Source organism: Thioalkalivibrio sp. ALJ16 (assembly GCF_000377345.1).
Classification (GTDB): Bacteria; Pseudomonadota; Gammaproteobacteria; order Ectothiorhodospirales; family Ectothiorhodospiraceae; genus Thioalkalivibrio.
In genome coordinates this window covers 168,777-225,925 of sequence record NZ_KB898039.1, presented here as the reverse complement: position 1 = coordinate 225,925, position 57,149 = coordinate 168,777, and the positions used below count along the sequence as shown (strand labels likewise).

The following is a 57,149-nucleotide window of genomic DNA, read 5'->3' as shown; positions in this document are numbered from 1 at the left end:
CGCCTGGGCCAGATCCGCCACGGTGACCGTCTCCGGCACCTCGACATCACGCACCACCGGCGCCGTCGGCTTGGCAAAGCCGTGCTTGCTGGTGACCGCCTGCGCCGCGGCGGACTGCGCCCTGCGGCCCTCGCCCTTCTTGCGGCGGCCGCGACGATCGCCCGCAACGTGCAGTTCCTTGCGGTCATCCTTGCGGCCGCCCTTGCGCGCGCCCTTGCCGGCCTTCGCATCGCCTTCCGGTGCCGCGGGCGCGGCCGCTCTGGCCGCGGCCTCGCGTTCCAGGCGCGCCTGTTCTTCCTTCTCGCGCTTTGCCTCCTGAGCCTCCAGCTCTTTCTGGCGACGCTTCTGGCGTTCCTCGCGCTCAGCGACCTCCTGCTTGCGGGCCTCGGCGGCCTTGCGCTGGGCATCGCGCTCGGCCTCGACCTGCAGCGCCAGCTGCTCGGTACGGCTGAGCGGGCGCTTCGGCTTGGCCGGCGCGGGTTCGGGCTCGGGTTCGGCGGCAGCCGGTTCGGCCGCGGCCTCCTCGACGGCCGGCTCCGGCTCGCTGGGGGCTTCCGGCTCGGCGGCCTCGGGCTCGGCCGGGGCCTCGGCTTCGGCCTCAGCGCGGGTCTCGACCTCTTCGGCCGGGGCCTCGCTCACCGGCACTTCCGGCTCCACCGCACGCGGCTCTTCCACCGGCTCCGGTGCCGGCTCTTCGGCCACCGGGGTCGCCTCCACTGGCGGCTCGGGCGCGGCCTCGGCCGGCTTGCGCTTGATGGTGCGCTTCTTGCGGACCTCGACATTGACCGTCTTGGAACGGCCCTGGCCGGAGCTCACCTTAAGGGTCTGCGCCTGGGTGCGGCGCTTCAGGGTCACGCGCCCGGACTCTCCGCCTTCGCCATGAGCCTGACGGAGGTGATCGAGCAGCTTGCGCTTTTCGGCATCGGTAATCGCCCCATCGGGGCCATCCACCTCGACGCCCGCCTCCTTGAGCTGGACCATGAGGCGGTCAACCGGCGTTCCCACCGATTCCGCGAATTGCTGCACTGTCATTTGCGCCATGGCGCCTACCTCCATTCCAGATTCTTTTCAGGCCAGCCGACAGGCCTGTGACACGGATTCCCGATTCGGTCCCCGGGGAAATCAGTCCCCGGTTTCGAACCACGGGGCGCGCGCGGTCATAATCAGCGCCGACGCCTCTTCCGCATCCAGTCCGGTCATCTCGACCACGTCGTCGGATGCCTGCTCCGCCAGATCCTCCATCGTGCACACCCCGTGTGACGCCAGCTTGTTCGCCAGCGCCTCGGTCATGCCATCCATGGTCAGCAGATCCTCTGCGGGCTGATAGCCCTCGCGACCTTCCTCGGCCGCGATGGCCTTGGTCAGGAGCGCGTCGCTCGCGCGACTGCGCAGTTCCTGAACCATGTCTTCGTCGAATTCCTCAATCGCCAGCAGCTCGGCCTCATCCACATAGGCCACCTCGTCGAGGCTGGTGAAGCCTTCCTGTACCAGGATGCCCGCGACCTCTTCGTCAACGTCCAGGGCCTCCATGAAGAAGTTCACCAGCTGCTGGGCCTCGGCCTCGCTCTTCTCGGCCGCCTGCTCCTCGGTCATCACGTTCAGTTCCCAGCCGGTCAGCTGGGAGGCCAGACGGATGTTCTGCCCGCCGCGACCGATGGCCAGCGACAGCTTGTCTTCCTCGACCGCGATATCCATGGACTGACGATCCTCGTCGACCACGATCGACTGGACCTCGGCCGGCGACATCGCGTTGATCACGAACTGGGCCGGATTCTCGTCCCAGACGATGATGTCGATGCGCTCGCCCGCCAGTTCGTTGGATACCGACTGCACACGCGAACCGCGCATGCCGACACAGGCGCCCACCGGGTCCAGACGCGGATCGTTGGAGCGCACCGCGATCTTCGCACGCATGCCGGCATCACGGGCCGCGCCCATGATGTCGATGATGTTCTGCCCGACTTCCGGCACCTCGAGCTTGAACAGCTCGATCAGGAATTCCGGCGCGGTGCGGCTGAGGATCAGCTGCGGGCCGCGGGCCTCCGGACGAATCTCCTTCAGGTAGCCACGCAGGCGGTCATTGGTGCGCACGGTCTCGCGCGGGATCATGTGTTCGCGCGGGATCAGGGCCTCGGCATTGTTGCCCAGGTCCACGTAGGTCCCGTTGCGGTCGGTCCGCTTCACGATCCCCATGACCAGGGTCCCAACACGATCCTGGTATTCCTCCACCACCTTGGCACGTTCGGCCTCGCGCACCTTCTGCACGATGACCTGCTTGGCGGTTTGGGCGGCGATACGACCGAAGTCGACCGCCTCCACCGGTTCCTCGATCACGTCGCCGACCTGCGCATCGGGGTTCTTCTGCTGGGCGTAGGACAGCAGGATCTGGTACTCCGGGGACTCGAACTCCGGGTCCTCGTCGTCCACCACGGTCCAGCGGCGGAAGGCCTCGTAATCGCCCTCCTCGCGGTCGATGTTCACGCGCACGTCCATCTTGCCACCGTGGTACTTGCGGGTCGCCATCGCCAGGGCCGATTCCAGGGCGTCGAAGATGATGTCCTTCTCGACTCCTTTCTCGTTCGCCACGGCATCGGCGACCAGCAGGATCTCCTTGTTCATGTCTTGCCTCTCCGCACTCGGCAGTCGCCTGCCGATTCAACAAAAGCGTAGCAGCGTCCTGCTCCGCAGCCGTGTCTTACAGCTGGTCCAGGACCCGCGCGTTGTGGATCGCGGCCAGCGGCAGCTCGTAAGCCATGCCGTCCACTTCCACCTCGATCATCGGTTCTTCAACCGACAGCAGCACGCCACGGAAATTGCGGCGATCGTGCTCCGGCCAGGCCAGACGCACCTTCACCGGGTGCCCGATGTAGAGCCGGAACTGCTCGGGGGTAAACAGGGGGCGTTCGATCCCCGGGCTGGAAACTTCCAGGGTGTAGTTGCCCTTGAGAATCTGCTCGACGTCCAGGACCGCGCCCACCTGGTCGCTGACCCGGGCGCAGTCGTCCACGGTAACGCCGTTTTCGCCATCGATAAAGATACGCACGACGGGCGGCTTGGAGCCGGCGTGATACTCCAGCCCCCAGAGCTGCATGCCCTCCCCCTCGACCACCGGGGTTAACAGCGTTTTCAGTTGTTCAGCCTTCTGCGACAAGGGCGTCTCGATCGACTCCGTCCCGTAGCCGGGACCCAGAAACAAAAAAAGGGCGCCAAACGCCCCTCGTACACCGCAACGATGACTGCGGCCCGATCACTGCCGCAAGGCGCGCGGGAGCGCGGCCTCAAGAACCGGTACCCGGCGGCGAGCAGTTGCCGCCGGGTTCGTATCCTTAACAAAAAGGCCCCGTACGGGGCCTCTCTGAAAATTGGTAGCGGGGGCAGGATTTGAACCTGCGACCTTCGGGTTATGAGCCCGACGAGCTGCCAGACTGCTCCACCCCGCATCCGAGACGCAAAACTATAGCAAAGGTGCCACCCCCGCCGCAAGGGGGTGGCGCAAATATTTACCGGGTGCGGCGGGCGCCGCTGCGCAGATGCGGGCGCAGGTCATAGCGCCAGATATAGCCTGGCAGCGCGAACATGGCAAACAGAGACAGGGTGATCACGTAGAACTCCCAGCCCTGCGAATGGATGCCACCTGTGGCCTGAAACTCCAGCCCCTTGCCAATCAGGCCGGCAAGGATATAGAGCCCGAACCACTCGAAGATCCGGGTCCAGGGACCCTTCTCGCCGCTGGCCGGCTGCACCACGAGGCCGATGCGATCGGTCAGCCACGGCAGGTTCGCGCTGATGAAGGCGACGACGACAAATCCCCAGACGAGGACCTCAAACGGAATCCACTGTGTCACGACTTACCCGATGATTGCATAGTGGGTGATAGACAGCAGCAGGCCCGGGAAAATTCCCAGCGCCAGCACTGCCAGCCCGTTGATGCTGAGCGCGGTGGCGAGCGCGCCGGACGGCTGCACCGGTTCGGCGTTCTCATCCTTCGGCGCGTCGAAGAACATCATCTTGACCACGCGCAGGTAGTAGAACGCACCGATGACCGAGAAGATCACGGCGACCACCCCCAGCCAGACCAGGTCCGCACCCACCGCAGCCTGGATCACCGCCAGCTTGGCGTAGAAGCCGACCGTCGGCGGCACCCCGGCCATCGAGAACAGAAGCAGCAGCATGATGAACGCAAACCACGGGTTGCGCTGGGCCAGACCCTTGAAGTCGTCGATCTGGTCGGCCTCATAGCCCTTGCGTGACAGGAACACGATCATGCCGAAGCCACCGGCCGCGGTAATCGCGTAGACGATCACATAGAACATCGCCGAGGCGTAGCCGCTGTCGGTCCCGGCCAGGATGCCCATGAACACGAAGCCGACATGGGCGATGGTCGAGTAGGCCAGCATGCGTTTGATGCTGGTCTGCGCGATCGCGATCACGTTGCCCACCGCCAGCGACAGCACGGCCAGGATGATCAGCATGCCCTGCCAGTCGGCATGCATCGGGCCCATGCCTTCCACCAGCAGGCGCATCAGGAAGGCGAAAGCGGCGATCTTCGGCGCGGTGGCGATGAACAGCGTGACCGCCGTCGGGGCGCCGTCATAGACGTCCGGCACCCACATGTGGAACGGCACCGCCCCCAGCTTGAACGCAATCGCCACCACCAGGAACACCAGACCGAAGACCAGCGGGATGTTCAGGCTCTCGTCCGCGGCCGTCAGCTCGGCGGCAATGACCGCGATGTCCAGCGAGCCGGTCATCCCGTAGATCATCGACATGCCGTAAAGCAACAGACCGGAGGCCAGCGCGCCCAGCACGAAATACTTCATCGCCGCCTCGGTCGCCCGGGTGCTGTCGCGCCAGAAGGCGACCAGCGCATAGGACGACAGCGACAGCAGCTCCAGCCCCAGGTACAGCGTCAGCAGGTTGTGCCCGGAGATCATGATCATCATCCCGAGCACCGCGAACAGGCCCAGGATGTAGAACTCGCCCTTGTGAATCCCGCGCTCCATCAGATAGGGACGCGCATACAGGAACACCAGGAAGCTGGTCACATAGACCGCGACCTTCAGGATGTCCGCCATCGGGTCCTTCACGAAGGTATCCGAGAAGGTCAGCACCGTCTCCGGACCCATCATCCACAGGGTCAGGCCGGCGGCCGCGACCAGGGTCGCCTGCACCAGGCCGTAGGTGATGTCGCGCCGCGAATCCGGCAGGAACGCGTCGATCACCAGGATCAGGCACGCCATCCCGAGCACGAACATCTCGGGCACGGCGGGGAGGAAGTTGGGGATCTCGAAATTCATGTCAGGCGTCCCTTCAGAGCTTCGACTGCGCGATATGCGCCACGAGGTGGTCGATGGTCGCGTTCATCACATCCAGCAGCGGCGCCGGCCACACACCCAGCAGCAGGGTGAAGAAGGCCAGCACGCCCATCAGGAAGAACTCGCGGCGGTTCATGTCGGACAGGCCGGCCACGTTCTCGTTGGCCACCGCGCCGAAGATCACGCGCTTGACCAGCCACAGGGTGTAGCCGGCCGCCAGGATCAGCGTGGTCGCGGCCAGGAACGCAATCCAGAAGTCCGCCTTGAACGCGGCCAGGATGACCATGAACTCGCCGACAAAGCCGGAGGTACCCGGCAGGCCGGTATTGGCCATCGCGAACAGCACGAAGAACGCAGCGAACCAGGGCATGGTGTTCACCACACCGCCGTAGTCCGCGATCTGCCGGCTGTGCAGACGGTCGTACAGCACGCCCACCGCGAGGAACATCGCCGCCGAGATGAAGCCGTGCGAGATCATCTGCACCATGCCGCCGGCGATACCCAACGAGGCGCCTTCCCAGTCACCGGTATTGCGGTAGATGTAGAAGGCGAGGAAGAAGCCCAGGGTCACAAAGCCCATGTGCGCGATCGACGAATAGGCGATCAGCTTCTTCATGTCGCTCTGGATCAGCGCGACCACGCCGATGTAGACGATCGCGATCAGCGACAGCACGATCATCAGCGTATCCAGCACCGCCGAGGCATCCGGCGTGATCGGCAGCGAGAAGCGCAGGAAGCCGTAGCCACCGATCTTCAGCATGATCGCGGCCAGGATCACCGAGCCGCCGGTAGGCGCCTCCACGTGCGCATCCGGCAGCCAGGTATGCACCGGGAACATCGGGATCTTCACGGCGAACGCCATGAAGAACGCGAGGAAGATCAGGATCTGCGCGGTCAGCCCGATCTGCAGGGCATGGAAGTCCTGGATCAGGAAGCTGCCGGACTGGATGTACATCCAGATCAGCGCGACCAGCATGAACACCGAGCCGAGGAAGGTATAAAGGAAGAACTTCAGCGTCGCGTAGACGCGTCGCGGCCCGCCCCAGATCCCGATCACCAGGAACATCGGGATCAGCATCGCCTCGAAGAACACGTAGAACAGCACCGCGTCCATCGCCGCGAACATGCCGATCATCAGGCCTTCCATCACCAGCATCGCGGCCATGTAGTAAGCGATGCGGTCCTTTACCGATTCCCAGGCCGCGACCACGACCACCACGGTGATCAGGGTGGTCAGCAGGATCAGCGGCATGGAGATCCCGTCCACACCCAGGTGGTAGTTCACGTTAAACGCGGGGATCCACGAGGCCAGCTCCTGGAACTGCATCTCGGCGGTGCCTCGCTCGAACGCGAACCACAGCGGCAGACTGGCCACAAAGGTCGCCACGGCCACCGCGAGCCCGAGCCGCCGCGCCACATGGGGCGCGTCGCGCCCGGCGGCAAGCACCAGGAAGCCGCCGAGAATCGGCAGCCAGATCAACAGACTCAAGATAGGCCAGTCAGCAAACATGGTCGTTCCTTGAAACAGCGATGGGCTTCGAGCGCATGGGTGTCGAAGCCGCTCAGATCACGTAGGCGAACATCAGGACCAGCAGGCCGATGATCATCACGAACGCGTAGTGGTAGAGGAAACCGGACTGCATGTGGCGGATGCGTGCCGAGATCCAGCCGATCGAGCGCGCGGTGCCATTGACCAGCAGGCCGTCGATGATCAGCGCATCACCATAGCGCCACAGCGCGCGGCCCAGGCGGACGGTCCCGCCGGCGAAGAACCAGTCGTTGAAGCGGTCGAAGCCGTACTTGTCTTCGAGGATGCGCACGCCCAGCTTCAGCCGCTCTGCGATCACGCCCGGCAGCTCGGGCCGCTTCATGTACAGGTACCAGGCTGTGCCCAGACCGGCCATGGCCAGCCAGAACGCGGGCAGCATCAGGCCATGCAGGACGAAGGCGATCACCCCGGTGTAGGTCTCGCCCTTGGTCGCCAGCACATCCTGCTCGGGCAGCACGAACAGGGCTTCGGCGAAGAAGTCGCCGAACAGCATCGGGCCGATGAAGTAACCCGCCACCACCGACGGGATCGCCAGCAGAACCAGCGGGACGGTCACCACCCACGGCGACTCCTTCGGCTGCAGCGGCCCATGGTCGTGGTGATGGTCGTCGTCATCGTCACCATGATCCGGCATGTACTTGTGCGCCTGGTCATAGCGCTCCTCGCCATGGAACACCATGAAGAACATGCGGAAGGTGTACAGCGCGGTCACGAACACCCCTGCCAGCACCAGCCAGTAGGCAAAGGTCGCCCCCGGGATCTGCGAGTACCCGACCGCCTCGATGATCGCGTCCTTGGAGAAGAACCCGGAGAAGAACGGGAACCCGATCAGCGCCAGCGACCCGATCAGCGCGGTCACGTAGGTGACCGGCATGTGCCGGCGCAGCCCGCCCATCGCCCGCATGTCCTGCAGGTGGTGCATCGCGATGATCACCGAGCCTGCGGCCAGGAACAGCAGCGCCTTGAAGAAGGCGTGCGTCATCAGGTGGAACAGGCCGGCGGCGTAGGCCGAGGCCCCCAGCGCGACGGTCATGTAGCCGAGCTGCGACAGCGTGGAGTACGCGACCACCCGCTTGATGTCGTTCTGGACGAGCCCGATCAGGCCCATGAAGAACGCGGTGATCGCCCCGATGATCAGGATGAACGACAGCGCCGCCACGGAGAACTCGTACAGCGGCGACATGCGCGCCACCATGAAGATGCCCGCGGTCACCATGGTCGCCGCGTGGATCAGCGCGGAGATCGGGGTCGGGCCCTCCATGGAGTCCGGCAGCCAGACGTGCAGCGGCACCTGCGCGGACTTGCCCATCGCACCGATGAACAGGAAGATCAGCGCCAGATCCAGCAGACCGAAGGTCCAGCCCGGCCAGATGGTGATGGTCGCATCCCGCATCGACTCGGCTTCGGCGAACACCTCGGTGTAGTTCAGGCTGCCGGCATAGAACACCAGCGCGGCAATCCCGATCAGGAAACCGAAGTCCCCCACGCGGTTCACGATGAACGCCTTCATGTTGGCGTAGGTCGCAGTCGGGCGCTTGTACCAGAAGCCGATCAGCAGGTAGGAAACCAGCCCCACGGCCTCCCAGCCGAAGAACAACTGCATGAAGTTGTTCGCCATCACCAGCATCAGCATCGAGAAGGTGAACAGCGAGATGTAGGCGAAGAAGCGCTGGTAGCCCGGATCGTCCTTCATGTAGCCGATGGTGTAGATGTGCACCATCAGCGAGACGAAGGTGACCACCAGCATCATCATCGCGGTCAGGTTGTCGACCAGGAACCCGACTTCGAAATGGATGCCGTCGGAGACCATCCAGGTGTAGACGGTCTCGTTATAAATCCCGGCATCACCGAACACGTGGGCCCAGAACACCACCACGGACAGGATGAACGAGATCGCCACCCCCAGGATGGTGACCGTATGCGCCCCGGTGCGGCCGATCTGGCGGCCGAACAGGCCGGCGGCGATGGCGCCGAACAGTGGCGCCAGAACGATGAGTAGATAAATCGTATCCATGGCCCGTTATCCCTTCATTGCGTCCAGATCCTGGACGTTGATGGTTCCGCGGTTACGGAACAGCAACACCAGGATGGCGAGGCCGATGGCCGCCTCGGCCGCGGCGACGGTCAGGATGAAGAACACGAACACCTGGCCCGCGAGGTCCTGCAGGAAGAACGAAAAGGCAATGAAGTTGATGTTCACCGCGAGCAGCATCAGCTCGATGCACATCAACAGCACGATCACGTTTTTCCGGTTCAGGAAGATCCCGGCCACGCTGATGGAAAACAGCAGCGCGGCCAGCACCAGGTAGTGCTCTAGCGTAATCATGTTCTAGCCCTGAGTTCTTTCGGGGGCGGCCTGCCACCCCCGGTGTCCGGGTCCCGGCCCGTAGCCGGGATGTCCATTACTGGGATTTCACTCGGTTGCTACTTGGAGGCGTCGTCATCCGACGCGCCACTGCCGGAGCCCTGCGCACTCCGGCGCGGCGCCCTCTTCTTCTCGGACGGCATGGAGACCATGCGCACGCGGCCCTCGCGCGACACCGCCATCTGCTGGCCCGGGTCGATCGACTTGTTGTCCGGGCGCTTGCGCATGGTCAGCGAGATCGCCGCGATGATCGCCACCAGCAGGATCACCGCCGCGATCTCGAACGGATACACGTATTCGGTGTAGAGGATCGCGCCCAGGGCCTCGGTGTTGGCGTACTCCGGACCGGCGCGCTCCGGAACCTCCATGGTGATGTAGCGCGTAATCACCAGCACCAGGACCGTGGCCATGGCCGCCGCCACCACGACGCCCACCGGCAGGTACTCGGTGAAGCCCTCGCGCAGCTTGGCGAGGTTGATGTCGAGCATCATCACTACGAACAGGAACAGCACCATCACCGCGCCGACGTAGACCAGCACCAGCACGATGCCGAGGAACTCCGCCTCCGCCAGCAGCCAGATCGCCGCGGCCGCGACAAAGCAGACGACCAGGAATAGCGCGGCGTGCACCGGGTTGCGCACGCTGATCATGGCCAGCGCGGCCCCGAGCAGGATCGCGCCGAACGCGTAGAAGAGAATCAGTTCGAAGGTCATGATGCGGTCCCTGCGTTACCGGTACGGGGCGTCAATCGCCCGCGCCTTGGCGATCTCGTTCTCGAAGCGGTCACCAATGGCCAGGAGCTTGTCCTTGGTCATGATCTGCTCGCCCCGGTTCTCGAAGTGGTATTCGAAGATGTGCGTCTCGACGATGGAGTCCACCGGACAGGCCTCCTCGCAGAAGCCGCAGAAGATGCACTTGAACAGGTCGATGTCGTAGCGCGTGGTGCGGCGCGTACCGTCCGCGCGCTCCTCGGAATCGATGGTGATCGCCAGTGCCGGGCACACCGCCTCGCACAGCTTGCAGGCGATGCAGCGCTCCTCGCCGTTCGGATAACGGCGCAGCGCATGCAGGCCGCGGAAGCGCGGCGACATCGGAGTCTTTTCGTCCGGGTACTGCACCGTGAACTTGCGGCTCAGCAGGTAGCGCCCTGTCAGGCGCAGCCCCAGCAGCAGTTCATAGAACAGGAAACTCTTGAAGAAACGGCGCATCGCTTTCATCACGAACTCCTCATGCGAACCACGGGCCGACGTTGAACGCGACCAGCACGCCCTCGACGAACAGCCAGACGATGGTCACCGGGATCAGCACCTTCCAGCCCAGCCGCATGATCTGGTCATAGCGATAGCGCGGGAAGGTGGCGCGGAACCACAAAAAGGCAAACAGGAAGATGGCGGTCTTGAACAGGAACCAGTGGATGCCGTGATCCAGCAGCGAGCCGATCACCGGCAGATCGAACGCGGCCTGAGGCAGGATCCCCTGGAACGGCGACAGCCAGCCGCCGAGGAACAGGATCGCGGTCAGGGCCGAGATCAGGATCATGTTCGCGTACTCGGCCAGGAAGAACACGGCAAAAGCCATGCCCGAATACTCGACATGGAAGCCGGCCACGATCTCGGACTCGCCCTCGGCCACGTCGAACGGCGCGCGGTTGGTCTCGGCGACCCCGGAGATGAAGTACACGAAGAACAGCGGCAGCAGCGGCAGCAGGAACCAGTGATACATGCTGCCCGACTGCGCCTCGATGATGCCGCCCACGTTCAGCGTGCCGGCCGCCATCAGCACGCCGACCAGGGCAAAGCCCATCGCGATCTCGTAGGACACCAGCTGCGCGGCCGAGCGCAGCGAGCCCAGCAGCGCGTACTTCGAGTTCGAGGCCCAGCCGGCGATGATGATCCCGTAAACGCCCAGGGAGGTCAGCGCCAGCAGATACAGCAGGCCGGCGTTGACGTTGGCCAGGGCACCACCGTCGAAGAACGGGATCACCGCCCAGGCGGCCAGCGCCGGGGCGATGGTCAGCACCGGGGCGCTCAGGAACAGGAAGCGGTTGGCGTTGGTCGGGACGATCACTTCCTTGGTCAGCAGCTTCAGCGCATCCGCAATCGGCTGCAGCCAGCCGCGCGGACCCACTCGGTTCGGCCCGATGCGCACATGCGCATAGCCGATCACCTTGCGCTCGGCAAAGGTGGTGTAGGCCACGGCCAGCATCAGCGGGATCACGATCAGCTGAATGCCGATCAGGATCTGCATCACCGTCGGCAGGCTGTAGAAGAAGTTCATCATCCAGTCGAACATGTCTTAATCCCTCAGGCCCGCGCCAGCACGACGGGGGTATTCGGCAGGCCCAGTTCCCCCATGGCGGCCGAACCCGCGAAGGTCACGGCGAGGCCAGGCGGCACGGCATCGTCCAGCAGCAGGGTCAGCTCGGTCTCGGCCTTGCCCTGACGCAGGCGGACCCGGCTACCGTGGGCGTGGCCCGCGGCCGACTGCGGATGCACCAGCACGCTCTCGGCCAGCTGGCCCTCCGGGCTGGACTGCAGCGGAGCCGCCCGGCGTACGAGCGGGTCGCCGCTGTACAGCGCCGCCGCCTGCACCCGGTGCAGCCCGTCCGCGGGCGCGGCCTCGGGCAGTTCCACGTGCACCTTGTTCAGGTTGACGCCGGTATCGAAGCTGGCGCCGGCCAGCTGTGCCTTCAGCTCGTCGCGCACGGCCGGGGAATCCAGGTAGTCGAAGCCGCTCTGCTCGAGCAGATTGCCGAGCACACGCCAGACCTTCCAGCCGGGGCGGGCATCCTCCGGCGCCCGCGCCGCGGCACGGAAGCTCTGCCAGCGGCCCTCGGCGTTCACGAAGGTACCGGAATGCTCGAAGCTGGTTGCGATCGGCAGCAGCACGTCGGCGACCGCCTCCAGCTCCGGGCTGGAGAAACTGTTCAGGGCGACCACCAGACCGGCACGTTCCAGCGCGTGGCGGAATGCGACTGGATCGGCGCCATCGCGGCCGGGCTCCAGCCCGGCGATCACGAAGGCGTCGCGTCCCTGCTCCAGCATGCTGGCGGCATCGACGCCGGCGCGATCGACCTCGGACCCGGCCGGCCCCCGGTGCGGGAGCACGCCAGCCAGCCAGGCACCGGCGGCGCTGGCACCCTGCGGCAGATAACCGAGGCTCGCTCCGGTGTGTTTCGCGATCCACCCGGCCAGGGCACGCAGGGTCGCGAAAGCCGGGCCGTTGATGGCACCTGCACCCAGCAGCACGTGCCCCTGGGTGCCCTCCAGCAATGCGCGTGCAGCACGCTCGAAGGCCTCGCGGGTCTCGGCGTCATCGGTCTCGGCGGCCTTGACGACCTTTTCCAGTTTCTTCGGCAGCGCCTTGCCGGCGGCCGCGATCTGACCAGCGATCCCGGCCAGCGCCAGGACCTGGTCGCGCTCGCTGCCCACCAGCTGGGCCTGCACCGGGTAGGTCAGGTCCAGCAGCATGTCATTGACCAGGAACACCTCGGCGCCGCGCGAGGCGGCCTTGCGCAGGCGGTGGGCGATCAGCGGCTGCTCGCGGCGCGGGTTGCAGCCGACCAAGAGCACCGCCCCGGCCGTCTCCAGGTCGCCGATGGCGGCGCCCAGATAGGGGAACAGCGGGGCCGCGGCCTCGTCACGGAAGTCGCGCTGGTTCACGCGATGATCGATATCGACCACGCCCATGCCGCGCAGGACCTTCTGCGCCAGGTAGTGCTCCTCGAGGGAAAGCGAGGCCGACAGCAACGCACCGATGCGTTCCGGGGCGACCTCCTTGAGGCCTTCCACCGCGTAGCTCAGTGCGGTTTCCCAGGAGACCTCCTGCCAGTGCCCGTCGACCTTGATGCGCGGGCGGGTCAGGCGGTCCTCGGCGTACAGGCCGGCGTAGCTGAACCGGTCGCGGTCGGAGATCCATGTCTCGTTGACGGCCTCGTTCTCGCGCGGTACGACTCGCATCGCGCGGCCGTTGTCGGTATGCACGTAGAGATTGGAGCCCACCGCATCGTGGCCGCCGATGCTCGCCGCCTGGGCGTATTCCCAGGCCCGGGCGCCGTAGCGCGACGGCTTCGCAGTGAGCGCACCCACCGGGCACAGGTCGATCACGTTGCCGGACAGCTCGTGGGCGACGGTCTTTTCGACGTAGGTGCCGATGCGCATATGCTCGCCGCGCCCGGTCGCGCCCAGTTCGCGCACCCCGGCGATCTCCTCGCCGAAGCGCACGCAGCGGGTGCAGTGGATGCAGCGGGTCATCTCGGTCTCGATCAGCGGACCGATATCCTTGTCCTTCACCACGCGCTTGGCTTCGGTGTAGGTGGACACACTCTCGCCGTAGCCCATGGCCACGTCCTGCAGTTCGCACTCGCCACCCTGGTCGCAGATCGGGCAGTCCAGCGGGTGGTTGATCAGCAGGAACTCCATCGTCCCCTTCTGCGCGCGCAGCGCCAGCGGAGACTGGGTGTAGACCTTCATCCCGTCCATGACCGGGGTCGCGCAGGCGGGGAGCGGCTTGGGCGCCTTCTCCACCTCGACCAGACACATACGGCAGTTCGCCGCCACCGACAGCTTCTTGTGGTAGCAAAACCGCGGAATGCGGATATCGGCATCGTCCGCCACGTCGATCAGCATGGCGCCCTTGGGCGCCTCGATCGTGCGGCCGTCAATCTCGATGCTGACCAGATCCTGCTTCTGATCCTGACTCATGCTCGATTCCTGCTGCGGGTGCGCGGGGGGCTTCAGGCGGCGTCTGCCACAGAGCTCCGACCGTGCTGGATGTAGTATTCGAATTCGTGGCGGAAATGCTTGATGAAGCTGCGCACCGGCATCGCGGCGGCATCACCCAGGGCGCAGATGGTATGCCCTTCGATCTTGCTGGCCACGTCGTCCAGGCGTTCCAGATCCTCGGGACGGCCCTGGCCTTCCACGATGCGGGTCAGCATGCGGTAGAGCCAGCCGGTCCCCTCGCGGCAGGGCGTGCACTGGCCGCAGGACTCGGAGAAGTAGAAGCGCGAGATGCGCTGCAGGGCCTTGACCATGTCGGCGGTCTCGTCCATCACGATCACCGCGCCGGAGCCCAGCATCGAACCGGCGTGGGCGATGGAGTCAAAGTCCATGTTGGCCTTCAGCATCACATCACCCGGGACCACCGGCACCGAGGAACCGCCCGGGATCACCGCCTTCAGCTTGCGCCCGTTCAGGACGCCTCCGGCCATCTCCAGCAGATCCTTGAACGGCGTGCCCAGCGGGATCTCGAAGTTGCCTGGCTTGTTCACGTGCCCGGAGACGGAGAACAGCTTCTCGCCACCGGACTTGGGCACCCCCAGGTCGGCGAACCACTGCCCGCCGTTGCGGATGATCGCCGGGATCGAGGCAAGCGACTCGGTGTTGTTGATCGTGGTCGGCTTGCCGTACAGGCCGTAGTTGGCCGGGAACGGCGGCTTGAAGCGTGGCTGGCCCTTCTTGCCCTCCAGCGACTCCAGCAGGGCCGTCTCCTCGCCGCAGATGTAGGCGCCGGCGCCCAGCGACGGGTGGAGATCGAAATCGACCCCGGAACCGAAGATGTCCTTACCGAGATAACCGGCGTCGTAGGCCTCTTTCAGGGCCGCCGTAAAGCGCGTGTTCACCTCGTCCATGAACTCGCCGCGCATGTAGTTGTAGCCCACCGTCGCGCCGATCGCGTAGCCGGCGATCGCCATGCCCTCGATCAGGGCATGCGGGTTGTACATCAGGATCTCGCGGTCCTTGCAGGTGCCCGGCTCCGATTCGTCCGAGTTGCACACGATGTACTTCTGCCCGGGAGTATTGCGCGGCATAAAGGACCACTTGAGCCCGGTCGGGAATCCGGCCCCGCCGCGGCCGCGCAGGTTGGAGGCCTTGACCTCCTCGATCACGTCCTCGGGGGCCATCTTGCCCTTGTAGACCTTCTCCAGCGCCTGGTAGCCGCCGACGCTCTTGTAGGTCTCGAGCGAGGCCGGATCGTCCAGGTAGCGGGTCGCAAAGCAGATCTGGTTGGCCATGTTACTTCTCCAGACCGTCGAGGATCTCGTCCACCTTTTCGGGCGTGAGATTCTCGTAGTACTTGTGGTCCACCTGCATCATCGGAGCGCCACAGCAGGCCGCCAGGCATTCCTCTTCCATCTTCAGGTAGAACTTGCCGTCCGGCGTGCTCTCGCCGAGCTTGATGCCGAGACGGTTCTCCAGGTGCTCGATGATCTCTTCCGAGCCGCGCAGCATGCAGGAGATGTTGTTGCACACCATGATGGTGTGCTTGCCGACCGGCTCCAGCTCGTACATCGAGTAGAACGAGCCCACCTCGTACACCGCAATCGCCGGCAGACCGAGATACTCGGCCACCGCGTCCATCTTCGCGGTGGAGAGATAGCCGTCCTCGTGCTGCACCGCGCGCAGGGCGCCAAGCACCGCGGAGCGCTTCTGGTCGTCGGGATAGCGCGCCAGCCAGGCGTCGATCTCTTCACGCTCGTGGTCGCTGAGCTCCACCTTCTTGCCGGCGGGCCTGTGGAAGGCGACGGTTTTCTGTTCGGCAGCCATCAGCGGTCGATCTCCCCGAATACGATGTCCTGGGTCCCGATGATCGCGACCACATCGGCCAGCATGTGGCCGCGCGCCATCTCGTCCAGCGCGGACAGGTGCACAAAACCCGGCGGACGGACCTTCAGACGATAGGGCTTGTTGGAACCATCGGAGACCAGATACACCCCGAACTCGCCCTTCGGATGCTCCACCGCGGCATAGGCCTCGCCTTCCGGCAGGCACATGCCCTCGGTGAACAGCTTGAAGTGGTGGATCAGGGCCTCCATGTCGGCCTTCATCTCCTCGCGCTTCGGCGGGGTAATCTTGTGATCCTCCAGCAGCACCGGGCCCGGATTCTGGCGCAGCCAGTCCACGCACTGACGGATGATGCGGTTGGACTGGCGCATCTCCTCGATGCGCACCAGGTAGCGGTCGTAGCAGTCGCCGTTCACGCCCACCGGGATATCGAAATCGAGGCGGTCATAGACCTCGTAGGGCTGCTTCTTGCGCAGGTCCCACTCGACACCGGAGCCGCGCAACATCGGACCGGTAAAGCCCAGCTGCTTGGCGCGGTCGGGATCGACCACGCCGATGCCGACGGTGCGCTGCTTCCAGATGCGGTTGTCAGTCAGCAGGGTCTCGTATTCGTCGACGCAGCCGGGGAAACGCTCGGTAAACGCCTCGATGAAGTCCAGCAGCGAGCCCTGGCGGACCTTGTTCAGGTCGTCCACCACCTCCTGGGACTTCCAGGACGACGGCTGATACTTCGGCATCGTGCCCGGCAGGTCGCGCGCGACACCGCCCGGACGGTAATAGGTAGCATGCATGCGCGCACCGGAGACCGCCTCGTAGCAGTCCATCAGGTCCTCGCGCTCGCGGAAGGCGTAAAGGAACACCGCCATCGCGCCGATATCCAGCGCGTGGGCACCCAGCCACATCAGGTGATTCAGGATGCGGGTGATCTCGTCGAACATCACCCGGATGTACTGCGCCCGCAGCGGGGCCTCGATACCCAGCAGCTTTTCCATGGCGAGCACGTAGCCGTGCTCGTTGGCCATCATCGACACGTAGTCGAGGCGGTCCATGTAGCCGATGGACTGGTTGTACGGCTTGCTCTCGGCGAGCTTCTCGGTACCGCGGTGCAGCAGACCGATATGCGGGTCGGCGCGCTGCACAACCTCGCCATCCATCTCCAGCACCAGGCGCAGCACACCATGAGCCGCCGGATGCTGCGGCCCGAAGTTCAGGGTGAAGTTGCGAATCTCAGGCATTCTCGGCTCCTTCGCCCGGCTTCTCGCCCTCGCTGTAGCGATGGTCGTCGCGGATGACCTTGGGCACCAGCACGCGTGGCTCGATGCTCACCGGCTGGTACACCACGCGCGCCTGCTCGGCGTCGTAGCGCATCTCGACATGGCCGATCAGCGGGAAGTCCTTGCGGAATGGATGGCCGACAAAGCCGTAGTCGGTCAGGATGCGGCGCAGGTCCGGGTGCCCGGAGAACAGGATCCCGAACAGGTCGAAGGCCTCGCGCTCGAACCAGTTGGCCGAGGCCCAGACCTCCACCAGCGACTCGATCTCGGGGAATTCCTCGTCGTCCAGCCAGGCCCGCATACGCACGCGGCGGTTGTGCGCCACCGACAGCAGGTGGGCCACCACGGTGAAGCGCGGCCCTTCCCAGTTGGAGTCTTCCGGCGCGTCGTCGAACGTAAAGCGCCCGGAGGTGGCGGCCTCGACCCCGCGCGAGAAGCCCGTGTTGGTCGCGGATTCCGTGCCCCACTCGTCCTGGCCGTATTCGAGGTAGTCCACGCCGCACAGGTCGATCAGGATGTCGAACCCGAGCGCGTCGCGCAGCTTCTCGCCGGCCTCGCGCCAGGACCCGGGGACGATATCCACCGTCACTTCGCCGTTCGCCTCGTGCAGGCTTTCCAGGGCGTCGCCCAGTTCCGCCCGCAGGGCGTCGATCCAGTTGTCTTGTTCAGCCATCTGAAACCCCGGGTGCGTCAGCGCGCGATGGTGTTCGTGCGCCGGATCTTGTTCTGCAGCTGGATGATGCCGTAGAGCAGTGCCTCGGCCGTCGGCGGACAGCCCGGCACGTAGACATCCACCGGCACGATGCGGTCGCATCCACGCACCACGGCATAGGAGTAGTGGTAGTAGCCACCGCCGTTGGCGCAGGAGCCCATGGAGATCACCCAGCGCGGCTCGGGCATTTGGTCGTACACCTTGCGCAGCGCCGGCGCCATCTTGTTGACCAGCGTGCCGGCGACGATCATCACGTCGGACTGACGCGGGCTGGGCCGGAAGATGATCCCGAAGCGATCGAGGTCGTAACGCGATGCACCGGCGTGCATCATCTCGACCGCGCAGCAGGCGAGCCCGAAAGTCATTGGCCACAGGGAGCCGGTACGGGCCCAGTTGATGAGCTTGTCGGCCGAAGTGGTGACGAAGCCCTTCTCAAGAACGCCTTCTATTCCCATTCCAGCGCCCCCTTCTTCCACTCGTAGATGAATCCGACGACCAGAATGAGCAAAAACACGGCCATCGCAAGAAGCCCGAACAGGCCAATGGCATCCAGCGATACCGCCCACGGGAAGAGAAATGCGATCTCGAGATCGAAGATGATGAACAGGATCGCGACCAGGTAGAAACGCACATCGAACTTCAGGCGCGAATCCTCGAAGGCCTCGAAGCCGCATTCGTATGGCGAATCCTTGGCGGCGTCCGGCTTGCGCGGACCCACGGCCATACCGACCACCAGTGGCACGATGCCGACCACGATGCCTACTGCAATGAACAGCAGGATGGGTAAATAACCTTCCAGCATTTCTCTCTCCCGTACGCCGCCTCGGGCGGGCAGGCTCGCGGGTCGTCGCGTGAACCGGACGCGCCGACAAGCCGTTCAGCGTTGCTGGTTGAAAGCGCGGGTACGGGACGGTCTCGTTTTGGCGAGACAGGGCCGCACACCGGGCACGGAGTCTAGGTGATGCCCAAAAACGGTGTCAAGTATTCGTAATTTTATAAGTAACTGTTTTTATTGTTTTTTACCTCGGGCGCGAAGAATAATCAGCGACCCGCGGTCATCGGAATTTGGTGCAGATGGTGGGATTCGAACCCACACGGCTTGCGCCACTACCCCCTCAAGATAGCGTGTCTACCAATTCCACCACATCTGCAAAGTCGTACAGGTGCCGCGGCCTAGTCCGGCACATCGGCGGGGCGGCCAGGCTGGGCACCACCCTCGGATTCCTGCCCCGGAAGGCCATCCGTCGGCAGGTCAGGCGGGCCATCGCCCTGTTCTTCCATCATCTCCATCTGGTCCAGCAGGCTCTCGGCCTCGGGACTGGACGCCGCCAGGTAGGCCAGCGTCAGGCTGTTGAGGAAGAAGACCACGGCCAGGACCGCGGTCGAGCGGCTCAGGAAGTTGGCCGAGCCGGCGGCGCCGAATACCGTCGCCGAGGCGCCGCTACCAAAGGCCGCGCCCGCGTCGGCACCCTTGCCGTGCTGCATCAGGATCAGCGCGATCAGGGCGATCGACACCGCAACCTGAACGACCAGGAGCAGGCCGTAAATCATGCCGGAACCCGCTCGCCCGCGGCACGGGCGATGGCGGTGAAGGCGTCGGCATCCAGCGAGGCGCCGCCAATCAGGCCACCATCAATATCGTCCAGCGCCAACAGGCCGGCGGCGTTGTCGGGCTTCATGCTGCCGCCGTAGAGGATGCGCAGGTCCGCGGCGACGCGCGGGTCGCGCCCGGCGACACGGTTGCGGATGAAGGCGTGCACATCCTGGGCCTGTTCCGGGGTGGCGGTCAGCCCGGTCCCGATCGCCCAGACCGGCTCGTAGGCGATCACGGCGCGGTCGAAGGCCTCGACGCCGGCGGCGTCGAGCACCGCATCCAGCTGCTCGGCCACGACACTCTCGGTGCGCCCGGACTCACGGTCGGACTTCAGCTCACCCACGCACAGGATCGGGGTCAGGCCGGCGGCCTGGGCGGCGACGAACTTGGCGGCGACCCAGGCGCTAGATTCATTCTGGCGCTCACGGCGCTCGGAGTGCCCGACGATCACGTAACGGCAGCCGACCTCGGCCAGCATGGCGCCGGCCAGTTCGCCGGTGTAGGCGCCCTTCTCCTGTTCGGAGCAGTCCTGCGCGCCCAGCGCGATGGCGCTGCCGGACAGGTCCTTGCCAATTTCGGCGAGATAAACCGCAGGCGGGCACACCGCCACGTCCACGCCCTGGATATCGCCCAGGCTGCCCTTCAGGGCGGACAGGAGCGCGCGATTCGCATCCCGCGAACCGTTCATCTTCCAGTTACCGGCGACCAGCGGCGTGCGCATGCGGATCTTCCTCCTGCAATCGGCCGGCCCGTGTGGATACACCGGGTCCGATCATGATGATTAGAGCGGCGGGATGTTACCGGCGCACCGGGTGCAAATCAACCAAGCGCCCCGCGCGGCGCGTCGGAGTGGCCGCGCACCCGGGTCGGCGCCATCGCCGCAGGGACCGCGGCGGCCGCCCCATCGCGCGAGCTCACAGCGCCGCGCGGATGCTGTCAGCGATGCGCTCGGCCGCGCTGCGGGTCTCCTCGGGATCCTCGCCCTCGACCATCACCCGCACCAGGGGCTCGGTGCCGGAGGGACGCAGCAGCACCCGACCGCGCTGACCCAACTGGCCCTCTACCGCGGCCACCTCGGCGCGTACCGGGGCTGCCTCCAGGCAGGGCGCCGCGCCGCCACTGACGGGGACATTGATCAGGCACTGAGGGAGCTTGGGGATGGTCGCGGCCAGCGCCGAGAGTGGCTGGCCGGTCCGGTGCATCAGGTGCGCGATCTGCAGCGCCGCGACGGTGCCGTCGCCCGTGGTCGTATGTTCGAGGCAGAGGATATGCCCGGAGCCCTCGCCGCCCAGGGTCCAGTCACGCCGGCGCAGCTCCTCCAGCACGTAGCGGTCCCCGACCCGCGCGCGCACGAACGGGATGCCGGCACCGGCCAGCGCCTGCTCGAGACCGAGATTGGTCATCTGGGTGCCGACCACGCCCCCGGCGAAGTCCCCGGCCTGCTGCCGGGTCAGGGCCAGGATCCCAAGGATCTGGTCACCGTCCACCACCGTGCCATCGGCGTCAGAAAGGATGACGCGGTCGCCGTCACCATCGAGCGCAATCCCCAGGTCTGCGCCACTGGCGCGCACCCGGTCGGCGACATTGCCGGGATACAGCGCACCGACGCCGGCGTTGATGTTGTAGCCATCGGGGCTGGCCCCGAGGATCTCGACCTGCGCGCCCAGCTCCTCGAACACATGCGGGGACACGTTGTAGGTCGCCCCGTGGGCGCAGTCGATCACAATCTTCATGCCGCGCAGTTCCGAGCGCGACGGGATCGCGCTCTTGCAGAACTCGATGTAGCGCCCCGCCGCGTCGGCGATGCGTACGGCCTTGCCCAGGCGTTCGCTGTTGATCGCCCTGGCCGGCTCTTCAAGACGCGCCTCGATGGCCGCCTCGGTCGCGTCCGGCAGCTTGTCACCCTCGGGGGTGAAGAACTTGAACCCGTTGTCATGAAAGGGGTTGTGGGAGGCACTAATCACCACCCCCGCGGTCGCGCGGAAGGTGTGCGTCAGGTAGGCGATGGCGGGGGTCGGCATTGGCCCCAGCAGGGCCACATCCAGGCCGGCCGCGGACAGGCCCGACTCCAACGCGGACTCGAACATGTAGCCGGACACGCGCGTGTCCTTCCCCACCAGCACCGGGCCCTGGCGGTGGCCATTCTCGCCCAGCACCTCGCCCACCGCAAAGCCAAGGCGTAGCGCAAACTCGGGTGTCAGCGGCCACTCGCCCGTGCGCCCGCGGATCCCGTCGGTTCCGAAATACTTGCCCATCAGTTCTCCTGCCTGTCCTGCACGTCGCCGGCATCCGCCCACAGTGCCGAGTATAGCGCCAGGGCATCCCGGGTCGCCGCGACGTCATGCACACGCAGCACCCGTGCCCCCGCCTGGGCCGCCAGCAGCGCCGCAATCGCGGACCCGGCATCCCGTTCCTGCACCGGGCGGTCACCCAGCAGCACGCCGATCATCGACTTGCGCGAGACCCCCACCAGCAATGGCAGACCCGCGGCGGCCAGGCGCGGCAAGCCCCGGAACAGGGCCACGTTGTGCTCCAGCGTCTTGCCAAATCCGAAGCCCGGGTCCAGCAGGATCTGCGCACGCGGGACCCCGGCCTCCAGCAGGGCCGCGGCACGGGCCGCGAGAAAGGCCTCGACCTCGGCCACTACATCGCGGTACTGCGGGGCCTGCTGCATGGACTGCGGCGCGCCCTGCATGTGCATCGCGCACAACGCCACGCCCTGCTCGCGCGCCGCCGTAATCGCTACCTCCAGCGCACCCTCGGCACGGAAGCCATTGACGTCGTTCAGCAGCCCGGCGCCGGCTGCCACCGCCTCGCGCATCAGCGCGGGCTTCATGGTGTCCACCGACAGCGGCACATCAAGCGCCGCGCTCAGGGCCTCGACCACCGGCAACACCCGCCGTCGCTCCTCGTCCAGCCCCACCGGCTCCGCCCCGGGACGGGTGGACTCCCCGCCGATGTCCAGGATCTCGGCACCCGCGGCCACCATCTCGCGCGCATGCGCCAGGGCCGCCTCCACCCGCGCATAGCGCCCGCCGTCGGAGAACGAATCGGGGGTTACGTTCAGAATCCCCATGATGCGCGGCTGGCTCAGGTCCAGGGCATGCGTGCCGCACTGCAGTCGGGGGGCTTTGGTGTTCACGCGCGCGCTCCTGAATCCGAGTTGTTCAAGGGCCAACAAAAAGGCCGCCAGGAACGGGCCTGGCGGCCTGCGAAGCAACAGTTGGCGGACCCGCAGGCCCGGCAACCGGGGACCGGTCAGGACTGCGGAGCGGGTCCCCCGACGACGCCCTTGTCGTCGTCATCGTGACCATCGGCATCACCCTCGGCATCCGGGCCGCCGGCCTCGGCATCATCACCGGCCTGAGCGGAGCCACCGGAGTCGCCACCGCTGCCCCAGTTCGCCGGCTCGCGGGGGTCGCGCCCGGCCATGATGTCCTCGATCTGCTTTTCGTCGATGGTCTCGTACTTCATCAGTGCTGCCGCCATCGCGTGCAGCTTGTCGAGGTTGTCCAGCAGGATCTGCCGGCCATGCTGATAGTTGTCGTCGATAATCCGGCGCACCTCGGCATCGATCTGGCGCGCGGTCTCGTCGGACATCGGCTTGGAGGCGGCGCCCATCTGCGCGCCCAGGAACGGATGCCCCTCTTCCTCGCCGTAGTCCAGCGGGCCGAGTTTTTCCGACAGCCCCCACTTGGTCACCATGTTGCGCGCAATCTGGGTCGCGCGCTCGATGTCGTTCGAGGCGCCGGTCGTGACCTTGCCCGTACCGAAGATGATCTCCTCGGCCAGGCGCCCGCCAAACAGGCTGGCCAGCTGGCTCTCCAGCCGGGTCCGAGAGTGGCTGTAGCGATCTTCCTCGGGCAGGAACATGGTCACACCCAGCGCGCGCCCGCGCGGGATAATGCTCACCTTGTATACCGGGTCATGCTCGGGGACGCTGAGCCCGATGATCGCGTGACCGGCCTCGTGATAGGCGGTCAGCTTCTTCTCGTCCTCGGACATCACCATGGACTTGCGCTCGGCGCCCATCATGATTTTGTCCTTGGCGCGCTCGAAGTCGCTCATGTCGACCAGACGCTTGCCGGCGCGGGCAGCGAACAGCGCCGCCTCGTTGACCAGGTTGGCCAGGTCCGCGCCGGAGAAGCCCGGTGTACCACGGGCGATCAGATCCGGGCGCACATCGTCCGCCAGCGGCGTCTTCTTCATGTGCACCTTCAGGATCTGTTCGCGGCCGCGCACATCCGGCGGCGGCACGACCACCTGGCGGTCGAAACGGCCCGGACGCAGCAGCGCGGCATCCAGCACGTCCGGACGGTTGGTCGCGGCGATCACGATGATGCCCTCGGTGCCCTCGAAGCCGTCCATCTCGACCAGCAGCTGGTTCAGGGTCTGCTCGCGCTCGTCGTGACCGCCGCCCATGCCGGCGCCGCGCTGACGGCCGACCGCGTCGATCTCGTCAATGAAGATGATGCAGGGGGCGTGCTTCTTGGCCTCGGCAAACATGTCGCGCACGCGCGAGGCGCCCACGCCGACGAACATCTCGACGAAGTCGGAACCGGAGATGCTGAAGAACGGCACCTTGGCCTCGCCCGCGATGGCCTTGGCCAGCAGGGTCTTGCCGGTACCCGGCGAGCCGACCATCAGCACCCCGCGCGGGATCTGGCCACCCAGCTTCTGGAACTTGGAAGGGTCGCGCAGGAAGTCGACCAGTTCGGTGACCTCTTCCTTGGCCTCGTCGCAGCCGGCCACATCGCCGAAGCCGACCTTGACCTGGTCCTCGGACATCAGCTTGGCCTTGGATTTGCCGAAGGACATCGCGCCCTTGCCACCGGCACCGCCGCCCTGCATCTGGCGCATGAAGTAGATCCACACGGCGATCAGCAGCAGGATCGGGAACCAGGAGATCAGAATGCTCATCAGCAGCGAGCGCTCCGCCTCCTCGTGGGCATTGACCTCCACGTTGTTCTGCAGCAGGTCGCCGATCAGGCCGGGGTCGTTCGGATTCACCGTGGTAAACCGCTGACCTTCCAGGGTGGTGCCTTCGATCTTCTCGCCCTTTATGGTCACGTTGTCCACGCGACCACCCTGCACGTCGCGGATGAACTCGGAGTAGGTAATGCTCCGCACATCCTGCGTCTGCTGCTGTGGACCGAAGTTGTTGAAGACAGACATCAGGACGACGGCAATCACCGCCCAGATGATCAGGTTCTTGGCCAGACCGTTCAAAACGACACCTCGAAAAACATCAATCGTCAGTTGCAGGGAGCTTTACACATCCCTGGGCTCGCGCGCCAATACATACACTTCGCGTGACCGAGGGCGTGAGGCCTTGGGCTTGCGCACCTTGACCGACTTGAAGCGCCGGCGCACCTCGGCCAGGTACTCGTCAGAACCCTCGCCCTGAAATAGCTTGACCAGAAATGCACCCCCGGGGTTCAGAATCCGGGTCGCCAGATCCAGCGCCAGTTCACAGAGATGGATGGAGCGCGGCTGGTCCACCGCGTCGGTCCCGGTCAGGTTGGGGGCCATGTCGGACAGCACCAGATCGGCGGATTCCTCGCCCAGGGCCTGGAGGATCGCCTCCAGCACCGTATCCTCACGGAAGTCGCCGGTGACCACCTCCGCCCCCGGCACCGGGTCCATCGCCAGGATGTCGGTTGCCACCAGCATACCCTTGCGGCCGATCTTCTGCGCAGCGTACTGCGTCCACCCACCCGGGGCCGCGCCCAGATCCACCACGCGCATGCCCGGTTTCAGCAGGCGGTCGCGTTCGTCGAGTTCCTGCAGCTTGTACACCGCACGCCCGCGGTACCCCTCCTGCTGGGCCCGCTGCACGTAGGGATCGTCGAAATGCTCCTTCAGCCAGCGCTGGCTGGAGCGGCTACGTTTCGGCATACACGGACCTCGCACCCGCCGGTGGCGTGCTACACTTTTGTCGTTTCAACACCGAAAACGGCCTCCCGTGAATCTGACCGACGCGCAACGCCGCCATCTGCGCAGCCTCGCCCATCCGCGCAAGCCCATCGTGACCATTGGCCGCAATGGCCTGACCGATGCCGTTCTCGCGGAACTGGAACAGGCCCTGGACCATCATGAACTGGTCAAGATCAAGGTAAACATCGGGGACCGCGACGCCCGCAACGAAGCCGTGGAGGCCCTGTGCGACCGCACCGGCGCCGAGCGCATCCAGCGCATCGGCTACGTCGCGACCCTGTTCCGCCGCAACCCGGAAGCCCCGAAGGTCACGCTGGACCCGGCCTGAACCGGGGCCGCCCGCGTCAGTTAACGTAGCGGACCTCCAGGATCTCGTACTCCGTCTCCCCGCCCGGGGCCTGCACGGTTACGACCTCGCCCTCTTCCTTGCCGATCAACGCGCGCGCGATCGGCGAGGACACCGAGATCATGTTCTGCCTGATGTCGGCCTCGTCCTCGCCAACGATCTTGTAGGTCACCTGGCGCTCGTCCTCGGTGGCCTCGAGCACCACGGTCACACCGAACACGACCTTGCCGGTCTGCGGCAGGGCGGTGACATCGATGATCTGGGCATTGGAGAGCTTGCCCTCCAACTCGCGGATGCGCCCCTCGATGAAGCTCTGCTGCTCGCGCGCAGCGTGGTACTCGGCGTTTTCCTTCAGGTCGCCGTGTTCGCGCGCCTCGGCAATCGCATTCACCACCCGCGGGCGATCCTCGCCTTTCAGCTTCTTCAGCTCCGCCTTCATCTTCTCGGCGCCGGTTACGGTCAACGGGGTCTTGTTCATGCGCTCTTCACTCCGAGATTCTCCTGATGGAGGTCCTGCAGCCGGAACACATCGTTCGCCCCCAGGTGATCCAGGGCCTGCACCGTGGCACGCGCACCGGCAATAGTGGTGGTATAGCCCACCTTGTGCATCAGCGCCTCGCGCCGGATGGTGTAGGAGTCGGAGGTCGACTGCTTGCCCTCCACGGTGTTGATGATGAAGCTGATCTCGTCGTTCTTGATCATGTCGACGATATGCGGGCGGCCTTCGGTCACCTTGTTCACGCGCGTCACCGCGATGCCGGCCTCCTCCAGAATCTTCGCCGTACCGCGAGTCGCCAGGACCTCGAAGCCCAGCTCGACCAGGCGCCGGGCGACCTCGGCCACATGCGGCTTGTCGATCTCGCGCACCGACACGAAGGCCTTGCCGGTGGACGGCAGCAGCACGCCCGCCCCCAGCTGGCTCTTGGCGAAGGCCTCGGCGAAGCTGCGGCCGACCCCCATCACCTCGCCGGTGGACTTCATCTCCGGGCCCAGGATCGGGTCCACGCCCTGGAACTTGGCGAACGGGAACACCGATTCCTTCACCGAGTAGTAATCGGGGTAGACGGCGTCACCCACACCCTGCTCGGGCAGGGTCTGCCCGGCCATGCAGCGCGCGGCGATCTTGGCCAGCGGCCGGCCGACGCTCTTGGAGACATACGGCACGGTGCGCGAGGCGCGCGGGTTGACCTCCAGCACGTAGATGTCGTCGCCCTTGATCGCGAACTGGGTATTCATCAGGCCGACGACCTTGAGCCCCAGTGCCATCTTGCGCACCTGTTCGACCATTTCGTCCTGCAGCTCCATCGACAGCGAGAAGGGCGGCAGGGAGCAGGCCGAGTCGCCGGAGTGCACGCCGGCCTGCTCGATGTGTTCCATGATCCCGCCGATGATCACGTTCTCGCCATCCGAGATCGCGTCGACATCGACCTCGATCGCGTCATCCAGGAAGCGGTCCAGCAGCACCGGGGCATCGTTGGAGACAGACACCGCGTTCTGCATGTAGCTGCGCAGGTCCTCGCGGTCGCGCACGATCTCCATCGCCCGGCCACCGAGCACGTAGGACGGCCGCACCACCAGCGGATAGCCGATCTCGTCGGCCAGCTTCTCCGCCTCTTCCTCGCTGCGCGCGGTGCGGTTCGGCGGCTGCTTGAGCCCCAGCTTGTTCAGCAGGGCCTGGAAGCGTTCGCGGTCCTCGGCCAGGTCGATCGAGTCCGGGCTGGTGCCGATGATCGGCACGCCGGCGGCCTCCAGATCCCGCGCCAGCTTCAGCGGGGTCTGTCCGCCGTACTGCACGATCACGCCGGCCGGGTTCTCGGTCTCGACGACCTCCAGCACGTCTTCCAGGGTCAGGGGCTCGAAGTACAGCCGATCCGAGGTGTCGTAGTCGGTGGAGACGGTCTCCGGGTTGCAGTTGACCATGATGGTCTCGTAGCCGTCCTCGCGCATCGCCAGCGCCGCATGCACGCAACAGTAGTCGAACTCGATGCCCTGGCCGATGCGGTTCGGCCCGCCACCCAGGACCATGATCTTCTGCTTGTCGGTCGGCTCCGCCTCGTTCTCCTCTTCATAGGAGGAGTACATGTACGCGGTCGTGGTCGCAAACTCGGCCGCGCAGGTATCCACCCTCTTGTACACCGGCCGCACGCCGAGACCGTGACGGTGCTTGCGCACGGCCTTTTCGGTGTCGTTCAGGAGCTTGGCCAGGCGCCGGTCGGAGAAGCCGCGCTGCTTCAGTCGGTACAGCTCCTCGGCGGTGATATCGCCCAGGATGCGGTCCTTCAGGCCCTTCTCGACATCCACCAGCTCCTGGATCTGGGCCAGGAACCAGGGATCGATCGCGGTCAGCTCGAAGATGTCCTGGATCGAGAAACCGGCGCGGAAGGCATCCGCCACGTACAGCACCTGATCCGGGCTGGGGTTGGCGAGCTTGGTGCGCAGTTGGTCGACGACATCATCGGCCGTCAGGTCAATGCGCTCGTCGAGGCCGTCCATGTCGGTCTCCATCGAGCGCAGCGCCTTCTGGAACGACTCCTGGAAGGTGCGGCCGATGGCCATCGCCTCACCCACCGCCTTCATCTGCGTGGTCAGCCGCGCCTCGGCCTGCGGGAACTTCTCGAAGGTGAAGCGCGGGATCTTGGTGACCACGTAGTCGATGGACGGCTCGAACGAGGCCGGGGTCAGCCCGCCGGTGATATCGTTTTTCAGCTCGTCCAGGGTATAGCCCACCGCCAGCTTGGCCGCGACCTTGGCGATCGGGAAGCCGGTCGCCTTGGAGGCCAGCGCGGAGGAACGCGACACCCGCGGGTTCATCTCGATCACGATCATGCGCCCGTTCTCCGGGTTGATCGCGAACTGCACGTTGGAGCCGCCGGTCTCCACGCCGATCTTGCGCAGCACCGCCAGCGAGGCGTCGCGCATGATCTGGTATTCCTTGTCGGTCAGGGTCTGCGCCGGGGCGACGGTGATCGAGTCCCCGGTGTGGATGCCCATCGGGTCCAGGTTCTCGATGGAGCAGATGATGATGCAGTTGTCCGCCTTGTCGCGGACCACCTCCATCTCGAACTCCTTCCAGCCCAGCGCGGACTCCTCCAGCAGTACCTGGTTCACCGGCGAGAGGTCGAGCCCGTTCTTGACGATGTACTCGAACTCCTCGCGGTTGTAGGCGATGCCGCCGCCCGAACCACCGAGGGTGAACGACGGCCGGATGATCACGGGGAAGCCGATCTGCGGCTGGACCTCCTGCGCCTCCTCCCAGGAATGCGCGAGCATCGCGGTCGGGGTGTCCAGGCCGATATCGGCCATCGCCGCCTTGAAGTGATCGCGGTCCTCGGCCATGTCGATCGCCGCCTCGTTGGCGCCGATCATCTCCACCCCGAACTTCTCGAGCACACCTTCCCGCGACAGGTCCAGCGCGCAGTTCAGCGCGGTCTGACCGCCCATGGTCGGCAGCACCGCATCCGGGCGCTCCTTCTCGATGATCTTGGCGACCGTCTCCCACTCCACCGGCTCGATGTAGGTGGCGTCCGCCGTCTCCGGGTCGGTCATGATGGTCGCCGGGTTGGAGTTCACCAGGATCACCCGGTAACCCTCCTCGCGCAGGGCCTTGCAGGCCTGGGCGCCGGAGTAGTCGAACTCGCAGGCCTGACCGATCACGATCGGGCCGGCCCCGAGGATCAGGATGCTCTGGATGTCGGTACGCTTGGGCATGTGACGGCTCTCGCAGGCTGTCGAAATCGGAAATCGGGAAAGACGGTCTCTAGGGAAACAAATGTTTCCCTAACTGCGCGCGGCGCGCATCATCTCGACGAAGTCGTCGAACGCCGGGGACACATCGTGCGGGCCCGGGCTGGCTTCGGGGTGTCCCTGCAGGCTGAACGCCGGGCAGTCGGTGCGGGCAATGCCCTGCAGCGTGCCGTCGAACAGCGACCGGTAGGTCGGCGTCAGCGTATCGGGCAGGTTGTCCTCGTCGATCGCAAAACCGTGGTTCTGCGACGAGATCATCACCCGCCCGCTCTCCTCGTGCCGGATCGGGTGGTTCGCCCCGTGGTGGCCGAACTTCATCTTCACGCTCTTGCCACCGCTGGCGATGCCCAGCAGCTGATGCCCGAGGCAGATACCGAACAGCGGGACCTTCCGCTCGCAGAGGTCGCGGATCGCCTCGATCGCATAGGTGCAGGGCTCGGGGTCGCCCGGGCCGTTGGACAGGAACACGCCGTCGGGCTTCAGCTCCATCACCTCGTCCACCGGCGTCTCGGCCGGCACCACGGTCACGCGGCAGCCACGATCCGCCAGCATGCGCAGGATGTTCTGCTTCATGCCGAAGTCGTAGGCGACCACGTGAAATTCGGCCTGCTCCGGGTCCACCCGGGCTGGCTCTTCGCCGAGCTGCCAGGTGCCCTCCAGCCATTCGTAGCGGCTGCGCGTGGTGACCTCGCGCGCCAGGTCCATACCCTTGATGCCGGGGAACCCGCGCGCCGCCGCCAGGGCCGCTTGCTCGTCCACCTCGCCAGCCTGGATGCAGCCGTTCAGCGCGCCCTTCTCGCGCAGGATGCGGGTCAGCTTGCGGGTATCGATCCCGCTGATCGCCACAATACCGTGGCGCAGCAGGTAATCCGGCAGCGACTCGCGCGAACGCCAGTTCGACACCAGCGGCGGCAGGTCGCGAATGATCAGCCCGGCGGCATGGGCACCGGCGGACTCGTCATCCTCCGGATTGGTCCCGGTGTTGCCGATATGCGGATAGGTCAGCGTGACCATCTGCCGGTGGTAGGAGGGATCCGTCAGGATCTCCTGATACCCGGTCATCGCGGTGTTGAATACCACCTCGCCGACCGTCTGGCCCTGGGCGCCAATCGCCTGACCATGAAACACAGTGCCATCTTCCAGGACGAGCAGAGCGGGCGCGGACACGGGGACCTCCGGGTGGTCTGGACACCGCCGCCCGGCCCTGTGCCGGCGGCGATAACGCGTTTCGTTTGGGACCATGGACCCGGCCTCGTCCACACCGTTTCGGCGGGGAACAACCCCCGTTTCGGCAACGGTTCGATGCAGGCGAGAGCGGGTACGGATATGGCCTCAAGTGTACGCGAGCGCCGCGCGCGACGTCCAACGAACGCTCCTTTTCCGACGTCACCCGCCTCTTCATTCATGGTTGGCGAGAGCTCGCTGTCCGGCGATTTTAGCTGGCCCTGGTTCAGCCTCCGGTCTCTACGTGCGTTCGGCCCGCCGCCTGCCTGCTGGTGGCTGGTCCCGGTTCGGCATCCGGTGTTTACGTGCCTCGCGGCGCGCTCGCGAGTCAGCGCCTGGCAGTATGCGGACCGAAACCCGAATAACAAGGAATGCTGCACCCCGTAAAACGCCACGAGGCGCCGCCGGTTAGAGATCGCGCAGGCCCAGCACATCCTGCATATCGAACAGCCCATTCCCGGCACCGGCAAGCCAGACGGCGGCCCGCACCGCACCGGAAGCAAACACGGTCCGGCTGGAGGCCTTGTGGGTGATCTCCACACGCTCGCCGTCGCCGGCGAACAGCGTGGTGTGTTCCCCCACGATGTCGCCACCGCGTACCGTGGCGAAGCCAATGGTGCGCCGGTCACGGGCACCGGTCTGGCCCTCGCGGCCGTACACGGCATCGTGCTCCAGGTCCCGCCCCAGAGTCTCAGCAACCACGCGCCCCAGCTTCAACGCGGTACCGGAGGGCGCATCGACCTTGTGGCGGTGATGCGCCTCCAGGATCTCGACATCCACGCTGTCGCCCAGCGCCCGCGCCGCAAGCTCCACCAGCTTGAAGGTCAGGTTCACCCCGACGCTCATGTTCGGCGCGTACACGATCGGCATCGTGGCCGCCGTATCGCGCAGACGCTGCTCCTGATCCGCGTCGAGACCGGTGGTCCCGATCACCAGGGCCTTGCCGGCGCGCGCGCACAGATCCAGGTGCTGCATGGTGGCCTGCGGCGCGGTGAAGTCGATCAGCACGTCGAAGTCGTCGGTCACGGTTGCCAGATCCTCGACCAGGCGCACCTGGCCCTCCTGACCGACGGGCGCGCCAATCGCCTCGCTACCCGGGCGTTCGCTGGCCGCGCCCAGCCGCGCCTCGGGGTGCTCGTCCACCGCCTGCACCAGGTTCTGGCCCATGCGCCCGCCGGCGCCCGCAATCGCAATTCGAATCATCGTTTGTTCCATCCGGTTCTGTCGTTCCATCGGGGTATGCGCACCCTACGAAGCTTTGCCGCAACGTGCCAGTTACAGGGTTCGCACCGGGGTGCGGAAACGCCATTCGCCGTACACCGAGGCGATCACCCCGGCCGCGGCCAGGAATGCCGCGAACACGTACACCGAGGCGGGGCTGATGCCGTCCCACAGATAGCCTGCCACCAGCGAGCCCATCGCCCCGCCCAGCCCGAAGGCCAGCGAGGAGTACAGCGCCTGCCCGCGCCCCTGCAGCCGGCCCGGGAAGAAATAGTGGATCAGCGAGATCGCCGCCGCGTGATACACCCCGTAGCTGGCCGCATGCAGCACCTGGATGAACAGCAGCATCGGCAACGAGTCCGGCACCGCCGCCAGCAGCCCCCAGCGCAGCGTGGTCAGCACCAGCGCCGCCGACACCAGCAACCAGGCCCCGAAGCGCAGGATCAGCCGCGGCATCAGCAGGAACAGCACCACCTCGGCCGCGACCCCCAGCGCCCACAGCTGCCCGGCCACCGCGCGCGAGAACCCGGCCTGTTCCAGGTACAGAGTGAAGAAGGCGTAGTAGGGCCCATGGCTGGCCTGCATGAAAAAGCAGGCCACGAACAGCGCGATCACCTCGGGACGGCGCAGGACGGTCAACAGCGGCGGGGCGTTGTTGTCTTCCTCGTGGTTGCGCGCCGGTTCGCGCACGAACTGCGCGGCCGCCACCACCGCGATCAGGATCGCCAGCACGATCCACGGCAGCCAGGCCACGTCGATGTGGTCGAAGGCCCAGCCCAGCAGCGCCACCGCGACGATAAAGCCCACCGAACCCCATAGCCGCACCAGGGCATAGCGGTGCGCATCCTGCCCCAGCGAGCGCATGGTGGTCGCCTCGAACTGCGGCAGGATCGCATTCCAGAAGAAGCTGTAGGCGGCCATCACCACCGCCAGCCACCAGTAGCCGGTGTACAGCAGCACCCCGGTGAACGCCACGGCCCCGCCCAGCGCGCCCCAGCGCGCGATGGGCATGTGCGCACCGGCGCGATCCGCCAGCCAGCCCCAGACGTTCGGGGCGATGATCTTGGTCGCCAGCACGATCGCCATCAGCTCGCCGATCTGGGCGCCGCTGAACCCCTCCTCGGAGAGATACGGCCCCCAGAACGGCATGAAGGCGCCGAGGCTGGCGAAGTAGAAGAAATAGACCCCGGACAGGCGCGCGTTCTGCGTCACGGCCATTGCAGGGCCCTACCGGTTCAGGAGACTACGGCCGAACGGCCGCGTCATTCGCCGGGATGATCGCGCAGTGCGAGGCCCGTATCCGCCACGTCGGCATTCTGCCCGCGATGGCGCAGGGCGTGATCCATCAGCACCAGGGCCATCATCGCCTCGGCGATCGGGGTGGCGCGGATGCCCACGCAGGGGTCGTGCCGCCCCTTGGTCACCACCTCGACCGACTCGCCCGCGGTGTTGATGCTGCGCCCGGGCAGGCGGATGCTGGAGGTCGGCTTCAGCGCGATGCTGGCGCGCACCGCCTGGCCGGTGCTGATCCCGCCCAGCACGCCGCCCGCGTGGTTGGAGAGGAAGCCCTCGGGGGTGATCTCGTCGCGGTGCTCGGTGCCGCGCTGGGTCACGGACTCGAAGCCCGCGCCGATCTCCACGCCCTTCACCGCGTTGATACTCATCAGCGCGTGCGCCAGCTCGGCATCCAGGCGGTCGAATACCGGCTCGCCCCAGCCGGCCGGCACGCCGATGGCCTCGACGGTGACCCGCGCGCCGATGGAGTCGCCCGACTTGCGCAGGGCGTCCATGTATTCCTCCAGCTCCGGCACCTTGTCCGGGTCCGGGGAGAAGAACGGGTTGTCGTTGGCGATCTCCGGCTGCTTCGCCTCCAGCGCGATCGGGCCCAGCTGGGCCAGCCAGCCGCGGATGGTGATGCCGTAGCGCTGTTCCAGATAGCGCCGCGCGATGCCGCCGGCCGCGACCCGCAGCGCGGTCTCGCGCGCGGAGCTGCGCCCGCCGCCGCGATAGTCGCGCACGCCGTATTTCTGGTGATAGGTGTAGTCCGCATGCCCGGGACGGAAGCGATCCATGATCTCGCTGTAGTCCTTGGAGCGCTGATCGACGTTCTCGATCAGCAGCCCGATCGGCGTGCCGGTGGTGCGCCCCTCGAAAACGCCCGAGAGGATGCGCACCTGGTCCGGCTCGCGGCGCTGGGTGGTGTGACGCGACTGCCCCGGCCGGCGGCGATCAAGATCGAACTGCAGATCCGCCTCGCACAGCTCCAGACCGGGCGGACACCCGTCCACCACCGCGCCCAGGGCCGGCCCGTGACTCTCACCAAAGGTACTGACGACGAACAGTCGCCCAAAGCTGTTTCCCGACATGCGCGTAGTGTAGCCGCGGCCGGCCCGGCTGTCGCCTGTTCCCCCACCCTGCAGCCGGTCGAACGGTAACGGAATGGCCCGCTCGGCAACACCGTCTCCTGTCTGCCATGATCGGGATGCAGCACCCAAAACCAAAATAAGGAGGACACCATGACCAAATCCCTGACCCGCCTCGTCACGGGCACTGCGGCCGCACTCTGCCTGGGGCTGGCCAGCAGCGCCCAGGCGGATGTCTACACCCAGCGTTTCATGACCCTGGAACTGGCCAACGACATCGCCATGGGCGCCGTCGAGGCCTGCCGCGAGATGGGCCACCAGACCGCGGTGGTGGTCGTGGACCGAACCGGCAACAACCAGGTGGTGCTGCGTGACCGCATGGCCGCGGTGCAGACCATCCAGATCGCCGGCGACAAGGCCCGCGCCGTGACCATGTCCGGCACCAGCTCCGCCAACTTCCGCGACAACCGCGAAGACATCCGCATGGAGATGAACCACGTGGACGGCATCATCATGCTGGCCGGTGGTCTGCCGATCGAGGCGGCCGGCAGCATGGTGGGTGCGGTCGGAGTATCCGGCGCCCCGGGTGGCGACCTCGACGAGGAATGCGCCCAGGCCGGGATCGACCGCGTACAGGAACGCCTCGACTTCGCGATGTAACCGGGGCGCTTGTGGCCAAGGACGGCCCGCGCCACCACGGAGACACTATGGAAGATCCACTGGCCAACCAGACCACCGTCGCCGCTCCCGGCGTGCACCGTGTCAGCCCGCAGGAGGCGCACGCGCGGCTGCAGCAGCGTCCGCGCGACCTGCTGATCGACATCCGCTCGACCATGGAATTCCTGTTCGTCGGGCATCCGGTCGGCGCGATCCACATCCCGTGGATCGACGAGCCGGACTGGACCGAGAACCCCCAGTTCGTCCCCCAGGTACGCAAGCTGCTGCTCGGGGGCGCCGCCGACCACGGTGCGGATGCGCCCGCGCTGTACCTGATCTGCCGCAGCGGCAAGCGCACCCTGGCCGCCGGGCAGGCGCTGGTCGATGCCGGCATCGAACATGTCTTTTCGGTGGAGGAAGGCTTCGAAGGCCCGCTGGACGAGCACCACCAGCGTTCCACCCGCGGCGGCTGGCGCTACCACGGCCTGCCCTGGGAGCAGTGCTGACCGCCAGCCTGTCTACCCCCTACTGCGACGGGGGTTGCGCGCGCCCCCGGGGGTTTGGTCCATAATGAACCCGGACGCGTCGCTGCGGCGTTCGACTGTGGCCCGGTGGTACCCTTGAGCCTTAATTCTTCACCACGGGACCGAGTACTTCCGTTTCGCTGTGCAGGTCCGTCTTCGAGCGGAAAGCCTAAAGATTCGGAGACTTCTCCCACCTGAACCTCAGGTTCAAGGTCAAAGGTCACGCCGGCGCCTGCGGGGCGCGTCCACTTCTTTTCGATCCCGAATCCCCATGCCAGCGCAAAACGCACCTGATTCGCTGTCGCCCGACGATCTGCGCGCCCTGCGCCTGCGCCTGCGCCGCGAGCGCGCCGCGCTGTCGAACGACCAGCTCGACCGGCATTCCGCCGCGATCAGCGCGCACCTGCTGCGCTGGTTCCAGCGCTGGCAGCCACACTGCGTCGGCGCCTACCGGGGCCTGCGCGGCGAGGTGGACCTGACCCCGCTGACCGTGGCCCTGGCCCGACGCGGGACCCGCATCGCCCTGCCGGTGATGGACGCCAAACGCCCCGGCCGCATGCACTTCCACGTCTGGGCGCCGGACGCGCCGCTGTGCCACAACGGCTTCGGCATCGCCGAGCCCTGTCCCGACGCCCCGCGCATCTGGCGCCGCGAGATGCAGGTGGTACTGATGCCGCTGGTCGCCTTCGACCATGCCGGCAACCGCATGGGCATGGGCGCGGGCTACTACGACCGCTATTTCGCCCGGCGCCGCTTCGGCACCCGGCGGCCGAAACTGATCGGCGTGGCCCACGCGCTGCAGGGGGTGCCGGCACTTCCCACCCAGCCCTGGGATGTCCCGCTGGATGGTGTCGTCACCGAACAGGGCTGGCATGCGCTGCCGGACCGCGCGCGGCACAATACGCACACCTGACCACACCGCTCACTTGGCACGAGGAGCCCGCATGGCCTACTGGCTGATGAAGTCCGAGCCCGACGAGTTCAGCATCGACGACCTGGAACGCATCGGCGTGGAGCCCTGGGACGGCATCCGCAACTACCAGGTTCGCAACATGATGCGCGACGAGATGAAGAAGGGGGATCTGGCCTTCTTCTACCACTCCAACGCCAAGCCACCGGGCATCGTCGGCATCCTGCGCATCGAGAAGGAGGCCTACCCGGACTCCTGCGCCTTCGACCCCGAAGACCCGCACTACGACCCGAAGAGCGACCCGGACAACCCGCGCTGGCTGCGCGTGGACGTCGCCTTCGAGGAGAAGTTCGGCGACATCATCACCCTCGACTGGCTGAAGCAGCAGCCGCAACTCGAGGACTGCCCGCTGGTGCGTCGCGGCAACCGCCTGTCGGTGATGCCGATCACCCAGGACCAGTGGGACTTCATCCTGAGCCATGCCCAGCGCGGTAAATAGACCCGTGGCCACGCTCTACCACTTCCCGCACGACGCGAAGGCCGACCGTCTGCGCCTGGCCTGTGGCTACAAGGGTGTCGCGCTGGAGACCCGCACGCTGGACTGGTTCGACGACGAGACCTTCTTCGAGCTGGGCGTGGCGCGCCAGTCGCCGATCCTGCAGCTGGCAGACGGCACCCTGGTCACCGACACGCTCGCCGCGCTGCACGACATCGACCGCCTGCTCCCGAGCGGCGAGCCGCTGTCCGACGGCGTGATCCCCGAGGACGCCTGGCAGGCCCTGCTCGACTGGCGCGCAAAGGTCGACCTGGTACTGGAGCGACTGTACGTGCCGCTGGCGCCGGGCTTCCACGGCATCGGCGATAGCGCCGAGGCCCTGGCCGACTACAAGGCCCAGGTGCAGCACCGCTTCGGCCTGTCGCTGGAAGAACTCGCCAACGACCGCTACGACGGCTACAACCAGCTCGCCAGGCTCAGCCGGCTGCCGGAACTGGCGAAACACCTGGCTGCCAGCCGCTACTACCTCGGCCACCCGTCGATCGCCGACTGCGTGATCGCCGCCGACCTCTATCCCCTGCAGATGCACGACGGCATCAACCTGCCGGTCGACATGCTCTACTACCTGCGCCGCGTCGAGGAGACCTTCAATACCCCGCTCGACACCCAGTGGCTCGCCCGGTAAGGAAACTCAGCCGAAGCGGTAGTGCTTGCGGATATCGCGGTGAATCTCCCAGGTGCAGTCCATGCCCTCGGGAAAGGTCACCAGGTCGCCCTCGCCCACGGTGACGGGCTCGCCACCGTCATCCGGCGTCACCGTCACCTGGCCCTCCAGGATGTAGCAGACCTCGCGCTCGTCGTAGTGCCAGGGGAAGGTCGAGACTTCCTTCTCCCACACCGGCCAGTCGAACACCCCCAGGCGTTCCAGATGGTCCTGCTCCGGCCGATGGATCACTTCGATGGACATGACGGTCTCCTTGTCGGGATCAGCGGTCATCTTAACGAGCCCGATCACCCGAACGCAGCCAGCGCACCAGCAGCAACCCGAAGGCGGTCACACCCAGCGCAGCCGGCGGATATTCCAGCCAGAGGTCCAGCTCCCAGGCGATGTATCCGGTGACCAGTGCCCACAGGAGCGGGATGATGGCCAGCACCAGCGGGGGCCGCGGGCGGGCGAGCAGCAGGAGTCCGAGCGTCAGCAGCATGGTCGGTCCGGGCGCGACGCCGACGTACTGCAACTGGGTCCAGGGCGTGCCGGTCAGCGCGAGATCGAGCAATGGATAGCCGGCCAGCGCGTAGACGATCATCAAGGCCGCGCCGCTGCCCGCGAGCCCGCCGGGCCAGCCGGGCGAGTCGAAGCGGGCCTGGCCCATCAGGGTCAGCGCGAACAGCAGCATCAGGCCCTGGGCGACGAAGACCCCGGCCAGCCATTCAGAGGCGAAGTGGAAGGGTGCCAGCGAACCGCCGAAGAAGACCACTCCGGTCCAGATCCACAGCACGCCCAGCATCAGGCCCGTGACGCGGGCCGCCCCGCGCCAGCCCGTGAACGCAAGCGCGACGGCCACCAGCGCGAGCAGGGCGCCGACCGCGTGCAGCGGCCAGATGGCGGTGTTGTACTGGCCCAGGATCGCCAGCCAGGTGGCGCTATCGAACGGCAGCATCCCGCCTCCCCGGTCGCTCGGATTCAGGGGCCAACCCTACAGGTCCTGCACGTAGGCGACCATGCGGCTGCGCATCTCGGCATCCGGAAGCGGGCCGTACAGCGCGCCCATGTTCTCCTCCATGTGCGCGACCACGGAGGTCGCGGGGATCGCGCAGGTCACGTCCGGGTGGGAGACGATGAACTTGAGCAGGAACTGCGGCCAGTTCGCGCATTCGATCTCGGCCGCCCAGTCCGGCAGCGGATGCCCCTGGAACTGGTTGATCAGCGCCTTGCGCCGGAACGGCCGGTTCGCGATCACCGCCACCCCGTGTTCGCGCGCCAGCGGCAGCAGGCGCTGCTCCGCCTCGCGGTCGAGGATGTTGTAGGTGAGCTGCACGAAATCCAGGTCCTCGCGCTGCAGGATGCGCTCCAGCTCGTCGTGGCGGCGCCCGTGCGAGGTGGTCACGCCGATATAGCGCAGCTCGCCCGCCGCGCGACGCTCGCGCAGCGTCTCCAGGTGGGCCTCCCAGTTCTGCAGGTTGTGCACCTGCTGCAGGTCGAGCGTGTCGACGCCCCACAGTTCCCGGGATTTCTTGTGCTGCTCGCGCCCGGTGGCGGTGCTGCGCGTCCAGACCTTGGTGGCCGCGAACAGCCCCTCCGGGTGCCCCAGCTCGCGCAGCCCGTGCCCGACCACCGCCTCGGCGCGGCCGTACATCGGCGAGGAGTCGATCATCCCGCCGCCGCGACGGATGAAGGTGTCGAGGATGCGCGTGCGCACCGCCAGCGCATCCGGGTCCTCCGGCACGTTGAAGGTGATCCAGGTCCCCATGCCGATCACCGGGATGCGTTCCCCGGACGACGGGATCGGCTTGCGCTGCGGTTCACGGCCTTCGGAAGCGCCCGCGACGACCGGCCAGCCTGCCCCGGCCGCCAGGGTGGCGCCGGCCATGCACCGCAGGAAGGATCGGCGCGAATGCCGTGTGGACGTTGGTTTCATGGCCCGGATCACCGCAGGGGATTCAATCCGTGGGCCATTCGCCCGCGCCACAAGTTCCCTACGCAGCTGCCCGCAGATGCCGAGTGAGCGCCGAGACCAGCGGCTTCATGAAGTAGCGGGCCTCGGGGACCACTGCGGGGGAAATACCGTGGGCGCGCAACTCGTCGGCCACCACCGGGCCGATCGCGGCGACGACGGTTCGCTCCAGCGCTGCCCGCAACATGTCGTGACGATCATCGGCCCGGGCGACCGCCAGCAGTCGCCGCACCTGGGCCTGGCTGGTGAAGGCGATCGCATCCACCTCCCCCGCGATCAGGGCCTCGATCAGCCCGGTCACGCGCCCGGTCTCGGCGGCGTCGGCATAGCGGTAGGGCCAGACGGGGAAGACCTCGGCGCCCGCCTGCTCCAGGAACTCGAGCAGGCGGCGGTTGGGTTCGGCGCCGTAGAGCTGCACCCCGATACGCTGCCCCACCAGATCCTGCCCAGAAAGGGTTTCGATGATGCCCTCGGTGGTCGGTGCCGCGGCGACCGCATCCGGGCGCACGCCGAAGGGCTTCATCACCCGCCCCGGCTTGGGGCCCCGCACCAGGGTCTGCGTCCGCGCCACGGCCGCCAGCCAGGCGTCCTCGCGTCCGGCGCACTGCGCAAAGCCGGTCAGGCGGGTGAAGCCCTCGCCGGTCAGAAAAATCAGGCGGTCGAACGGCGCCTCGATCGCCCGGTGCAGCCAGGCCTCGATCGCCGTGCGGTCGGGGCTGTCGTGGATCGCGATCAGCGGGCAGCGCCAGACCTCGGCCCCGCGCCGCTCCAGCAGGCCGGCGAAGACCTCCAGCGCCCGGCTCTCCGGCAGGGCCACGCGGCGACCCGCGAGGCCACTGGCCGTCGCCTCCGACAGGACGGATGCGTCCGTCACGCCGCGCTCGCCGCGGCGGCCCGCGACCCTGCCCTCGACATCGGCATCGGCTGCGGGAACACCGTCGTGGCCCCGGCATCCGGCTGAAACCAGGCCAGGCGCGCGTGGCAGGCCGCCACCTCGCCGATCACGATCAGGCTGGGCGAGCCCACCTGCTCGCGCTCGGCACGTGCGGCCAGCGTATCCAGCGTGCCGGTCACGACGCGCTGGCGGGCAGTGGTGCCGTTTTCGATGATCGCCGCCGGGGTCTGCCCGGCGCGGCCGGCACCCTTCAGCCCCCGGCAGATCTCGCCCACGCCCTTGCGGCCCATGTAGAACACCAGGGTCTCGCGGGTACTGGTCAGCTGTGACCAGTCCACATCCAGCCGCCCTTCGCGGGTATGACCGGTGATGAACCGCACCGACTGGGCATGGTCGCGGTGGGTCAGCGGTATGCCCGCATAGGCGGAGCAGCCACTGGCCGCGGTAATGCCGGGGACAACCTGGTAGGCCACGCCGTGGCGCGCCAGCACGTCCAGCTCCTCGCCGCCCCGGCCGAACACGAACGGGTCGCCGCCCTTCAGCCGTGCCACCCGCTTGCCCTCGCGCGCCAGGCGGGAGAGCAGCGCGCTGATCTCCTCCTGCGGCACGCAGTGGTGGTCGCGCTCCTTGCCGACATAGAAGCGCTCGGCCTCGCGCCGGGCCAGGTTCACCACCTCGGAGGACACCAGCCGGTCGTAGACGACCACATCCGCCTGCTGCAGCAGGCGCAGCGCGCGAAAGGTCAGCAGGTCGGGATCGCCCGGCCCGGCGCCGATCAGGTAGACCTCGCCGGGCGTGCTGGTTGCGGCGTCCGCCAGTTCCTGCTCCAGGCGCGCCTCGGCCGCGTCCATGCGCCCGGCCAGGGCGAGCTCGGTGGCCGGCCCGGCAAAAGCCCGCTCCCAGAAGGCGCGGCGGGCGTTCACATGGTCGAAACGGGCGCGCACCCGGTCGCGCAGCCGCCCGGCGAGATCGGCTAGCCGACCATAGCCGGTCGGGATCAGGCTCTCGATCTTCGCGCGCAGCAGGCGCACCAGCACCGGGGCGCGGCCACCCGAGCCGATCGCGATGGTCAGCGGCCCGCGCTCCACGATCGCCGGCAGGATGAAGCTGCACAGCTCGGGCTGGTCGGCGACGTTCACCGGGATCGAGCGCGCAACGCAATCCTCCGAGACCTGGCGGTTCACCGCCGCATCGTCGGTGGCAGCGATCACGATCGCCACACGATCTAGGCATTCGGTGTCATAGACCCCCGGATCGCGGCTGATCGACTCCGGTTGCTCGCGCAGCAGGCGCTCGGAGGCGTCGCTGTACTCGGGGGCCCGCAGGCGCACCCGCGCCCCGGCCTCCAGCAGCAGCGCCGCCTTGCGCGTGGCGACCGGTCCAGCCCCGACCACCAGGGCCTCGCGGCCGTGCAACTGCATATAGATCGGCAGGTGTTCCATGCTTATCCCTCCCGCGCCACGGGGTCCGTGGGCGTCTCGGCTTCTTCATTCAACAGGGTCTGGATCTCGGGTCGGCAGGAGCCGCAGTTGGTCCCCGCCTCAAGGGCCGAACCCACGGCCTCGCAGGTGGCCAGCCCCTGCTCGCGGATCGCGGTGCGGATACGCATCTCGTCCACGCCGAAGCAGGCGCAGACCATGCGCCCGCGCGCGGCCTGGCCGTTCGGTGGACGCCCGGTCAGGAGCGCCATGCGCTCGGTATCGCTGATCGTCTCGGCCGCGAACAGGCCGGCCAGCCACTCGCGCTCGGGCAAGCCCCGGTCGGGGCCCGCGAACAGCACGCAGGCGAGCCGCCCCTCGTGGATCCGCGCGGCGCGGTAGCGCCCCCCGGCGGGGTCGGCGAACTCCAGCCATTCCCCCGGCCCGTCCAGGCGTTCGCGCCACGCATCCATCGTGGGCGGTGTGCCCCGGCCGGCGAGCTCGGTGCGCAGGTGTCGGGGACCGCGGGCGGTGACTGCGTAGTCCGACTCGGGCGTGGTGATCGGCTCGCGGCTCAGCACGAAGCCGTGCCAGTCCAGCGCCGCCGGGCGCACGGCCACGGCCGTGTGCTTGAACGCCGGCTGGCCGGAGACCGGGTCGACATGCGCGGGCACCAGCGCATCGACCCGGGCGAGCCGCGCGATCGGCCGGCTCCAGTGCATGGGCACGAACACGCTGCCCGGGCGCTGCTCGCGGCTAGTCTGTACCCGCGCCAGCAGGCGTCCGTGACGACTGGTCACCTCGGCGAGGTCGCCGGGCTGGAGCCGGAACAGCCCGGCATCCACCGGATGGATCTCGACGAACGGCTCCGGCTGATGCGCACTCAGGCGCGGGGTGCTGGCGGTGCGGGTCATGCTGTGCCACTGGTCGCGGATGCGGCCGGTGTTCAGGCGCAGCGGATAATCGGCAGCGACCGGGTCGGTCGGGGCCTGCGGGGCCACGGCCGCGAGCCGCGCCCGACCATTGGCGGTAAAGAATCGGCCATCGGCATAAAGGTGTTCGGCACCGATCCGGCTCCCCGCCGGCAGCGGCCACTGCACCGGCTCCAGGGCGTCGTACTCCGCGTCGGAAAGCCCGGCCAGCGCGCCGATGTCGAAGTCGCGCGTGCCGTGGTTCTCGAAGGCGGACAGCGCCGCATGTTCGCGGAAGATCTCGCTCGGGCGGGTATAGGGAAAGGCCGCGGCGAACCCCAGCCGCTGCGCGACCCGGGCCGGCGCCCACCAGTCGTGACGGGCCTCGCCCGGGGGCGCCCGGAACGGGCGCTGGCGCGAGATGCGGCGCTCGGAGTTGGTCACCGTGCCGTCCTTCTCGCCCCAGGTGGTCGCCGGCAGCAGTACGTCGGCCACCCGCGTGGTCTCGGTCTCGCGCACGCAGTCGGAGACCACGACCAGCGGGCATGCGGCCAGGGCCTGCTCGAAGCGCGCGGCTTCGGGCAGACTGAACAGCGGATTGGTGCCGATGATCCAGACCGCCTTCACCTGCCCCGACTCGACCGCGCGGAACAGGTCCAGCGCCTTCAGGCCCGGCTGGCGAGCAAGGTTGGGTGCGCCCCAGAAACGCCCGACCCGGTCCAGGTCCGCCTCGTCGAAGCCCATGTGCGCGGCCAGCTGGCTGGCCAGTCCGCCGACCTCGCGCCCGCCCATCGCGTTCGGCTGGCCCGTCAGTGAGAACGGTCCCATGCCCGGGCGCCCGATGCGGCCGGTGGCCAGGTGTACGTTGAGGATCGTCCCGGCCTTGTCCACGCCGCTGTCGGACTGGTTGATGCCCTGGCAAAAGGCGGTCACGGTGCGTTCGGTGCGGGCAAACCACTGGAAGAACGTCGCCACCAACTCCGGCTCCAGTTCGCAGGCCTCGGCGGTCGCGGCGATCGACGGGCTGGAGGACCGCGCGGCCGCCAGGGCGTCGGCAAAGCCGTCGACATGCCGCTCCAGGAAGCCGGGGTCCAGCGCATCCTCCCGGCGCAGATGGTCCAGCAGGCCGTTGAACAGCCAGGCATCCGTGCCCGGCGCCAGCGGCAGGTGCAGGTCAGCCGCCTGGGCAGTGGCCGTGCGCCGCGGGTCGATCACCACCAGCTTCATCTCCGGGCGCGCCGCGCGGGCGGCCTGCAGGCGCTGGAACAGGACCGGGTGGGCCCAGGCCATGTTGGAGCCCGTGACCACGACCAGATCGGCCTGCTCGAGGTCGGTATAGCTTCCCGGCACGCCATCCACCCCGAAGGCGCGGGTGTGGGCGGCCACGGCCGTGGACATGCAGAGCCGGGAGTTGGTGTCGATATTGGCCGAGCCGATGAAGCCCTTCATCAGCTTGTTGGCCACATAGTAGTCCTCGGTCAGGATCTGCCCGGAGACGTACAGGGCGACCGCATCCGGCCCGTGCGCCGCGATGGTCTCGCGAAAGCCGTCCGCCACATGATCGAGCGCGGTCTCCCAGTCGACACGCCGCCCGCCGATCTCCGGGTGCAGCAGCCGGCCCTCGTCGCCGAGGGTCTCGGCCAGCGCCGCGCCCTTGGAGCACAGGCGCCCGGCATTCGCCGGATGGGCGGGGTCGCCGCGCACCGCGACCGGAAACTCGCCTTCCGGCGTCGCGGTCACCTCCACGCCGCAGCCCACCCCGCAATAGGGACAGGTCGTACGGGTCACCGACTGTTCCGCAGCCATCTCAGCCCGCCTCGCGGCAGGCGGCCGGTGCCGCCCCCGAATTGTCCGCGGAATCGCCCGCGGCGCCGGAGAGGTCCAGCCACACCTGACCGTCGGTCACCCGGATCGGGAAGGCATGGGTACAGCCACTGTCCGCCCCGGTGGCCTCGCCGGAGGGCAGATCGATCACCCAGTTGTGCAGCGGGCAGGTCACGCGCTCGCCGTGGACGATTCCCTGCGACAGCGGCCCGCCCTTGTGCGGGCACTGGTCGCGCAGGGCAAACACGCGGTCATCGGCGGTGCGGAACACGGCGATGTCGCCGTTCGGGCCCGCCACCACGCGCGCGCCCAGCGGCGGGATGTCCTCGAGCGGACAGATCGCGAGCCAGCTCATGCCGACACCCCCTGGCGCGGGGCCGCGTCCACCGGCGTGATCGGGATGAACTCGTGCGCCGCATGCCCGGCGGCCCGCTCGGCCCAGGGGTCCACCTGCGCCACCTCCTGCGACTCCAGGAAGCGGGCGTACAGCGCGGCGCGGTTCTCGGCGTCGTCCACCAGGCGTTCCTTCACCCGGGTCAGTCCGACGCGCTCGATCCACGGGGCGGTGCGTTCCAGATAGCGCGCGTCTTCGCGGTAGAACTGCATGAAGGCCCCGGCGTACTCGAGTACCTCGGCCTCGGTCTCCACCTTGCAGAGGAAGTCGGTGGCACGGACCTTCACCCCGCCGTTGCCGCCCACGTGCAGCTCGTAGCCCGAGTCCACGCAGACCACGCCCAGGTCCTTGATCGTGGCCTCGGCGCAGTTACGCGGACAGCCGGAGACCGCCATCTTGAACTTGTGCGGGGTCCAGGAGCCCCAGGTCATCCGCTCCAGCTGGATGCCGAGCCCGGTCGAGTCCTGGGTCCCGAAGCGGCACCACTCGGAGCCGACACAGGTCTTCACCGTGCGCAGGGCCTTGCCGTAGGCATGGCCGGAGACAAACCCGGCGTCGCCGAGATCGCGCCACATCGCCGGCAGGTCGACCTTCTTCACCCCCAGCAGGTCGATGCGCTGGCCGCCGGTGAACTTGACCGTGGGCACCTGGTAGCGCTCGGCCACCTCGGCGATCGCGCGCAGCTCGGCCGGGGTGGTCACCCCGCCCCAGATGCGCGGCACGACGGAATAGGTACCGTCCTTCTGGATGTTGCCGTGGGCGCGCTCGTTGATGAAGCGCGACTGGGCGTCGTCCTGGTAGTCCTTCGGCCAGGCCGCCAGCAGGTAGTAATTGAGCGCCGGACGGCAGACATGGCAGCCGTTCGGGGTCTTCCAGTCGAGGGCCTCGAACACCGCGTCCATGGTCTTGAGCCCGTCGCGGGCAATGGCCGCGCGTACCTCGTCGTGGCTGTGGTCGGTGCAGGCACAGACCGGCTTTTTCGCCGGGGCGTCGGAGTAGTCGCCACCCAGCGTGGTCGCGAGCACGGACTCCACCAGCCCGGTGCAGGAACCACAGGAGTTCGACGCCTTGGTGTGGGCGCGCACGTCCTCCAGCGTGAACAGCTTGTGCGCGCTGATCGCCTGGACGATCTCGCCCTTGCATACGCCGTTGCAGCCGCAGATCTCGGCCTCGTCGGGCATGGCCGCGACCCGCGAGGCCTCGTCGCCGTGGCCGGAGTCGCCGATATGCGCCTGGCCGAACAGCAGGTTCTCGCGGATGTCGGCCACCGGCGTTCCGTCCCGCATCAGCTGGAAGTACCAGGAGCCGTCCAGGGTGTCGCCGTACAGCACGGCCCCCTGGATGCGGTTGTCCTTCAGCACCAGGCGCTTGTAGACGCCGCGCGCGGCATCCTTGAACACCAGGTCCTCGGTGGTCTCGTCGCCGGTGAAGTCGCCGGCGGAGAACAAGTCGATCCCGGTCACCTTCAGCTTGGTGGAGGTCATCGAGCCCTCGTAACGGCCGATGCCGTACTCGGCCAGGTGGTTGGCGCAGACCTTCGCCTGCTCCCACAGGGGCGCGACCAGGCCATAGGTGGCGCCGCGGTGCTGCACACACTCGCCCACCGCGTAGATCGACGGGTCATAGGTCTGCATCGTGTCATTCACCACCACGCCGCGCTCGCAGTGCAGCCCGGCGGACGCGGCCAGCGCGGTGTTCGGGCGGATGCCGACGGCCATCACCACCAGATCCGCCGCGACCTCGCTGCCGTCGGTGAAGCGCACGCCGGTGACACGGTCCTCGCCCAGGATCGCCTCGGTCTGGTGCGCCATGCGAAAACGCATGCCGCGCTCCTCCAGCGAGCCGCGCAGCATCCCGGCGGCCTCGGCATCCAGCTGGCGCTCCATCAGGTGATCCATCAGGTGCACCACGGTGACCTCCATGCCCTGGCGCATCAGGCCGTTGGCGGCCTCCAGGCCCAGCAGGCCGCCGCCGATCACCACCGCATGCTGGTGTGCGCGGCTGGCCCCGAGCATCGCGTCCACGTCGTGGATGTCGCGGAAAGCGACCACGCCCTCCAGTTCGTGCCCCGGCACCGGGATCATCACCGGATCGGAACCGGTCGCCAGCAGCAGGCGGTCATAGGGCGCCTCGGTGCCGTCCTCGGCGATCACCCGCCGGTTCACGCGGTCGATCCGTTCGATGCGCTTGCCCTTGTGCAGGGTGATGCCGCGTTCGGCATACCAGGCATCATCGTTCAGCATGATCTCGTCGACGGTCTTCTCCGAGGCCAGCACCGGCGAGAGCATGATGCGGTTGTAGTTGCCCCAGGGCTCGGCGCCGAACACGGTGATGTCGTACATGTCCGGCTTGAGCTTCAGCAGCTCCTCGACCGTGCGCATGCCGGCCATGCCGTTGCCGATCAGGACCAGCCGCGGCTTCTCGTTCGCGGTATCCATCACGCGGCCTCCGACTCGGGGTTCTTGTGGCGCTCGTGGAGAAAGCGCAGCACCTCGGCCCGGTAGTGGTTGTATTGCGCGTTGTCGGCCATCGCCAGGCGCTCGCGCGGCTTCGGCAGGTCGATCTCCAGGATCTCGCCGATGGTCGCGGCCGGGCCGTTGGTCATCATCACGATGCGATCGGACAGCAGCACCGCCTCGTCCACGTCGTGGGTGACCATCAGCACGGTGTTGCCCAGCTCCGACTGGATGCGCATCACCTCGTCCTGCAGGTGCGCCCGGGTCAGCGCATCCAGCGCGCCGAAGGGTTCATCCATCAGCAGGACCTTGGGCTCCATCGCCAGCGCCCGGGCGATGCCTACGCGCTGCTTCATGCCGCCGGAGATCTCGTCCGGGCGCTTGTCCAGCGCGTGGCTCATGCCGACCATGTCCAGAGTCTGCAGCACCCATTCGCGGCGCTCGGCGGCGGACTTGGTGCCCTTGAAGGTCTTGTCCACCGCCAGCGCCACGTTGTCGCGCACGGTCAGCCAGGGCAGCAGGGAGTGGTTCTGGAACACGACGCTGCGGTCCGGGCCCGGCTTGCTGACCTCCTTGCCGTCCAGGATCACCGCGCCGGTGCTGGTCTCCAGCAGCCCGGCGACGATGTTGAGCACCGTCGACTTGCCGCAGCCGGAGTGGCCGATGATGGAGATGAACTCGCCGCGGTCCACGTGCAGGTCGACGTCGCGCAGTACCTCGCTGGCCGTCGGGCCCTCGCCAAAGGTCTTGTGGATATGTTCGATGGAGAGATAGCTGGTCATGATGATTCTCCTGTGAGGGGCCGGATCAGCCGGCCTGCGTGCCGCGGGTGACCCATTTGCCGACGATCGCGACCAAGCGGTCGAGGAAGAACCCGACCAGGCCGACGTAGACCAGGGCCAGCACGATGTCGCTGAGCATGGAGGCGTTCCAGGCATCCCAGATGAAGAAGCCGATGCCGACCCCGCCGATCAGCATCTCGGCGGCGACGATCGCCAGCCAGGCGAGGCCGATGCCGATGCGCAGACCGGAGAAGACATACGGCGCGGCGGCCGGAAGCATGATCTTGGTGAAGTACTCGAAGCCGTTCAGGCGCAACACGCGGGCCACGTTCACGTAGTCCTGCGAGATGTTCCGGATGCCGACCGAGGTGTTGATGATGATCGGCCAGATAGCGGTGATGAAGATCACGAAGATGGCCGACGGGTTGCTGGCCTGGAACGCGGCCAGGGAGATCGGCAGCCAGGCCAGCGGCGGCACGGTGCGCAGGACCTGGAACAGCGGGTCCAGCCCGCGCATCGCCCAGGTGGACTGGCCGACCAGCACCCCGAGACCGATCCCGGCGACTACCGCCAGGGCGTAGCCATAGGCCACGCGCTCGAGACTCGCGAGCAGTTGCCAGGCCATACCCACGTCGTTGCCGCCGTAGTCATAGAACGGATTGACGATCAGTTCCCAGGTGTCGGTGATCACCTGACTCGGGCCGGGCAGTACGGCTCCCTGGGAGGACGTCATCATTTCCCAGAGAAGCAAAAAAATCGCGGTCACGATCACCGGGGGCAGGACCACGGCGGCCGCGTTGCGCATACGCCGGCCCCAGGCCCCGGGGTCGGGGGGCGGGGCAGCGCCGGACCGGGCCGACGGCGCCGCCGGCCGGGCCACCGCGGCCGTGGAGGTCTCCGCGGCCGCCGGGCGTTCGCGCCCGGCGCCGAAGGTCATGTTGCGATCGAGAATGGCACTCATCATCGAATCCTCTTGAATCGTCTGTGCAGGGGGCGTCGGGCCGTCGCGTCAGGACGCGAGCGCCTTGATCTCCAGGCTGTCGAGGTAGGCCTGCGGGTCTTCCGGGTCGAAGACCTTGCCGTCGAAAAACGTTTCCTTGCCGCGTGAGGCGCTCTCGGGGATGTCGGCCGAGTCGATGCCGAGCGTGTCGGCCGCCTCGCGCCAGATGTCCTCGCGGTTGACCTCGTCCACCAGGGCCTGCATGTCGAGGTCCGGCGGCAGGTAGCCCCAGCGGATGTCCTCGGTGAGGAACCACAGGTCGTGGCTCTTGAAGGGATAGGAGGCCTGGTCGTTCCAGTAGCGCATGCGGTCGGGGTGATCCTCGACCACGCGGCCGGTGCCGTAGTCGAAGTGCCCCTGCATGCGGTCGATGATGTCGCCGTACGGGGCGTGGATGTAGCGCCGGCGCGAGCAGATCTCGGCGACCTCCTCGATGTTCGCCGGGTCCTCGCAGTACATCTGCGCCTCCATCACCGCCATGATCAGGGCGCGGGCCGCGTTCGGGTTCGCCTCCACCCAGTCCGCGCGCATACCCAGCGCCTTCTCCGGATGGTTGTGCCAGAGCTCGCCGGTGGTGTTCGCGGTGTAGCCGATGCCCTGGTTGATCAGCTGCATGTTCCAGGGCTCGCAGACACAGAAGGTGTCCATGGACCCGACCCGCATGTTGGCGACCATCTGCGCCGGCGGCACGACGATGGTGGAGATGTCGCGGTTCGGGTCGATCCCGCCGGCCGCCATCCAGTAGCGGATCCACAGGTCGTGGGTGCCGCCAGGGAAGGTCATCGCCGCGCGTACCTCGTCGCCGCCGGCGCGTTTCTCCGCCAGCGCCTCCTTGAACTCCCCGGTCTCCAGGCCGACCTTCAGATCGGCATATTCATTACCCACCGAGATGCACTGCCCGGCCAGGTTCAGCCGCGCGAGGATGCTCATCGGCGTGCCGCGGCGGTGCAGCAGGTAGGGCATCGGCGTCAGGATGTGCGAGCCGTCGATGCCGCCACGGCGCGAGCCCAGTTCCAGGTTGTCGCGCACCGTGCCCCAGGAGGACTGCTTCAGCACCTGTACGTCCGGCATGCCATGGGCGGCGAAGAAACCCTTCTCCAGCGCGATGAACAGCGGTGCGGCGTCGGTCAGGGCGATAAAGCCCAGCTTCGCCTCGGTCGTCTCCGGCTTGCCGTTGCCGGCCTTCGCATACCCCCAGGGCGCGGCCCCGGAAACGCCCAGCGCGGTCGCGCCGATCCCGGCGGCCATGCCGCCCAGGAAACGCCGGCGCGACAGGCCGGAGGTCTTTTTCGTGTCATTCGTGTGATCGGTCATTGCGGGTTCACTCCCCTTGTCAGCAAACACGTCCAAAAACGAAAAAAGGCGTCGCATCAGCCCGGCTGCGTTTGCAGCCGGGTGATGGACGCCTTTGTCCAGTCCCGTGGGAGCCCCAGTCATCGGGTCTCCCTGTTGTCAGGCGACGAACCGCCATTGGCTCATCTTGCCGATACTCCTGCAGGAGGTGTGCCAATTAGCCGTTGCTAATCGACCGAGAGGGCTCAAAGCCTATCCTGACGCGGAAAAATCGGACGGTTCCCGGTACTCAATCGAATCTTCGCAGGGAAATACCACCCGCAAGGGGCACCACCCTGGGGCACACCGCCGGTGCAGATGAACCGCGCTGGTGCACTACCTGTAGGAGCCGCCTTGGCGGCGAAGCCCCTGCCAGTGGCGGACACAGGCAGGGGCTTCGCGGGCAAGCCCGCTCCCACAAGGGCGGAATACATTTCCCGAGGAGTTGGCTACAGGCCGCCCTTGCCCAGCAGGTCAGACATCGCGACCGTGGCCTCGGCGACCTCGGCCAGGCGCCGGTTCTGGTTCATCGCCGTCTGACGCAGGAGCTTGTAGGCCTGGTCCTCGCTGAGGCCGCGGTGCTGGATCAGCAGCGCCTTGGCACGCTCGATGGTCTTGCGCTCGGCCAGGGCCTGGCGGGCCGCATGCAGCTCGTCCTCCACCGACTGCAGCCGGGCCGCCTGGCGCTGCACCAGGTCCATCACCGAGTGCCCGACGATGGGTACGTTGAGTACGGCATCGCCCTCCTCCTGCGCGGGCTCCAGGCCCTCCGGTGCGCCGAAGAACACCGCATACGGCACGCTGTCGCGCAGCTCCGACTCGGCGAGTTGCGCGACCCGGTCTCGCACCGCGCCCAGGTCCGCGCGATCCGCCGTGATACGTACCGAGCAGCACTCGTTCAGGTGCATCTCCAGCAGGTCCTCGACCTCCTTCATCGCGTCGATACGCGCAGTGGTGCAGGCAAACCATTCCTCGGCCCGGGCGGGGTCGTGGTGTCCGGAGGCCTCGGTACAGGCCCGGCGGCGCAGACGCTCGATGTCGGCGGCGAAGGCCGCCGTCTGCAGTTCGCGCCAGGCAGCACAGGCGGCCGGTGCCGCGAACTCGGAGAAGATACGGAATGCCCGTTCCTGGGCATCAATCCGATGGACCAGCGCCTGGCGCAGCTCGGGCTCGAAACTCGCGGCCCCGAACCCGGCGGCCCCGATCGCGCGCTCCTGCCCTGCCAGCTCCTTGCCCTGCATGAAGTTCAACAGGGCCACCAGGGCCCGCGAGACCTCGGGATCGGTCGCCGAATCCGCGGCCTCGAACACCACGGCCATCAGGGCACGAATCAGCTCGCTGAAACCGCGGGTTGAGTCCATCGGGCTGAGGGTCTGCTCCAGCACCTCCTCACGCAGGCTGCCCAGGCCGGACAGGCCGTGCAGCGCCAGCGCCATGCGCCCCAGCAGCCGGCTGCGGCCATGGGCACAGGCGTCCGGTGCCAGCCAGCCATCCAGGTGCTCGCGGAACGCGGCCGCGGCGGCGTCCGATTCGGCCCGGTACTGCTCCAGTTCGCGGGTATAGCGCTGACCACCGGACCCGATCCAGAGGCTGGATGCCCCGCGCTCGCGCTGCAGGGCATGCACCAGCGCGCGGATGCGCCCGACCAGCTGCACCGCCTCCAGCAGGCGCTCCAGGCTCACCACCTCGCACTTGCGCGAGGCGACCAGGAAGTCGCCAATGGCCTCTTCAAGGGAAAAACTCGGGGATGGGGTCTGGGTCATGCTCGTCGTCCGTGGATCATTCCCGGAATAAACAAGCATGCGATGTGCCAGTTCGGCAGACTGGCGGCGGGGAAAAAACAAAAACGGGCGGGAGATCACACTCCCGCCCGTGGCCCAACACGTTCGATCAGAAGCTCATGGAGCGGTCGAAATCGGCGACGGCCTGGACGTACTGACCCATGCCGGCCATCTCGGCGTTGGGCAGGAAGTTGTGCTCGCCGACGTCGCGGCCCTTGGCGCAGGCCTCGCAGGCCCAGAACGGGACGCCTTCCTCGACCAGCGAATCCACGATGTCCTTCATCGCCGGCATGTTGTGGCCGACGATCTTGTCGTAGACATTGCGGTTGGCGATGTTCACGGCCTCGCCCTGCAGCCAGACCGTCACGTCATGGCCCTGCTGCTTGGCCACGTTCGCGGCAATCATGCCGAGGGTGGCGCGGGTGGGGTCGTCGGTACCGGCGGTAACAGCAACGATAAAGCGCATCGGATTCTCCCGGGGTTGAAAACCTGCGCCAACGGTAGCGACGGGGCGCTGCGACGTCGATTTCCCACAAGCCGCGGGCCAGCACTCGGTCAGGGCGTACGCCCGGCCGCCAGGCTGTTGCGATAGAGCTTGAAGGCCATCAGCAGCCAGGGAATGGCGTGCATCACCAGGTCGAGGATGTCCTGCGGCTGGCCGAGTTCGCCAGCGAACAGCCAGCGCAGCTTCTCGGCGACATGCGGCTCGGGAACCCACGGGGCAAGCCCCAAAGTGACCACGAACAGCGCAAACAGCCACAGCGGTGCACGATCCACCCAGCGAACGAAGGCTTTCATCACCCGCTAGCCCGGACGCCGTCGACGGCCCGCAGCATCTTCTGACCCAGCCAGATCCGGCGCACCAGCCGCGGCAACAGCAGCAACAGGGCCAGTACCGCCAGCAGGGCCAGCCCCAGCTGTACCCCACTGTCGGCGCCGCTGGCCATCTCGCGGGTGGCATGCCCCAGCCAGGCATAGGCGAACAGGCTGGGGATCAGGGCCAGCACGGTGGTCAGCGTGAATACGCGCAGCGGCAGCCGCACCAGCCCCAGGGCGTAATTGGTCGGGGCAAACGGGAACACCGGCACCAGTCGGGTCAGGGCCACGACCCGCCAGCCCTCGGCCTCCACGTCCGCGCGCAGGCGCGAGCTGCGGGGCCCCATGCGCGGGGTCAGCCAGGGCTGCAGCCAGGTACGCGCCAGCATGAAGGCAATCATCGCCGCGAGCGTGGCCGCGAGGAGGCTGAGGGCCGCCCCGGCCAAGGGCCCGAACAGGGCGCCGCCCAGCAGGATCCAGAAGGTACTGGGCAGCGGGAACAGGGCCAGCACCACGAACGCCAGCACGAACACCACGTAGGCCCCGGCACCCCAGCCACGCAGCCAGGCCTCCAGGTCCCCCAGCGGAAAGCCGAAGCTGGGCCACTCAGTGGTCAGCAGGATCCATATCAGGGACACCACGAACAGGATGCCCGCGACCATCAGGGTGCGCTTGTGATGGCGGATGTTCATGTCTCTTCAATCCCCGTCGCCGGCGGTGTCGTCCGCGCCCCGCAGGCGCTCCAGCCGCTCCGCCAGCGCCCGCTCCGTGCCGTCCCGACGCGGCTGGTAGAAGCGCGCCTCCTCCAGCCCCTCCGGCAGATAGACCTGGCCGCGCGCATAGCCGTCCGGTTCGTCATGATCGTAACGATAGCCCGCCCCGAAGCCTTCCGCTCGCATCAGTTCGGTCGGCGCGTTGCGCAAGTGCAGCGGCACGCCGGGGCTGCCACTGTCGCGGATGGCCGCACGCGCCTGGCCCAGCGCCTTGTAGGCGCTGTTGCTCTTGGGTGCCGCCGCCAGCTCGATCACCACCTGAACCAGCGCGAGATCGCCCTCCGGTCGGCCCAGGCGTTCCATGGTCCGCCAGGCGGCCAGCACCCGCGCCCCCAGCCCGACTGCCGCCAGGCCGATGTCCTCGTAGGCCATGCGCAGCAGGCGCCGGCCGAGGTAGTCCGGGTCGCAACCGGCATCCAGCATGCGCGTCAGCCAGTACACCGCGGCGTTCGGATCGGAACCGCGCACCGACTTGTGCAGGGCGGAGATCTGGTCGTAAAAGGCATCGCCCTGACGGTCGAAGGCCAGGCTCTGCGCGCCCATCACCGCACGCAGGGCGGCGGCGGTGATCGCACCGTCTCGGGCCAGGTCGGAGGCCGTCTCCAGCCAGTTCAGCGCGCGCCGGGCATCGCCATCGGCGGCCCGCGCCAGGCGCCGCCGCTCCTCCGGCTCCAGGCTCAGGCCGCGACCGCCCAGGCCGCGCTCCGGATCGTTCAGGGCGCGCTCGATCAGCGCCTCGACGGCATCGGCGCCGACGGACTCCATGCGGTAGACCCGGGCACGCGAGAGCAGCGCGCTGTTCAGCGCAAAGGAGGGGTTTTCCGTGGTGGCTCCTACGAAGGTCAGGGTGCCGTCCTCGATATGCGGCAGCAGCGCATCCTGCTGCCCCTTGTTGAAGCGATGGATCTCGTCGATGAACAACAGGGTGCCCACGCCATTGCCGCGCCGGACGCGGGCGGCATCGACCACCGCGCGCACATCCTTCACCCCGGCTAGCACCGCCGACAGCGTGACCAGGCGCTGGGCGGCGGTCGCCGCCACCAGGCGCGCCAGGGTGGTCTTGCCGCAGCCGGGCGGCCCCCACAGGATCATCGAGGGGGTCAGCCCCTGCTCGATGGCCTGACGCAGCGCGGCGTCGCGACCCACCAGGTGATTCTGGCCGACCATCTCGTCGAGACTGGCGGGACGCATGCGCTCCGCCAGGGGCGCGGACGGGGCCGGAGCCGCTGCCGGCGGTGGCTCGGGTTCCGCGGCGCCGAGTTCCGGATCGGGGCCGAACAGGTCGCCTTCGGGGGAATCACTCATGGGGCGATTGTAACGCCTCGGGGAAAAGACCCCTGCTTCACCACGCAGCACCCGAAGAAGGTCAAGGGCAATTCACAGGAAGACAGGAAGGTGGGAAGGGTTCTTGGGGTGCAAGGCGGTGGCAACGCATTTGCGTGGTTCCCTGTTCATGGGCCTCGGCACCACGCCATGGCCCCATCAATCTTCGAGCCTTCCCTTCTTCCTGTGAATCGCCCTTGACCTGCCCGCGTGCCGGCGCAAAGCGCGGGCGGGACGCTCAGGGGCGATAGATGTCGGTGCCGGACGGCGGGTCGAAGGTGAAACGCGATTCGTCCACGCCGGCATTACGCTCGGTGGCATGGAACCGGATCTCGGTCTGCTGACCGAAGATATCGCGGAAGGCCATACGCGTCAGATCGCTGTCCGGGGTCAGATCCAGCTCGAGGTGGGTGAAGTCCGCCTGTTGGTTGCGCGGGATCAGCACCAGCCGCATGGCGCTGGCATCGTCGACCGGCCACACATCCATGCGGAAGTGCTCGTCCAGGCGGTCGGCCTGGGTGATGGCCGCAATCGGGGTGGCATCGAAGGCATCGCCCAGCGGCCGCACGGTGGCCTGGGCGAGATCCGGATCGAAGGTCCAGAGGTCGGCACCGTCGGAGACGATGGTCTGCGGGAAGGGATCGGTCACCTCCCAGTACAGCCGGTTCGGAAGGCCCAGGTGCATCACACCGTCGGATTCCTGCAGAACGTAACCGGTTTCGTCACGGACGGTCTGGGTAAAGTCCGCCGAGAACGTTTCCAGCCCGTCGACGAAGCGTTCCAGCGCCGCGCGTGCATCCGGCGCCGGCTCGCCGGCATGGGTCGGGGCAACGGCCAGGCCAGCGGCGACAGCAAGCGCCGGCAGCAGACGGGAAAACAGACGTACGTACATGCGAACTCCGGTCGGATGGATGAGCCCATGCTGCACCCAATCGCTTAACCGGGCGTGAATAGGGCGCAGCAACGGGTGATCGGGCACACAGGATCAGCGTCATGGACCCTGCCGGGCGTCAGTCGTTCGGCCCCGGAACCAGGACCTCGCGATTGCCGTTGGACTGTACCGGGCTGACCAGTCCCGCGGCTTCCATGTCCTCGACCATGCGCGCGGCCCGGTTGTAGCCGATCTTGAGCCGTCGCTGGACAAACGAGATCGAGGCCTTGCGCGACTCGATGACCACCTGCACGGCCTGATCGTACAACGGGTCGGTCTCCGCCCCCGCCTCGCCCGGCGCCTCCAGGCCCGGGATCGCGGCGGCCCCGACCTCCGGTTCGTCGAGGATCGCCTCGTTGTAGTCCGGCTCGCCAGTGGATTTCAGGTATTCCACCACCTGGTGTACCTCGTGATCGGCCACGAAGGCGCCGTGCACGCGCTCCGGCATCGCCTTGCCCGGCGGCAGGTAGAGCATGTCGCCGTGGCCCAGCAGGTGCTCTGCCCCCATCTGGTCGAGGATGGTGCGCGAGTCCACGCGCGAGGAGACCTGGAACGCGATGCGGGTGGGGATATTCGCCTTGATCAGGCCGGTGATCACATCCACCGACGGGCGCTGAGTGGCCAGGATCAGGTGGATACCGGCCGCGCGCGCCTTCTGCGCCAGGCGCGCAATCAGCTCCTCCACCTTCTTGCCCACCACCATCATCATGTCGGCGAACTCGTCGACCACCACCACGATGAACGGCAACGGCTCCAGCTCCGCGGCCTCCGTCTCGGTCACCGCCTGGGCCGGGTCGAACAGCGGGTCCTTCAGGGGCTCGCCGGCGACCTGCGCATCCCGCACCTTCTTGTTGAAGCCGCCGATGTTGCGCACGCCCATCGCCGACATCAGTTTGTAGCGCCGCTCCATCTCCGCCACCGCCCAGCGCAGGGCGTTGGAGGCATCCTTCATGTCGGTCACGACCTCGCACAACAGGTGCGGGATGCCGTCGTATACCGACAGCTCCAGCATCTTCGGGTCGATCAGGATCAGGCGGACCT

The 57,149-nt window shown here is 67.2% G+C and carries 54 protein-coding genes, 2 tRNA genes and 1 other RNA gene (2 of these 57 cut by a window edge); 7 read left to right on the top strand and 50 right to left on the bottom strand.

Annotated features, from left to right (window positions below; genetic code table 11):
• The 26 genes from infB to rlmE all read right to left on the bottom strand — a co-directional run.
• A protein-coding gene (infB, locus tag D000_RS0104695; protein ID WP_018872384.1) for a translation initiation factor IF-2 crosses the window boundary here: on the bottom strand, positions 1-1,056 show its 5' portion. Its footprint begins 1,698 nt before the window's first position; the window shows 1,056 of its 2,754 coding nt (coding positions 1-1,056); its start codon is at positions 1,054-1,056; its stop codon lies off the left edge, out of view.
• 66 nt (positions 1,057-1,122) lie between these two features.
• Positions 1,123-2,619 carry a transcription termination factor NusA gene (nusA, locus tag D000_RS0104690; protein ID WP_018872383.1) on the bottom strand — a complete coding sequence of 499 codons (1,497 nt, stop codon included), beginning with the start codon at positions 2,617-2,619 and terminating at the stop codon, positions 1,123-1,125.
• A 76-nt stretch (positions 2,620-2,695) separates the two neighbouring features.
• On the bottom strand, positions 2,696-3,151 hold the full coding sequence (gene rimP / locus D000_RS0104685) for a ribosome maturation factor RimP (RefSeq protein WP_018872382.1): 456 nt from the start codon (positions 3,149-3,151) through the stop codon (positions 2,696-2,698).
• Between the two features lie 212 nt (positions 3,152-3,363).
• Positions 3,364-3,440 (bottom strand) — tRNA-Met (locus tag D000_RS0104680).
• A gap of 60 nt (positions 3,441-3,500) precedes the next feature.
• Positions 3,501-3,845, bottom strand: a complete 345-nt coding sequence (locus D000_RS0104675) for a DUF2818 family protein (RefSeq protein WP_018872381.1) — start codon at positions 3,843-3,845, stop codon at positions 3,501-3,503.
• 3 nt (positions 3,846-3,848) lie between these two features.
• Positions 3,849-5,297 (bottom strand): NADH-quinone oxidoreductase subunit NuoN, encoded by a 1,449-nt coding sequence (gene nuoN / locus D000_RS0104670; RefSeq protein ID WP_018872380.1) that lies wholly within the window; start codon positions 5,295-5,297, stop codon positions 3,849-3,851.
• 13 nt (positions 5,298-5,310) lie between these two features.
• On the bottom strand, positions 5,311-6,825 hold the full coding sequence (locus tag D000_RS0104665) for an NADH-quinone oxidoreductase subunit M (RefSeq protein ID WP_018872379.1): 1,515 nt from the start codon (positions 6,823-6,825) through the stop codon (positions 5,311-5,313).
• A 52-nt stretch (positions 6,826-6,877) separates the two neighbouring features.
• A complete protein-coding gene (gene nuoL / locus D000_RS0104660) occupies positions 6,878-8,878 on the bottom strand; it encodes an NADH-quinone oxidoreductase subunit L (RefSeq protein ID WP_018872378.1) in 2,001 nt (666 codons plus the stop codon).
• Between the two features lie 6 nt (positions 8,879-8,884).
• On the bottom strand, positions 8,885-9,190 hold the full coding sequence (nuoK, locus tag D000_RS0104655) for an NADH-quinone oxidoreductase subunit NuoK (RefSeq protein ID WP_012982131.1): 306 nt from the start codon (positions 9,188-9,190) through the stop codon (positions 8,885-8,887).
• Positions 9,191-9,288: 98 nt separating this feature from the next.
• Positions 9,289-9,942, bottom strand: coding sequence for an NADH-quinone oxidoreductase subunit J (locus tag D000_RS0104650; protein ID WP_018872377.1), 654 nt, complete (start codon positions 9,940-9,942; stop codon positions 9,289-9,291).
• A gap of 15 nt (positions 9,943-9,957) precedes the next feature.
• Positions 9,958-10,446, bottom strand: a complete 489-nt coding sequence (gene nuoI, locus D000_RS0104645; RefSeq protein ID WP_018872376.1) for an NADH-quinone oxidoreductase subunit NuoI — start codon at positions 10,444-10,446, stop codon at positions 9,958-9,960.
• A 10-nt stretch (positions 10,447-10,456) separates the two neighbouring features.
• Entirely contained in the window at positions 10,457-11,521 is a 1,065-nt protein-coding gene (gene nuoH, locus D000_RS0104640) for an NADH-quinone oxidoreductase subunit NuoH (RefSeq protein ID WP_018872375.1), read from the bottom strand.
• Between the two features lie 11 nt (positions 11,522-11,532).
• Complete coding sequence (gene nuoG / locus D000_RS0104635) at positions 11,533-13,932, bottom strand: NADH-quinone oxidoreductase subunit NuoG (RefSeq protein ID WP_018872374.1); 2,400 nt, start codon at positions 13,930-13,932, stop codon at positions 11,533-11,535.
• Positions 13,933-13,964: 32 nt separating this feature from the next.
• Positions 13,965-15,245 (bottom strand): NADH-quinone oxidoreductase subunit NuoF, encoded by a 1,281-nt coding sequence (gene nuoF, locus D000_RS0104630; RefSeq protein WP_018872373.1) that lies wholly within the window; start codon positions 15,243-15,245, stop codon positions 13,965-13,967.
• Position 15,246: 1 nt separating this feature from the next.
• Positions 15,247-15,777: an NAD(P)H-dependent oxidoreductase subunit E gene (nuoE, locus tag D000_RS0104625; RefSeq protein ID WP_018872372.1), complete on the bottom strand. Its 531-nt coding sequence runs from the start codon at positions 15,775-15,777 to the stop codon at positions 15,247-15,249.
• The gene (locus tag D000_RS0104620; RefSeq protein WP_018872371.1) at positions 15,777-17,030 is read right to left on the bottom strand and encodes an NADH-quinone oxidoreductase subunit D; all 1,254 of its coding nucleotides are present in this window, start codon (positions 17,028-17,030) and stop codon (positions 15,777-15,779) included. Before D000_RS0104620 ends, nuoE begins: the two co-directional genes overlap by 1 nt.
• Complete coding sequence (locus tag D000_RS0104615; RefSeq protein ID WP_018872370.1) at positions 17,023-17,742, bottom strand: NADH-quinone oxidoreductase subunit C; 720 nt, start codon at positions 17,740-17,742, stop codon at positions 17,023-17,025. Before D000_RS0104615 ends, D000_RS0104620 begins: the two co-directional genes overlap by 8 nt.
• A 17-nt stretch (positions 17,743-17,759) precedes the next feature.
• Positions 17,760-18,236, bottom strand: coding sequence for an NADH-quinone oxidoreductase subunit B family protein (locus D000_RS0104610; protein WP_018872369.1), 477 nt, complete (start codon positions 18,234-18,236; stop codon positions 17,760-17,762).
• Positions 18,227-18,583, bottom strand: a complete 357-nt coding sequence (locus D000_RS0104605) for an NADH-quinone oxidoreductase subunit A (protein ID WP_018872368.1) — start codon at positions 18,581-18,583, stop codon at positions 18,227-18,229. The genes D000_RS0104610 and D000_RS0104605 overlap by 10 nt, the downstream gene beginning before the upstream one ends.
• A 264-nt stretch (positions 18,584-18,847) precedes the next feature.
• Positions 18,848-18,932: transfer RNA gene (locus D000_RS0104600), tRNA-Leu, on the bottom strand.
• A 22-nt stretch (positions 18,933-18,954) separates the two neighbouring features.
• Complete coding sequence (gene secG / locus D000_RS0104595) at positions 18,955-19,332, bottom strand: preprotein translocase subunit SecG (RefSeq protein ID WP_018872367.1); 378 nt, start codon at positions 19,330-19,332, stop codon at positions 18,955-18,957.
• Positions 19,329-20,096 carry a triose-phosphate isomerase gene (gene tpiA, locus D000_RS0104590; protein ID WP_018872366.1) on the bottom strand — a complete coding sequence of 256 codons (768 nt, stop codon included), beginning with the start codon at positions 20,094-20,096 and terminating at the stop codon, positions 19,329-19,331. Before tpiA ends, secG begins: the two co-directional genes overlap by 4 nt.
• Positions 20,097-20,289: 193 nt before the next feature.
• Positions 20,290-21,630, bottom strand: coding sequence for a phosphoglucosamine mutase (gene glmM / locus D000_RS0104585; RefSeq protein ID WP_018872365.1), 1,341 nt, complete (start codon positions 21,628-21,630; stop codon positions 20,290-20,292).
• A complete protein-coding gene (folP, locus tag D000_RS0104580; RefSeq protein WP_018872364.1) occupies positions 21,630-22,517 on the bottom strand; it encodes a dihydropteroate synthase in 888 nt (295 codons plus the stop codon). The genes glmM and folP overlap by 1 nt, the downstream gene beginning before the upstream one ends.
• A 116-nt stretch (positions 22,518-22,633) precedes the next feature.
• The gene (gene ftsH, locus D000_RS0104575; protein WP_018872363.1) at positions 22,634-24,604 is read right to left on the bottom strand and encodes an ATP-dependent zinc metalloprotease FtsH; all 1,971 of its coding nucleotides are present in this window, start codon (positions 24,602-24,604) and stop codon (positions 22,634-22,636) included.
• Between the two features lie 42 nt (positions 24,605-24,646).
• Positions 24,647-25,273: a 23S rRNA (uridine(2552)-2'-O)-methyltransferase RlmE gene (gene rlmE / locus D000_RS0104570; RefSeq protein WP_018872362.1), complete on the bottom strand. Its 627-nt coding sequence runs from the start codon at positions 25,271-25,273 to the stop codon at positions 24,647-24,649.
• Positions 25,274-25,340: 67 nt separating this feature from the next.
• Here rlmE and yhbY point away from each other — a divergent pair, with 67 nt between their 5' ends.
• Positions 25,341-25,640 carry a ribosome assembly RNA-binding protein YhbY gene (yhbY, locus tag D000_RS0104565; protein ID WP_018872361.1) on the top strand — a complete coding sequence of 100 codons (300 nt, stop codon included), beginning with the start codon at positions 25,341-25,343 and terminating at the stop codon, positions 25,638-25,640.
• A 16-nt stretch (positions 25,641-25,656) separates the two neighbouring features.
• Here yhbY and greA read toward each other — a convergent pair whose 3' ends face one another.
• The 6 genes from greA to aroC all read right to left on the bottom strand — a co-directional run bounded on the left by greA (position 25,657) and on the right by aroC (position 34,213).
• The gene (gene greA / locus D000_RS0104560; protein ID WP_018872360.1) at positions 25,657-26,136 is read right to left on the bottom strand and encodes a transcription elongation factor GreA; all 480 of its coding nucleotides are present in this window, start codon (positions 26,134-26,136) and stop codon (positions 25,657-25,659) included.
• The gene (gene carB / locus D000_RS0104555) at positions 26,133-29,366 is read right to left on the bottom strand and encodes a carbamoyl-phosphate synthase large subunit (RefSeq protein WP_018872359.1); all 3,234 of its coding nucleotides are present in this window, start codon (positions 29,364-29,366) and stop codon (positions 26,133-26,135) included. The genes greA and carB overlap by 4 nt, the downstream gene beginning before the upstream one ends.
• A gap of 69 nt (positions 29,367-29,435) precedes the next feature.
• The gene (gene carA / locus D000_RS0104550; RefSeq protein WP_018872358.1) at positions 29,436-30,569 is read right to left on the bottom strand and encodes a glutamine-hydrolyzing carbamoyl-phosphate synthase small subunit; all 1,134 of its coding nucleotides are present in this window, start codon (positions 30,567-30,569) and stop codon (positions 29,436-29,438) included.
• Positions 30,570-31,034: 465 nt separating this feature from the next.
• A complete protein-coding gene (gene dapB, locus D000_RS0104540; protein WP_026279762.1) occupies positions 31,035-31,829 on the bottom strand; it encodes a 4-hydroxy-tetrahydrodipicolinate reductase in 795 nt (264 codons plus the stop codon).
• 72 nt (positions 31,830-31,901) lie between these two features.
• Positions 31,902-33,065 (bottom strand): MFS transporter, encoded by a 1,164-nt coding sequence (locus D000_RS0104535; RefSeq protein ID WP_018141834.1) that lies wholly within the window; start codon positions 33,063-33,065, stop codon positions 31,902-31,904.
• Between the two features lie 44 nt (positions 33,066-33,109).
• Positions 33,110-34,213, bottom strand: coding sequence for a chorismate synthase (gene aroC, locus D000_RS0104530; protein ID WP_018141835.1), 1,104 nt, complete (start codon positions 34,211-34,213; stop codon positions 33,110-33,112).
• A 150-nt stretch (positions 34,214-34,363) separates the two neighbouring features.
• Between aroC and D000_RS0104525 the strand changes: the two genes are divergently transcribed.
• The 6 genes from D000_RS0104525 to D000_RS0104505 all read left to right on the top strand — a co-directional run bounded on the left by D000_RS0104525 (position 34,364) and on the right by D000_RS0104505 (position 37,482).
• Positions 34,364-34,870: a heme-binding protein gene (locus tag D000_RS0104525; protein ID WP_018141836.1), complete on the top strand. Its 507-nt coding sequence runs from the start codon at positions 34,364-34,366 to the stop codon at positions 34,868-34,870.
• Positions 34,871-34,917: 47 nt separating this feature from the next.
• The gene (locus D000_RS0104520; RefSeq protein WP_018141837.1) at positions 34,918-35,373 is read left to right on the top strand and encodes a rhodanese-like domain-containing protein; all 456 of its coding nucleotides are present in this window, start codon (positions 34,918-34,920) and stop codon (positions 35,371-35,373) included.
• A 76-nt stretch (positions 35,374-35,449) separates the two neighbouring features.
• Positions 35,450-35,635, top strand: a non-coding RNA gene (gene ssrS / locus D000_RS13755) — 6S RNA.
• A 27-nt stretch (positions 35,636-35,662) separates the two neighbouring features.
• On the top strand, positions 35,663-36,304 hold the full coding sequence (locus D000_RS0104515) for a 5-formyltetrahydrofolate cyclo-ligase (RefSeq protein WP_018141838.1): 642 nt from the start codon (positions 35,663-35,665) through the stop codon (positions 36,302-36,304).
• A 31-nt stretch (positions 36,305-36,335) separates the two neighbouring features.
• Positions 36,336-36,800, top strand: coding sequence for an EVE domain-containing protein (locus D000_RS0104510; RefSeq protein WP_018141839.1), 465 nt, complete (start codon positions 36,336-36,338; stop codon positions 36,798-36,800).
• 4 nt (positions 36,801-36,804) lie between these two features.
• Positions 36,805-37,482 carry a glutathione S-transferase family protein gene (locus tag D000_RS0104505; RefSeq protein WP_018141840.1) on the top strand — a complete coding sequence of 226 codons (678 nt, stop codon included), beginning with the start codon at positions 36,805-36,807 and terminating at the stop codon, positions 37,480-37,482.
• A gap of 6 nt (positions 37,483-37,488) precedes the next feature.
• On the opposite strand, the gene D000_RS0104500 is transcribed toward D000_RS0104505, so the two are convergent.
• From D000_RS0104500 to D000_RS0104405, 18 genes are all read right to left on the bottom strand, one after another.
• Positions 37,489-37,764 (bottom strand): cupin domain-containing protein, encoded by a 276-nt coding sequence (locus D000_RS0104500; RefSeq protein ID WP_018141841.1) that lies wholly within the window; start codon positions 37,762-37,764, stop codon positions 37,489-37,491.
• A gap of 31 nt (positions 37,765-37,795) precedes the next feature.
• On the bottom strand, positions 37,796-38,458 hold the full coding sequence (locus tag D000_RS0104495; protein WP_018141842.1) for a DUF6064 family protein: 663 nt from the start codon (positions 38,456-38,458) through the stop codon (positions 37,796-37,798).
• 36 nt (positions 38,459-38,494) lie between these two features.
• Complete coding sequence (locus D000_RS0104490; RefSeq protein ID WP_018141843.1) at positions 38,495-39,388, bottom strand: aldo/keto reductase; 894 nt, start codon at positions 39,386-39,388, stop codon at positions 38,495-38,497.
• 106 nt (positions 39,389-39,494) lie between these two features.
• The gene (locus tag D000_RS0104485) at positions 39,495-40,346 is read right to left on the bottom strand and encodes a uroporphyrinogen-III synthase (RefSeq protein WP_018872356.1); all 852 of its coding nucleotides are present in this window, start codon (positions 40,344-40,346) and stop codon (positions 39,495-39,497) included.
• Entirely contained in the window at positions 40,343-41,809 is a 1,467-nt protein-coding gene (gene cysG, locus D000_RS0104480) for a siroheme synthase CysG (protein WP_018141848.1), read from the bottom strand. Before cysG ends, D000_RS0104485 begins: the two co-directional genes overlap by 4 nt.
• 2 nt (positions 41,810-41,811) lie before the next feature.
• On the bottom strand, positions 41,812-44,502 hold the full coding sequence (locus D000_RS0104475; RefSeq protein WP_018872355.1) for a nitrate reductase: 2,691 nt from the start codon (positions 44,500-44,502) through the stop codon (positions 41,812-41,814).
• A gap of 1 nt (position 44,503) precedes the next feature.
• Entirely contained in the window at positions 44,504-44,875 is a 372-nt protein-coding gene (gene nirD / locus D000_RS0104470; RefSeq protein ID WP_018872354.1) for a nitrite reductase small subunit NirD, read from the bottom strand.
• Entirely contained in the window at positions 44,872-47,352 is a 2,481-nt protein-coding gene (nirB, locus tag D000_RS0104465) for a nitrite reductase large subunit NirB (RefSeq protein ID WP_018872353.1), read from the bottom strand. Before nirB ends, nirD begins: the two co-directional genes overlap by 4 nt.
• The gene (locus tag D000_RS0104460) at positions 47,352-48,152 is read right to left on the bottom strand and encodes an ABC transporter ATP-binding protein (protein WP_018141852.1); all 801 of its coding nucleotides are present in this window, start codon (positions 48,150-48,152) and stop codon (positions 47,352-47,354) included. Before D000_RS0104460 ends, nirB begins: the two co-directional genes overlap by 1 nt.
• A 25-nt stretch (positions 48,153-48,177) precedes the next feature.
• Complete coding sequence (gene ntrB, locus D000_RS0104455; protein ID WP_026279761.1) at positions 48,178-49,113, bottom strand: nitrate ABC transporter permease; 936 nt, start codon at positions 49,111-49,113, stop codon at positions 48,178-48,180.
• Between the two features lie 48 nt (positions 49,114-49,161).
• Positions 49,162-50,466 (bottom strand): CmpA/NrtA family ABC transporter substrate-binding protein, encoded by a 1,305-nt coding sequence (locus D000_RS0104450; protein WP_018872351.1) that lies wholly within the window; start codon positions 50,464-50,466, stop codon positions 49,162-49,164.
• A 467-nt stretch (positions 50,467-50,933) separates the two neighbouring features.
• The gene (locus D000_RS0104445) at positions 50,934-52,247 is read right to left on the bottom strand and encodes a nitrate regulatory protein (protein ID WP_018872350.1); all 1,314 of its coding nucleotides are present in this window, start codon (positions 52,245-52,247) and stop codon (positions 50,934-50,936) included.
• A gap of 127 nt (positions 52,248-52,374) precedes the next feature.
• Entirely contained in the window at positions 52,375-52,731 is a 357-nt protein-coding gene (locus tag D000_RS0104440; RefSeq protein WP_012982076.1) for a DsrE family protein, read from the bottom strand.
• Positions 52,732-52,820: 89 nt separating this feature from the next.
• Positions 52,821-53,063 (bottom strand): hypothetical protein, encoded by a 243-nt coding sequence (locus D000_RS0104435; protein ID WP_018872349.1) that lies wholly within the window; start codon positions 53,061-53,063, stop codon positions 52,821-52,823.
• Positions 53,063-53,773, bottom strand: coding sequence for a TVP38/TMEM64 family protein (locus D000_RS0104430; protein ID WP_018872348.1), 711 nt, complete (start codon positions 53,771-53,773; stop codon positions 53,063-53,065). Before D000_RS0104430 ends, D000_RS0104435 begins: the two co-directional genes overlap by 1 nt.
• Positions 53,774-53,779: 6 nt before the next feature.
• The gene (locus tag D000_RS0104425; protein WP_018872347.1) at positions 53,780-55,159 is read right to left on the bottom strand and encodes a replication-associated recombination protein A; all 1,380 of its coding nucleotides are present in this window, start codon (positions 55,157-55,159) and stop codon (positions 53,780-53,782) included.
• 256 nt (positions 55,160-55,415) lie between these two features.
• On the bottom strand, positions 55,416-56,069 hold the full coding sequence (gene lolA, locus D000_RS13320) for an outer membrane lipoprotein chaperone LolA (RefSeq protein WP_018872346.1): 654 nt from the start codon (positions 56,067-56,069) through the stop codon (positions 55,416-55,418).
• A 118-nt stretch (positions 56,070-56,187) separates the two neighbouring features.
• Positions 56,188-57,149, bottom strand: partial view of a DNA translocase FtsK gene (locus tag D000_RS0104405; protein WP_018872345.1) — the 3' portion only. It continues 1,372 nt past the right edge of the window; only the last 962 of its 2,334 coding nucleotides appear in the window; the start codon falls outside the window, past its right edge; its stop codon occupies positions 56,188-56,190.

Coding starts and splice junctions, on each gene's coding strand:
- nuoG (WP_018872374.1), bottom strand. CDS start 13,932: ATGAGTCAGGATCAGAAGCAGGATCTGGTCAGCATCGAGATTGACGGC.
- D000_RS0104605 (WP_018872368.1), bottom strand. CDS start 18,583: ATGCTGGAAGGTTATTTACCCATCCTGCTGTTCATTGCAGTAGGCATC.
- glmM (WP_018872365.1), bottom strand. CDS start 21,630: ATGGGCAAGTATTTCGGAACCGACGGGATCCGCGGGCGCACGGGCGAG.
- D000_RS0104615 (WP_018872370.1), bottom strand. CDS start 17,742: ATGGCTGAACAAGACAACTGGATCGACGCCCTGCGGGCGGAACTGGGC.
- D000_RS0104445 (WP_018872350.1), bottom strand. CDS start 52,247: ATGACCCAGACCCCATCCCCGAGTTTTTCCCTTGAAGAGGCCATTGGC.
- D000_RS0104430 (WP_018872348.1), bottom strand. CDS start 53,773: ATGAACATCCGCCATCACAAGCGCACCCTGATGGTCGCGGGCATCCTG.
- rlmE (WP_018872362.1), bottom strand. CDS start 25,273: ATGCCGAAACGTAGCCGCTCCAGCCAGCGCTGGCTGAAGGAGCATTTC.
- D000_RS0104525 (WP_018141836.1), top strand. CDS start 34,364: ATGACCAAATCCCTGACCCGCCTCGTCACGGGCACTGCGGCCGCACTC.
- nuoH (WP_018872375.1), bottom strand. CDS start 11,521: ATGTTCGACTGGATGATGAACTTCTTCTACAGCCTGCCGACGGTGATG.
- D000_RS0104535 (WP_018141834.1), bottom strand. CDS start 33,065: ATGGCCGTGACGCAGAACGCGCGCCTGTCCGGGGTCTATTTCTTCTAC.
- D000_RS0104425 (WP_018872347.1), bottom strand. CDS start 55,159: ATGAGTGATTCCCCCGAAGGCGACCTGTTCGGCCCCGATCCGGAACTC.
- D000_RS0104620 (WP_018872371.1), bottom strand. CDS start 17,030: ATGCCTGAGATTCGCAACTTCACCCTGAACTTCGGGCCGCAGCATCCG.
- tpiA (WP_018872366.1), bottom strand. CDS start 20,096: ATGCGCACGCCGCTGGTCGCCGGTAACTGGAAGATGAACGGTTCGCGG.
- D000_RS0104490 (WP_018141843.1), bottom strand. CDS start 39,388: ATGGCCGGCGCCACCCTGGCGGCCGGGGCAGGCTGGCCGGTCGTCGCG.
- D000_RS0104440 (WP_012982076.1), bottom strand. CDS start 52,731: ATGCGCTTTATCGTTGCTGTTACCGCCGGTACCGACGACCCCACCCGC.
- D000_RS0104520 (WP_018141837.1), top strand. CDS start 34,918: ATGGAAGATCCACTGGCCAACCAGACCACCGTCGCCGCTCCCGGCGTG.
- nuoL (WP_018872378.1), bottom strand. CDS start 8,878: ATGGATACGATTTATCTACTCATCGTTCTGGCGCCACTGTTCGGCGCC.
- D000_RS0104500 (WP_018141841.1), bottom strand. CDS start 37,764: ATGTCCATCGAAGTGATCCATCGGCCGGAGCAGGACCATCTGGAACGC.
- D000_RS0104510 (WP_018141839.1), top strand. CDS start 36,336: ATGGCCTACTGGCTGATGAAGTCCGAGCCCGACGAGTTCAGCATCGAC.
- nuoK (WP_012982131.1), bottom strand. CDS start 9,190: ATGATTACGCTAGAGCACTACCTGGTGCTGGCCGCGCTGCTGTTTTCC.
- D000_RS0104610 (WP_018872369.1), bottom strand. CDS start 18,236: ATGGGAATAGAAGGCGTTCTTGAGAAGGGCTTCGTCACCACTTCGGCC.
- D000_RS0104450 (WP_018872351.1), bottom strand. CDS start 50,466: ATGACCGATCACACGAATGACACGAAAAAGACCTCCGGCCTGTCGCGC.
- carB (WP_018872359.1), bottom strand. CDS start 29,366: ATGCCCAAGCGTACCGACATCCAGAGCATCCTGATCCTCGGGGCCGGC.
- D000_RS0104665 (WP_018872379.1), bottom strand. CDS start 6,825: ATGTTTGCTGACTGGCCTATCTTGAGTCTGTTGATCTGGCTGCCGATT.
- D000_RS0104495 (WP_018141842.1), bottom strand. CDS start 38,458: ATGCTGCCGTTCGATAGCGCCACCTGGCTGGCGATCCTGGGCCAGTAC.
- greA (WP_018872360.1), bottom strand. CDS start 26,136: ATGAACAAGACCCCGTTGACCGTAACCGGCGCCGAGAAGATGAAGGCG.
- nirB (WP_018872353.1), bottom strand. CDS start 47,352: ATGGATACCGCGAACGAGAAGCCGCGGCTGGTCCTGATCGGCAACGGC.
- nuoN (WP_018872380.1), bottom strand. CDS start 5,297: ATGAATTTCGAGATCCCCAACTTCCTCCCCGCCGTGCCCGAGATGTTC.
- ntrB (WP_026279761.1), bottom strand. CDS start 49,113: ATGAGTGCCATTCTCGATCGCAACATGACCTTCGGCGCCGGGCGCGAA.
- D000_RS0104475 (WP_018872355.1), bottom strand. CDS start 44,502: ATGGCTGCGGAACAGTCGGTGACCCGTACGACCTGTCCCTATTGCGGG.
- dapB (WP_026279762.1), bottom strand. CDS start 31,829: ATGATTCGAATTGCGATTGCGGGCGCCGGCGGGCGCATGGGCCAGAAC.
- D000_RS0104460 (WP_018141852.1), bottom strand. CDS start 48,152: ATGACCAGCTATCTCTCCATCGAACATATCCACAAGACCTTTGGCGAG.
- nuoF (WP_018872373.1), bottom strand. CDS start 15,245: ATGGCCAACCAGATCTGCTTTGCGACCCGCTACCTGGACGATCCGGCC.
- D000_RS0104515 (WP_018141838.1), top strand. CDS start 35,663: ATGCCAGCGCAAAACGCACCTGATTCGCTGTCGCCCGACGATCTGCGC.
- D000_RS0104650 (WP_018872377.1), bottom strand. CDS start 9,942: ATGACCTTCGAACTGATTCTCTTCTACGCGTTCGGCGCGATCCTGCTC.
- nusA (WP_018872383.1), bottom strand. CDS start 2,619: ATGAACAAGGAGATCCTGCTGGTCGCCGATGCCGTGGCGAACGAGAAA.
- D000_RS0104435 (WP_018872349.1), bottom strand. CDS start 53,063: ATGAAAGCCTTCGTTCGCTGGGTGGATCGTGCACCGCTGTGGCTGTTT.
- nuoE (WP_018872372.1), bottom strand. CDS start 15,777: ATGGCTGCCGAACAGAAAACCGTCGCCTTCCACAGGCCCGCCGGCAAG.
- nuoI (WP_018872376.1), bottom strand. CDS start 10,446: ATGAAAGCGATGCGCCGTTTCTTCAAGAGTTTCCTGTTCTATGAACTG.
- nirD (WP_018872354.1), bottom strand. CDS start 44,875: ATGAGCTGGCTCGCGATCTGTCCGCTCGAGGACATCCCGCCGCTGGGC.
- secG (WP_018872367.1), bottom strand. CDS start 19,332: ATGATTTACGGCCTGCTCCTGGTCGTTCAGGTTGCGGTGTCGATCGCC.
- cysG (WP_018141848.1), bottom strand. CDS start 41,809: ATGGAACACCTGCCGATCTATATGCAGTTGCACGGCCGCGAGGCCCTG.
- aroC (WP_018141835.1), bottom strand. CDS start 34,213: ATGTCGGGAAACAGCTTTGGGCGACTGTTCGTCGTCAGTACCTTTGGT.
- lolA (WP_018872346.1), bottom strand. CDS start 56,069: ATGTACGTACGTCTGTTTTCCCGTCTGCTGCCGGCGCTTGCTGTCGCC.